Source organism: Microvirga sp. P5_D2 (assembly GCF_054049475.1).
Window position 1 is genome coordinate 1 of sequence record NZ_JBFUMH010000017.1, and the last position, 56,463, is coordinate 56,463.

The window sequence follows — 56,463 nt, forward strand, 5'->3', positions numbered from 1 at the left end:
CGGCAATGTCGATACGTCCGAGCCCTGCACGATCTGCCGAGACGGCAATGTCGATACGTCCGAGCCCTGCACGATCTGCCGAGATGCCAAGCGCGACCCGTCGATCCTCGTCGTGGTCGAGGACGTGTCGGATCTCTGGGCGTTGGAGCGTTYCGGCGCGGTCAACGCGAAATACCATGTGCTCGGCGGCGTGCTCTCGCCGCTCGACGGCGTACGGCCCGAGCACCTGAATCTCGACCGCCTCGTCGAACGCGCATCCGAACCGGGCGTCGCGGAAATCATCCTGGCGCTCAACGCCACGGTCGATGGGCAGACGACGGCGCACTACATCACCGAACTCCTCGGCCATCTGCCCATGAAAGTGACGAAGCTTGCCCACGGGGTTCCCGTAGGGGGCGAGCTCGACTATCTCGACGAAGGCACGTTGTCCGCCGCCATCCGCCAGCGCACATCGTTCTGATAACCGCAGGTGACAGGGGCTGGTCCCGTTGCTAATCAGACGGCACCTGAAATTCTTGCGCCGAGTTTTTCCATGTCCAACACCGATCTCGCCCGTACCGTCGAAGCCGCCTGGGAAGACCGGGCGAATGTGAGCATATCCACCACGGGTTCCGTTCGCGAAGCCGTCGAGGAGGCGATGAGCCTGCTCGATTCCGGCAAAGCCCGTGTGGCGGAAAAAGCAGCGAACGGCGAGTGGCAGGTTCATCAATGGCTGAAGAAGGCGGTTCTGCTGTCCTTCCGCCTCAACGACATGAAGGTCGTCGAGGGTGGTCCGGATGGCGCGACCTGGTGGGACAAGGTGCCGTCGAAGTTCGAGGGCTGGGGCGAGAACCGCTTCCGCGAAGCCGGCTTCCGTGCTGTTCCGAACACCACCGTGCGGCGTGGCGCCTATATCGCCCCCGGCGTGGTTCTCATGCCATCCTTCGTCAATCTCGGCGCCTACGTGGACGAGGGCACCATGGTCGATACTTGGGCCACCGTCGGATCCTGCGCGCAGATCGGCAAGAACGTCCACCTCTCGGGCGGCGTCGGCATCGGCGGCGTGCTGGAGCCGCTGCAGGCCAATCCCACCATCATCGAGGACAATTGCTTCATCGGCGCCCGCTCCGAGGTGGTGGAAGGCGTGATCGTGGGCGAAGGCTCGGTGCTCTCCATGGGCGTCTTCATCTCCGCCTCCACGAAGATCATCGACCGCAATACCGGCGAAGTCTTCGTCGGCCGCGTGCCGCCCTATTCGGTCGTCGTCCCCGGCTCGCTCCCCGGCAAGTCCCTGCCGGACGGCACTCCCGGCCCATCCCTCTACTGCGCCGTCATCGTGAAGCGCGTCGATGCACAGACACGCGCCAAGACGGCGATTAACGAGCTGTTGCGGGATTGAGTTAATCTGCCTAAAGCCAATCTGGATGAAATAACATACAGATTGGCTAAACTGTCATGCGATGGAATTCAGGTTACCTGTTCTGGCTGTTATTCTCACAAGACGGACGGATCGGACGCATCCAATGGTGGATGAGCTGGCTCGCCATAACTTCACTTAATAGCACTCCTTGGCTCATCTCGAAGTTTTACGAGAAATTCCACGAGCAATATCCATTCTCAGTCATGCTCTTCGAGCTTGCTATGATCTATCCTGCCTACACTGTGGATGCGAAACGATTTCATGATCGCAGTTGGAGCGGCCTTTGGGCAATATTCGGGGGCACCTTTACCATTCTAATTATGAGTAAGAGCCTAAGCCTTCTCTATGTCATTTTTCCCAGTAGAGATATGATGCTCATCGTTGTTGGGACAGTTTATATCTTGTCGTTCAGCTATGTGTTTGTGCTTGGCTTTCTGCAAGGCACTGCTGGACAGAATCGCTATGGGATTGACCCATCAACATCTGGTATCTTCAAAGTTCCAAGCCTATGATTGACACCTCGCCCCTCGCTCTCACCCAATCCCTTCTCCGCTGCCCCTCCGTGACGCCGGAGGAGGGCGGGGCGCTCTCGTTCATCGAAAGCGTGCTGAAGGAGGCGGGTTTCGAGGTGCATCGTCCGGTCTTCTCCGAGCCGGGCACGCCCGACGTGGAGAATCTCTACGCCCGCTACGGCTCGAGTGAGCCCTACCTGCTCTTCGCCGGTCACACGGATGTGGTGCCGCCGGGCGATGTGAGCCGGTGGAAGCATGATCCGTTCAGCGGCGAGATCGATGACGGCGAGCTTTATGGGCGCGGCGCGGTGGACATGAAGGGCGGCATCGCCTGCTCGATGGTGGCGGTGCTCGATTTCATTCGCGAGAATCCGGATTTCAAAGGCTCCATCGGCTTCCTCATCACGGGAGACGAGGAGGGGCCCGCCATCAACGGCACGGTCAAGCTTCTCGAATGGGTGAAGGCGCGGGGCGAAAAGTTCGATCACTGCATCCTCGGCGAGCCGACCAATCCCGACCGCCTCGGCGACATGATCAAGATCGGGCGGCGCGGGTCGCTCACCGGCAAGATCGTGGTCGAGGGCAAGCAGGGGCACGTGGCCTATCCGCATCTTGCGGACAATCCCATTCCCGGCATGCTGCGCCTGCTCGACGGGCTTCTTCGCGAGCCGCTCGACCGGGGCACCGAGCATTTCGATGCCTCGAACTTGGAAGTGACCACGGTGGATGTGGGTAATCCCGCTTCCAACGTGATCCCCACCGAGGCTAGGGCCACCTTCAATATCCGCTTCAACGATCTCTGGACGCCGGAAAGCCTGGAGGAAGAGATCGCCCGTCGCCTGCGCAAGGCGGCCGGCAACAATGTGCGCTACACCCTGCAGATGGCACCGACGAACGCCACCGCGTTCCTCACCCCGCCGAACGCCTTCGTCGGCTTCATTGCCGACGCCATTGAGGCCGAGACGGGCATCCGTCCCAAGCTCTCCACCACGGGCGGCACGTCGGATGCCCGGTTCATCGTCAAGGATTGTCCGGTGGTCGAGTTCGGCCTCGTGGGGCAGACCATGCACCAGAGCAACGAGCGCGTGGCCGTGGACGATCTGGCCAAGCTTGCGGCGATCTATCGCAAAGTGTTGATGGCCTACTTCGCCCCCGGGGCTTGAGGCTCCAAGCACAGCCGAATTAAACTAAAGTCGCATCCTGTCTGGAACGTTTGCGGCTTCAGCCTGTTCTCGTGAACACCTGAACCGTCAAGAGGTGGCACATGATCGTCACGGCTGATGAGGTCAACCGCTCGTTCAAAGGCACCATCGATCTGCTCAACAGCAGGTCCGAGGGGCTGAAATCCTTCGACATGAGCGAGCGGGGCTTCTGGCGCTCCTTCTCGGCGATCTGGCTGACGCTTCCCGCCTACATCATCTCGCTCGCCATCGCACGCATGCGCCTCGGCGCGGTTCCGGATGGGGCGCTCCTCGACAATCTCTGGGTCGATGCGGTGGTCGCTCTGGGTCACGTGGGCGGCTATATTGCGCTTCCTCTCGCGATGATCTTCATCGCTCGCGGCTTCCGGCTCACTGGTGCCTATGTGCCCTTCGTCATCGTGACGAACTGGATCTCCGTGATCGGCCTGCTCGTTCTGTCGGTTCCGGCGATGCTGCTGCTTTTGGGCTGGGCCACGCCGTCGCTCGCCAGCCTCTTCAGCCTCGCCTTCGCGGTGGTCCTCGTGCGGATTCAGTGGTTCGCGACGAAGGAGACGCTCGGTCTCTCCAGCATCTCCGCATTGGGCATCGTCCTCTTCGGGATTCTGCTCAATTCTGGCGTGGGAAGCCTGACACGCGGCCTGTTGAGCTAATCCGGATAATCGACGCCGATCAGGTAAAGCCCCGTGGAGGGCGCCATCGGCCCGCAGCGGGTACGATCCCGCGCGTCGAGGGCGGCGCGCACGTCCGCGACCGACCAGCGTCCGGCTCCTGCACGCTCCAACGTTCCTGTGAGCGAGCGCACCTGATGGTGTAGGAACGAGCGGGCGGAGGCATAGATGCGGATCTCGTCGCCGACCCGCTCCACATCCAAGCGGTCGAGGGTGCGGATCGGGCTGTTCGCCTGGCATTCGGCGGCACGGAAGGTTGTGAAGTCGTGCTGGCCGATCAGGGTCTGCGCGGCCTCGTGCATCACGGAGGCATCGAGCGGCCAGGCTATGTGCCAGACGCGGGTGGCATCCAGCGTCGGCGGGGCGCGGCGGTTGAGGATGCGATAGACGTAGTGGCGCTTGATGGCCGAAATGCGCGCGTTGAACGTCTCCGGCACCATCTGCGCGGAAATGATCGCGACGGGTTTGGGTTTCAGATGCGCGTTCGCGGCATCGCGCACCGTATCCGGGCGCCACTCCTTCGCGAGATCCACATGCACGACCTGATGGGTGGCGTGGACACCGGAATCCGTGCGGCCGGCGCAATGGATGCGTACCCTCTCGCCCGCAAAGCGCGCGATGGCATCCTCCACCGCCTGCTGCACGGAGAGCCCATTCGTCTGGTGCTGCCAACCGGTAAACGGCGTGCCGTCGTATTCCACGACGAGCTTGTAGCGAGGCATGTTATTTCAGTTCTGCGAAGGCTCTGGCGTAACTGACCGAACCATGAGCCTCTTTCCCTTTTTCGGAAAGGGCGAGGGCCTGGAGATAAGGCCCGTCATAAAGCGTCTTGAGCTTGCGCGCCAGCGCCGCCGTGAATCCGAAGCGGCCATAAAAGTCCGGCTCACCGAGCACGACCACGAGATCGTAGCCTTCGGCCCGCATCCGCCTCAGTCCTTCCTCGACGAGAAGCGTGCCCACACCCTGTCCTTGGCCCGCCGGAATGACGGCGAGCGGGGCGAGAGCGCAGCCCTTGATGGAGGGCACCCCATCGACGCTCAGGCGGGAAAAGGCAATATGGCCGACCGGCTCCTCCGCGTAGGCGGTCAGGGACAGGATCAGGTCGCCGTCGGTGCGCAGGTGCTGGACGAGGGTGGCCTCAGCGAGCTGCCCGAAGGAAGCCTCATAGATGGCGCGGAGCGCAGCCCAATCGGCGGATTCCTCCAGACGAAGCTTCATAGCCTGCACTCACAGAAAGCGGACGCCTGGATCGATCCTCACGCCGCGAAGGAATTCATCGAATGCCACAGGCCCCTTGCCGGCGCGCTGAACCTGGATCAGGCGCACGGCCCCGTCGCCGGTGGATACTGTACCATCATGGCCGAGGAGTGTGCCAGGGGCTCCCGAACCTTTTCCCAGGGTTGCGCGAAGCACCTTTACGCGCTCTTCGCCCTTGCCGAAATCGGCAGTGAAGAAGGCGCCGGGGAACGGGGAGAGGCCACGGATGTGATCGTGCACGGCCTGAGCGGGCTTGGCCCAGTCGATCCTTGCATCCTCGTTCTTGATCTTCTGAGCGTAGGTCACGCCCTCCTCAGGCTGGGGCGTGAAGCTCAAGCCCCCACGGGAAATGGCGGCCAGGGCGCGCACCATCAGGTCCGCTCCCAACACCATCAGCCTGTCATGGAGCTCGCCCGCATTCATGTCGGGCGCAATCGCGACGCGCTCGGCCATGGCAACTGGGCCGGTATCGAGGCCCTCTTCCATCTTCATGACGGCGACGCCCGTCTCCTTGTCGCCCGCCATGATGGCGCGCTGGATAGGGGCCGCGCCGCGCCAGCGGGGGAGGAGGGAGGCATGCAGGTTGAGGCAGCCGAGTTCCGGCGCTTCGAGAATGGTTTTGGGCAGGATCATGCCGTACGCCACCACCACCGCCACATCGGCCTGATGGCTGTGGAAGATTTCGGCGGCGTCCTCATTGCGCAGGGTCTTCGGAGTGAACACCGGCAGGCCGAACCGATCCGCCATCTTATGGACGGGGGAGGGTTTTAGCTCCATGCCCCGGCCAGCGGCGGCGGGTGCGCGGGTATAGACGGCAATCACGTCGTGACCCTGACCCACGATCTCGGAGAGCGTCGGCACCGCGAAATCCGGGGTGCCCATGAAGACGATGCGCAGGCTCATGCTCCGGCCTCGCGCTTGGCGGCCTTCTTGAACTTGGTCATCACCCGGTCGCGCTTGAGCTTCGACAGGTAGTCGATGAAGAGCACGCCGTTGAGATGGTCGATCTCGTGCTGCACGCAGGTCGCCAGAAGGCCATCCGCCTCCTGCTCCACGACCTCGCCCTGGATGTTCATGTAGCGGAAGCGCACGCGGTCCGGGCGCTCGACCTCCTCGTAATATTCGGGGATCGAGAGGCAGCCTTCCTCATAAACCCGCTTCTCTTCCGAAGCCCAGGTGATCTCGGGATTGATGAGCACCATGGGCAGGCGCTCGTCGTCGGACTTCGACACGTCCATGGTCACCATGCGGATAGGCAGGCCGATCTGGATGGCGGCCAGTCCCACGCCAGGGGCGTCGTACATGGTTTCCAGCATGTCGTCGGCCAGCTGGCGGATCTCTTTCGTGATTTCCTTAACGGGCTCGGAAATCAGGCGGAGCTTGGAATCGGGAATGATGACAAGGGGTCTGATGCTCATGATCGCGGGAGATAAGGGCTTCCTGGAGGATGGTCAAATCGTTCGTGATATGTTCGGATGAGGCCGTCAACCGAAAGCCTACCACATGAATGACGTCGTCCTGATCCTCGGCACCCATGCCCTCACATGGGGAAACATCGTGATCGGGATGGCGGGTCTGAGCCTTCTGCTGCTGATGATCGTGACCCTGCTGCTTGTCCGGTCGCGGAGGGAGCTGGCGCTGGAAGCAGGCATCGATGCCGAGCGGGCGCGGGAGATGGACGACAAGGTGGCCGAACTCACCCGCATCCAGGCCGAGATGACCGGCCGGATGCAGACCATCGCCGAGGTCTTCGGCTCGCGCCAGAGCGATTTCGTGCGCATGATCTCGGAGCGGATCGACGGATTGCAGCACCGGGTCGGGCAGGGCCTGGAGGCATCCATCCGCCATCAGAGCGAGAACCTGTCGAAGCTCAACGAGCGCCTCGCGGTCATCGACGCGGCGCAGCAGAATCTCAGCAATCTCACCGGCGAGATCGTGGGCCTCAAGGATATCCTCTCCAACAAGCAAAGCCGCGGTGCCTATGGCCAGGGCCGCATGGAGGCGATCATTCGCGATGGCTTGCCGGCCAATGCCTTCGAGTTCCAGGCGACGCTTTCCAACCGCACCCGTCCCGATTGTCTCGTGCGCCTGCCGGGCGATGAGCGCGGCCTTGTGATCGACGCCAAGTTCCCGCTGGAAGGCTTCACCTCCTTTCGCGAGGCGAAGGGCGAGGACGCGAAAACCCGCGCCGCATCCAGGGTGCGCAGCGACATGCTCGTGCATGTGAAGGACATCGCGGAGAAATACCTGATCCCCGGCGAAACGCAGGACATAGCCATGCTCTTCGTGCCGTCGGAATCCATCTATGCCGATCTGTCCGAGCATTTCGAGGACGTAGTGCAGAAGGCGCACCGCGCTCGCATCGTCATCGTCTCCCCGTCGCTCCTGACCCTTGCGATCCAGGTGATGCAGGCGCTCGTGCGCGACGCGCGGATCCGCGAGGAGGCTCGTGTGATTCAGGTCGAGGTGCAGAAGCTGTTGGAGGATGTGACGCGCCTCGATGGCCGCGTGGCGAAGCTCGACGCGCATTTCCGCCAGGCGCAGGAAGACGTAGCCCAGATCCGCGTCTCGACCGACAAGATCGCGAAGCGTGGCGAGCGCATCGAGACCCTGGAATTCGATGAGGGGGACGCGGCCCATGCCGAGTGGCTGCGCCTCCAGGGACGGAATCTCCGCGCCGTGGATTAACCCTGGAACCGCCTCCACCTCGCGACGTTCTCCCAACGCGATCGGACGCGCGAATGCGAATGCGGGCGTCCGTCATGCGATACTCATCATAATCTGGGAAGGATTTGCGCTATGGGCCTTTTCTCCAAGGACATCAAATCGCTGGACGATCTCTTCATCCACACCTTGCAGGACATCTATTACGCCGAGCAGCAGATCACGAAGGCGCTTCCCGAGATGATCGCGAAGGCCACCGATCCGCAGCTCAAGCAGGCGTTCCAGACCCATCTGGGTGAGACAGAGCAGCAGATTCAGATGGTGGAACAGGTGTTTCGCATGCATGGCCATGATCCCAAGGGCGTGACCTGCCCGGCCATTGACGGCATCATCGACGAAGCGCAGGAGATCGCGGGCGACATCGCCGATCCGCAGGTGCTCGACGCCGCCCTGCTCGCCGCCGCTCAGGCCGTGGAGCACTACGAGATTACCCGCTACGGCACGCTCGTCGCCTGGGCGAAGCAGCTTGGCCGCGAGGATTGCGCCGGCGTGCTGCATCAGATCCTGGAGCAGGAAAAGTCCACGGATCAGAAGCTCAACCGCATCGCCGAGAGCAAGATCAACACACAGGCCGCTTAAGGTTCTGGTGGATGTTCAAGGGAATGGCCTCCGAAAGGGGGCCATTTTCTTGTTCAAAGCTACTTCGCAGGCAATGCGTAAAGGCGCAGGAAATCTGCGAGATCGTTGGTGATGTAGTCGATATCCGGCGTCTTCACTGCTTCCTGCTCGAAACTTTCCCGGAATGGATCGACGGTCTTCGGCACGATCAAGGTCGTGGTCATGCCGAGCTCGTGCGGCACCATGAGGTTCTTGGCGATGTCCTCGAACATGGCCGATCGGGACGGCTCGACGCCATGCTTGTCCAGAAAGGTCTCGTAAGCGCGCCGCTCGGGCTTGGGCACGAAATTCGAGGCGGCAATGTCGAACACGTCCTCGAAGTGATCGAGAATGCCGATCTTCTTCGCCACGTTCTCCGCATGCTTGCGGGAACCGTTGGTCAGGATGAGCTTGCGACCGGGAAGTCGCTCGATGGCCTCGCCGAGGCTGGCATTCAGCTCGATATCCGTGTGGTCGATATCGTGCGCGAAATCGAGGAAGTCGTGCGGATCGATGTCGTATTCGTCGATCAGCGCCCGCAGGGTCGTGCCGTATTTGTGATAGAAATACTTCTGCAGGGCTCGCGCGGACATGCCGTCGAGGCCGAAGAGATCCGCGATGTAGAGCGTGATCCGTTCATCCACCTGCGGCCACACCCGAGAGGTGTGCGGATAGAGCGTATTGTCCAGGTCGAAGACCCACGTGTCCACATGGGCGAAAACGCGGGAATCGGCGGAAGACAGATGAGGTTCGACGGCAGGCTTAGCGTTCATGAATCTCAAAGACGACAATGGGGCCGTGCGGCCCCACTGGATTGAATATAGGCGACGTTGCCTGCCACTGAAAGGGGTTGGTCGTTGGTAGTGAGTAGCGAAGAAGAGATTCCTTCAACCACAAACCACTCACTATGCAACATTAACCCTTAGCCCCGGCGGATCAGGGTGCCCGCGCCGTGGTCCGTGAACAGCTCCAGAAGCACCGAGTGAGGCACCTTGCCGTCCAGGATGACCACCGCCTCCACACCCTTTTCCAGGGCATAGATGCAGGTCTCGATCTTCGGAATCATGCCATCGGTGATGGTGCCGTCCGCGATCAGGCGGCGGCAATCCTCGATGGTCATTTCCGGAATCAGGTTCTTGTTCTTGTCGAGAACGCCGGGAACATCGGTCAGCAGCAGGAGGCGCTTGGCGGTCATGGCACCGGCGATGGCGCCGGCGAAGGTATCCGCGTTCACGTTGTAGGTCTGGCCGTCCTGGCCGGTCGCCACGGGAGCCAGCACCGGAATCAGCTCGGCCTGGAGCACCTGGTCCAGAACCTCACGGTTCACGTGCTCAGGCTCGCCCACGAAGCCCAGGTCCACCACCTTCTCGATGTTGGAATCGGGGTCGACGGCGGTGCGGGTCACCTTACGGGCGGAAACCATGTTCCCGTCCTTGCCCGAAAGGCCCACGGCCTTGCCGCCCTCGGCGCCGATCCAGCCGACGATCTGCTTGTTGATGGAGCCCGCGAGCACCATCTCGACCACCTCGACGGTGGCGGCATCGGTCACGCGCAGACCGCCCTTGAACTCGGACTTGATGCCAAGCTTTTCCAGCATCTTGCCGATCTGCGGCCCGCCACCGTGCACGACGATAGGCTTGATACCCGATTGCTCGAGCAGAACCACGTCCTCGGCGAAATCCTCGGCCGCCGCCCGGTCACCCATGGCGTGGCCGCCATACTTGATCACTACGACCTGCTGGTCATAGCGCTGCATATGCGGCAGAGCCTGCACAAGCACTTCAGCCTGCACATGGACGTCGGGGAGCTGGTCGGGATCAGTCATCAGGGGCTCCAGCAGGGACAATTCGGGACGAAACGGCTTGCCTTCTATCCGAATGGCAGTCCCGTGCAAATAAAGACTTCAGGATCGCGTAGKAACAAGAGCGGCGATTCCAACGATGATCCATCCAATCATGAGCAGAATCCCGCCTGTAGGYGCTGCCCTCGGGAAAAGCGCCACTCCAGAAAAAGCACGGCGGGATAGGTCTCCGCAGAACAGAATCAGACCGAGAACCAGGATGTAACCGGCGACGGGCCCGAGCAGGGAATGGATGGCGCCGGTCGTCGTAAGGGCCGCAAGCGCCAGCAGGGCAGGGGCATGAAACAGCAGGAATTGCGCTGCCGTGGCAAGATTGCCGCCAGCCACATGGGCTGCGGCGGCTGACAGTCCCACACCGAGAACGCCCGAAAGTGCGGCGAGGACGATCAGCGCCCGGGTGGCAAGGCTCATGCCACGCCCCGCTCGCTCAGCAGGCGCGCAATGCCGGCGCGTAGCTCCGGGATGCCGAAGCCGGAGCGGCTGGAGGTGGGCAGGATTTCAGGGAAGGCCGCGGCGCGCTTGGCAATCTTTTGCGCCGTGTCGGCCATGCATTTCTCGAGCTCGCCCTGCTTCAGCTCGTCCGCCTTGGTCAGGACGACCTGATAGGAGACGGCGGCGGTGCCCAGCGTTTCGAGCACCCCCTCATCCACTGGCTTGATGCCGTGGCGTGCATCGATCAGCACATAGACGCGGGCTAGGCTCGCGCGGCCACGGAGATAGTCGTGGATCAGCTGTGTCCAGGCATGCACCTTCTCCTTCTCCACGGCGGCATAGCCGTAGCCCGGCATATCCACGAGATTGAAGCGGTCGCCGATGTTGAAGAAGTTGAGCTGCTGCGTGCGGCCCGGCGTATGCGAGGTGCGCGCGAGCGTATTGCGCCCGGTCAGCGCGTTGATGAGGCTGGACTTGCCCACATTCGAGCGGCCGGCAAAGGCGATCTCCACCTTGCCCATGGGCGGCAGCCCTTTGAGGGAGTTTGCCGCCCAGATGAAGTCGGCCTCGCCCGCAAAGAACTTGCGGCCGATTTCGAGGAAGGGGTCGATGTCCTGGTTCGTGGGGCTTGTCTCGGTCATGGGGCTCTTATCGGCGCTCGGATCGCATTGTTCAAGGTGCCTCTCCGCTTTCCGGCCGGGCTTCAAGCGCATTAGAGCCAGAAGGGATCAACTCTGGAGAGGGATTCCACCGCGGGCTTGCTCTTGTCGAGAAGCTTCTCGCGCCGCCGTTTCGCCCGCTTAGGCGAGATTTCGACGAGCGAGGGGACGAGGGAGCCGCTGACCGCCAGATCGTGCAACTCGCCCAGCATCTCCTGAAGCTCCTCCAGAATGTCGGCCAGTTTCTTGCGGCGCTTCGAAGCCTTGCCCGATGGAAACAGCGAGGCGAAGAACTCGACGCCGTAACGCAGCTTCTTGATCCGGATCCGCAACTCGTGCCGCTCTTCCTCGCTGCGTTTACGCAGGCGCTTGCCGTTCCGGCGGATGCGCTTGAAGCGGCGCGACAGCTCGTCGGTCACGAAATCCCGCGCCGGGTGCTCTTGGGCTTGCTTCGATGCGGCAGCAGTGATCCAAGCGCCCGCTTCGATCCAGGCGGCAGTCTTGAGAACGATATCCATGAAACGGCGGGATTCGAGGGTCTCCAGCAATTCGCGATAGGCCTCGCCCCGACTTTGCTCGACCTTTCCGATCTGCGACTTGTCGTATTCGGTCTTCGAGGAGCGGATATGCTCCAGAAGAACATCGAGGTCCCGGGCTTTGCCCATGGCCTGCCCGGCCCAGCGGAGATCGTCCTTGATCACGGTGCTCTCGGGATCGGTCAGCAGCTGCTTTCCGAACAAGGAGAGGGCGGCGCGCAGGCGGCGCAGGCCTACACGCATCTGGTGCAGGGTCGCGGGATCCTGCGTCTGCCGCACGAGGGCTTCGTTGTGCAGCATCTGGGACAGGCATGACCGCGAGATGATCTGAAAGGCATCGGCGCAGGTCGCCTTCTTCGGAAGTGTGATCGGCTTCGCGCGGGCGGGTTTCAGGGATTCAGCATCGAGGAGGCGGTAACCGCGCTCCGATTTCGCCAAGGTCGAGAGACGTAAGGGCGCGATTTCGCTTAAAGCGCGGGCGAAGGCGAAGAGAGCGGCAGGATCTCCTCGCTTGAGTTCAAGCTCGATCTCCAGGAAGGAAACGTCCTGCTGCCTACCCGACGCCTTGGCCCGGTCGAGAGCGACTTCGATCAGGGAGCCATCGAACTCGGCCTCAAAAGCCTTTCGATCCGTATCGACTGTGAAGAGAGGGCCGATGCTCTGCCGTAGCGCCTCGTCCGACACGAGCGATTCGAGGGGTGTCCCGGACACTGCGGATAGATCGAGCGCGCCATCGACAGGGGTCTCCCATTCGCCGCGATCCATGGTGAGGCTACTATCGGCGCCCTCGGCCTTGATGGTCTGGATGGCGCCGCCGTTCCTGTGGCGAACGCGCAGGCTGATGCCCTCGCGACGCAGGGCGTGATCCTCGGTGTCGAAGTAGACCGCATGGAGCTGCCCGCCTTGATCGGGCAGGGGGCTGAGATGCGACAGAGCCGAATGCTTGAGAAGGTCGTCGATGGAGCCGGAGGCAAGTTCGAGCTTCAGCTCGATTTCCCGGGGTGGGGAATTCCGCTTCGTGCGGCTTTCGGGGGCATGCATGACCTGTCACCGCTTTGTTGCGCCTTTGATTATCTAGGGGCGGGGCGGCCGGAGGAAATTGCGACAGAGCGGCAAAGGCCCAAAAGAAAATCCCCGGGACGAGGCCCGGGGATGATCAGCTTATCGGTTGTCTGCCTCAGCCTTTGGCCGGGCTGGCCTTGCGGTTGAAGGTCTTGCGCAGGTTGTCCCAGAGCTCGATCTTCACGCCGTTGCGCTTCATGATGAAGGCCTGCTGGCTCACCGAAAGTAGGTTGTTCCAGGCCCAGTAGATCACGAGACCGGCGGGGAACGAACCGAGCATGAAGGTGAAGATTACCGGCATCCACGAGAAGACCTGCTTCTGCACCGGGTCCGGCGGCTCCGGGTTCATCTTCATCTGCAGCCACATGGTGATGCCCATGAGGATCGGCCACACGCCGAGCATCAGGAAGTGGCCGATCACCGGCACCGCGCCCGGGTTGTAGGGCAGCAGGCCGAAGAGGTTGAAGATGGAGGTCGGATCGGGCGCCGCGAGGTCGCGGATCCAGCCGAAGAACGGCGCATGACGCATTTCGATGGTGACGAAGAGCACCTTGTAGAGCGCGAAGAAGACCGGGATCTGGATCAGCACCGGCCAGCAGCCGGCAACCGGATTGATCTTTTCCTTCTTGTAGAGCTCCATCAGCGCCTGCTGCTGCTTCATCTTGTCGTCGCCGTAGCGCTCGCGGATGGAAGCCATTTCCGGCTGCACGGCCTTCATCATCGCCATGGAGCGGTAAGATTTGTTGGCGAGCGGGAAGAACAGGATCTTCAGAAGCACCGTCACGATCAGGATCGCGATGCCGAAATTGCCGACGAGGTGATAGAAGAAGTCCAGCACCTTAAAGAGCGGCTTGGTGATGAAGTAGAACCAGCCCCAGTCGATCATGAGGTCGAAGTTCTTGATGCCCAACGTGTTCTGGTAGTTATCGACGGTCGCCACTTCCTTGGCGCCCGCGAAGAAACGCTGCGTCGTCTCGGCGGCGCCGTTGGCCTGAACCGTCTGCGGCGTTCCCTGCACGATCGCATGATAGGTGCGGCCCGTCTGGCTCTGCTGCGAGGTGAAGGCGCCCTGATAAGTCTGGGTCTGATCCGGAATGACGGCAGCAGCCCAGTACTTGTCGGTGATGCCGAGGAATCCGCCCTGCACGTTGTCCCACTTCTTCTCGGAAACGGTCGAGCCGGCTGCGGGGGCTTCCTTGTCGAGGGTGTCGTACTTGAATTCCTGCAGGCCTTGATCGCCAATGACGCCGATCAGGCCTTCATGCAGCACGTAATAGCCGAGGGTCGTGGGCTTGCCGTGGCGGGAGACGAGGCTGTAGGGGCGCACGTCCACCGGCGCACCGCCGCGATTCTCGACCGTGTTCTTCACGGTGAACATGAACTTGTCGTCCACCGAGATCGTGCGGCGGAAGACGAGGCCCTGGCCGTTGTCCCAGGAGAGGATCACCGGAGTCGAGGGGGTCAGTCGGCCGCCGTCGGCGGTCCATTCCGTGGTGGCATTGGGGACGGCGACACCCTGCGCCGCGGCCCAGCCGAACTCGGCGTAATAGGGGTTCTGCGTGCCTTCCGGCGAGAGCAGGATGATGTTGGGGCTGCGCGGATCGACGGTCTCGCGGTAATTCTTCAGCGCCACATCGTCGATGCGGCCGCCGCGAAGGTTGATCGAGCCCGAAATTGCCGGGGTATCGATCGCAACGCGCTTCGTGCGGGCAAGGGCAGCCTCACGGGATTCGATGGCCGGAGCCGCCGGGGTGCTCGGCACCGTGCCGGGTATAGTCGGCGATGCGCCGCCGGCCTGGCTTGGGCTCGCGGGCGGGTTGGGAGCGTTCGGGTTTACCTGCGCGGATTGCTGCTGGGCTGCATGGCGCTGCCTCTCAGCCTCGGGGGCGGCATAGAAATATTGCCAGCCCAACAGGACCGCCAGCGACAGGGCGATGGCGAGGATGAGGTTTTTATTGTCTTCACGCATGGGAATGTCCGCGACGCTCGCCGTTGGGGTGAGGTGAGGAGGGAGGTCGGCGATCCGAGAGGTGGGCGCTTTTCGGCTTGGTTACAACCCTTAGCGCGCGCCGCAGATCGTCGATGAGCAGGTCATAATCCGCCGCCAGGATATCGCGCCGTCCGATGATCACGACATCCGCATCTATGGTCGCGTAATCCTGGCATGCCGCAAGAACGACAGTCCGAAGGCGACGCTTGATCCGGTTGCGCTCGGTGGCGTGGCCGACACGCTTGGTGACGGTGAGCCCGACCCGAAGGCCAAGCTCGGCGTTCTGGTCGGAATCCCCGCGCAGGCGTGCCTGCACCGTCATCCGCTCCGTATGAAAGCGGCGGCCACTGGCCGCCGCGACGAAGTCAGGTCTTTTCGTCAGACGCCCGATGGTCAAATCTGCGCGAGGCTCGCGCATCGGGGGTCCAAAGGCTGCTTACGCCGAAAGGCGCTTGCGGCCATGGGCGCGGCGAGCGGCAATGACCTTACGGCCACCCTTGGTCGCCATGCGCGCACGGAAGCCGTGGCGGCGCTTGCGGACCAGCTTGCTCGGTTGATACGTCCTCTTCACGGCAAATCTCCGGTCGAAAGGGGCAGCGGTGCTCGAAGGCTCGCGCCCGTGTTAGAAGGGGTTGCCCCCGAAACTGTCTAGAAAAAACGATCAGCGCCCCAGAAGAGCGCTGTCAGCTTGCGCGGCTTATGACGGAATGGAGGGGCAAAGTCAACGCCGCACTGGCCTTTGCGGCAAAAGAGATGCCTTGAGGATCGAACGCTTGAACCGGCATGGGGCCGCTTGCCCGCCAGCCCGTCCCGGACGATATAGGGGAACCGGTGGCCGGGGGGAAGCGTGGCAGCATAAGATCAGGAGCCTGAAGAGGGCCGATTGGCGTCCAGCCCCTTGAAATACCTGCCCCTGGCGCTTGTTGTCGCGGCTCTGGCAGCCGTCTTCGCCTCAGGTCTCCATCAGAAGCTCAGCTTCGACAGCTTCGTGCAGTATCATGCCGAGCTGCGCGATCTCGTCTCGGAGCGCCCGGTCGCGATGCTGGGCCTTTATGCCCTGGTCTACGTAGTAGCCGTGATCCTGTCCCTGCCCCTGTCGGCCTTCCTGACCACCATCGGCGGCTACCTGTTCGGCTGGCTCATCGGCGGCACCGCCGCCTCCCTTTCCGCGACCCTGGGTGCGACCTGCTTTTTCCTGATCGCCCGCACGTCATTGGGCCAGCCCTTCCTGCGGCGGGCCGGATCCCGGATCCAGGGCCTCGCGGCAGGCTTTCGGCGCCAGGGCTTCACCTACCTGCTGATTTTACGCCTTATCCCGCTCGTGCCCTTCTGGCTGACGAATCTGGCCGCAGGCTTCTTTCGCATGCGTCTCAGGAGCTTCGTTCTCGCAACCCAGCTCGGCATGCTGCCTGTCACCTTTGCCTTTGCCTTCGCAGGCTCGGGGCTCGACAGGGTCATCATCGGCCACCAGCGCCTTCGTGAGGCCTGTCTGGCCTCCGGCCGGACGGATTGCGCCATCCCCTTCGATGCCAAAAGTCTGCTGACGCCCGAACTGCTCACCGCCCTTGCGGTGCTGGGAATTCTGGCATCGGCCCCGGTTGCGATCAGGTATTGGCGTGGCCGTAAGGGGCTGCCATGAAAAAGCATGCCGTGGGGCGTGATCATGGCGAAGGGATTGAGGTTTCCGATCTCGCCGGCTTGGTTTATCCCTACCCCACTTTCTCCGACGTGACGAAGAGCACTGCGGTGGAGTTTCTGAGGCCTTGGGCTCAGAATCCCTGGTTGCGGCGTCCGATCGGTTTCCTTCGCCGCATAGGATAAGGCGGGCATGAATTACGAGCAGCCGCAGAGATGGGGGCAGACCTGGGGACGGCGGATTTCGAGCCAGTTCGGGCTCTCCGCGCGCCTGCTCATGCTCACGGTGCTCTTCGTAATGATCGCGGAAGTGCTCATCTATGTGCCCTCCATCGCGAATTTCCGCCTGACTTGGCTCAGCGACCGCCTAGCCGCGGCGCAGGTGGCCGCCATGGTGCTCGATGCTGCGCCCGAGGAAAGCCTGTCCGAAGAGCTCGAGATGCGCCTTCTGCAAGGCGTCGGCGCCAGGGCCATCGCCCTGCGCGGCGGCGGAAGGCGGAGCCTGCTCGCCATCAACGATGTTCCCCCTGAGGTCAGCAAGACCGTCGACCTGCGGGACGCGAAATGGGTGGATCTCGTCAAGGATGCCTTCGACGCCCTGTTCGATCCCGCCGACAAGCCTATCCGGGTCATCGGCCCCGGCATGGGCGTGGATTTCGTCGAAATCATTCTCGATCAACGCCCCTTGCGGGATGCCATGCTCGATGTCTCCCGCAACATCCTCCTGCTGTCGCTATTCATTTCAGGTATCACCGCGAGCCTCGTCTACCTGACCCTGCAATGGGTCATCGTGCGGCCCGTGCGGCGCCTGACGGGCAACATCGCGGAATTCTCGGGCAATCCGGAGGACGCCTCCCGCGTGATCCAGCCGACGGACCGTGCCGACGAGATCGGCCTCGCCGAGCAGGCTCTGGCGAAGATGGAAACAACCCTCGCCGATGAGCTCCGCCAGAAGCGGCGTCTGGCGCAGCTGGGACTGGCCGTGAGCAAGATCAATCACGAGCTGCGCAACATGCTCACAACGGCCCAGCTGCTCACTGATCGCTTGGAGCGCGTCAATGATGAAACCGCCCAGCGTGTCGCACCACGGCTCGTGGCGACCCTCGACCGGGCGATTGCCTTCTGCGAGACGACGCTCGCCTATGGCCGCGCCACGGAGCCTCTGCCGCAGCGCAAGCTGATTCCGTTAGCTCCTCTCGTGGAAGACCTGTCGAACCTGACGGATCTCGCGCCGGAAGTGGGAATCGCTTTCGCCTGCCACGTGCCGCAGGACCTGATGATTGATGCGGACAAGGACCAGCTCTCGCGAATCCTGGTGAACCTCGTCCGCAATGCGGTGCAGGCGCTGAGCCAGACAGGCTCACTGGGCGGGCAACCCTGTATCGATGTTACGGCAAAGCGCGAGGGGCATGCCGTCGTCATCTTCGTCGAAGATAACGGTCCGGGAATTCCAGACCGAATCCGCGCCGATCTCTTCACGCCGTTCCAAGGCTCGACGCGCAAGGGCGGCACGGGCCTCGGCCTGACCATCGTCGCGGAACTGGTCCAGCTCCACGGCGGCACGATCAGTCTGGACGAGCGGGATGGCAAAACATGCTTCCGCATCACGATCCCCGATCGCGGCATCAATCACKAATGAAATGGAAGCTTGTGCAGAATCTCGTCAAAGGAGGCTTGCCAACCGCTCCAGAACCCTTTAAGTCACCCGCCTCGGCCGATGTTGCTCCCCGCAACGAATTGCCGATTACGCGCCCGTAGCTCAGCTGGATAGAGCACCAGACTACGAATCTGGGGGTCAGAGGTTCGAATCCTTTCGGGCGCGCCATTTTCCTTCCGACATGCCAAGACGTTGGCCGGTGCAGGCAAAAATGCTGCGCCGCCGTATGGTTGCGTCCAGGCGCAGCGCGGGTCGGTTCTTCGAAGGCATCGGAAAAGTGCTTCTCGTCGGTGGCGATATGCCTGCCTTCGCTTCACTGATCGGGCGCGAGGCTTCTCCCGCTGCCCCGACCGAAGGCCAGATAGATTACCGCCGCCGAACCGGCCATTACGGGTAATACGGTCATTAGTGCCGAGAGCGCGTCCTTGAACAACAGGGCCGCGATGGCCGATCCTACGAGCCCGCCTCCGATTTGCATGAAACCTGTAAGCGCCGCGGCCGCGCCGGCGATGTGACCGAAATCGGCGAGCGCTCTTGTCGTGGCAACCGGAATGATAAGGGCGCAGCCGAAGGCCCAGAGGCCGACGGGCAGCATGGTGGTGAAGAATGTCGGCGGCATGAAGCGCGGAAGCAGTGCGAGACTGATTCCAGCCACGGCAACGAGCGATAGACCTGCAGGGATCAGGGAAGCGCCATCGATTTTTCGCAGCAAGCGGCCTGTGAGAATCGTGCCGAGAACATATGAGCCGGTTTGGGCGATCATGGCGAAACCGAATTGTGTCGGCGTCAGTTTGACGACATCGATCAGAACGAAGGGCAGGATCACCGTCAGAGTATAGACGCCGCCGACAGTAAGGCCGAGCAGACTGCTTCCGACCATGAAGCTCCGGTTGGTCAGGAGAATGCGATAGTTTCTGACGATTGCGAGAGGGCGCGCTTTATGCTTGTCGGGCGCGGCATTGGTTTCCGTGCAGCCGGTCGCGATGGCGGCGAGCGTCAGCAAACCATATCCTGCCATCCCCGCGAAAATGGCGTGCCAGCCGAAGCCACCGAGAATGAGGCTGCCGATTGTAGGAGACACGGCAGGTCCCGCGGCGAGCATGAGGCCGATCAGGTTCATGATGCGGGCGGAGCGCTGTCCGCTGAACTGATCGCGCACAATGGCGCGGGAGATCGTCACGCCGGAAGCCGCACCAATGCCTTGAAAGATGCGGCCCAATGTCAGCCACATCACGCTGGGTGCGACGAGCGCCATCAGGCTGCCCATCAGGTAGATCACCAGAAACCCGATTGCCACCGGGCGACGTCCGAACGCGTCCGACAGGGGGCCGCAGAAAAGGATCGCGAAGGCGAATCCCATCAGGTAGACGGTGAGTGTCAGTTTGATCGCGGCTGGGTTGGTTTGAAATGCCTCCACCAGAGTAGGCAGGGCCGGTGTGTAGAGGGCCATGCTGATGGAGCCGAGTGCGACGATCATGGCGCCGAGCGTCGCCGTACGCAGCTCACTCATGACGGGTTGCATGAACCTGTTCCGATTTTTTGGGAAAGCTTGCGACGTTCAATCGATCAACGAGAAACATTGATTGCGGGCCGCCTCCTGCGCGAAGGTGGCCCATATTTTGTGAGACCTATCGGAGGCCGCTCATGGCGCTCCACATCTTCACGAATTCGCGCCGCTTCTGGAGGAGTTCCGGCGTTTCTTCGAGGAACATGAGTTTCAAATCATCGATCTTCTTGCCGCCGGGAGGCGGGGCAACATCCGAGCGTGGTGAATGCAGATAGATGTTGTCGGCCTGGAGCTTCTGCCCGAGCGGCGACAGGAACCAATCGAGGAACAGGCGCGCCGCTTCGGGATGCGGTGCCTGGCTGGCAAGGCCCCAGATTTCAGGGCCTGCCGGCAGCCCATCTTCAGGTGCAATAAACTCGATAGGGGCGCCCTTCTGCTTGTAGAGAAGGTAACCGGAATATTGCGCGGTTACGGCAAGCTTGTCGTCGCCGTTCACGATGCGATCGAACTGCTGAACGTACGAGTCGAATGCCTTTGGCTTGCTCTCCGCGAACTTCTTCCAGAAGTCTTCTCCCTGGGCACGGTTGAGCAACTCCCAGGTCAGGAACTGCAAACCGGAATTGCTGGATTTGACGCTGACGCTGTCCTTGAAGGCCGGATCGAGAATATCCGGCCATTTCTTAGGGGCCTTATCGGCGCTGAGGATGTTGGGATTATAGGCGAAGCCCGCCATGATGATGGCGCCCCACGACCAGAAGCCCTCCGGCTTGCTTTTGAATTCCGGCTTGTAGGATGCGTATTGCGGTGAGGCATAAGGCGCGAAGCCCTTCTTGCCCTGGAAGTCGAGAACGAGCGTGGCATCGGAGAGATGCAGCACGTCCGCCAAGTAGCTGCCAGCCTGCCGCTCGCTCATGAGGCGAGCATAGAGTGCGCCGGACTGAAGGCGCACGTAGTTGGCCTTGATCTTGGGAAAGGCCGCCTGAAACTCCGCGAGGATTTTCACCGTGCCGGGTTCCGGCGCTGGAGAATAGAGAACGAGCGCGCCTTCCTGTTCGGCCTTCGCGACATCGGCGCAGGTCTTGAAGCCCTGCACCTCAACTGGGTTTGGGCAAGGCGCCGGACTTTCCGTTTGTGCGCTGGCGGGAAGCGCCAGGACAATTGTAGCGATGGCAGCCGCGGCAACTTTCAACTCAGACGATCTCATAGCTTCCTCCCTGATCAGTGACGGTTTTTGTTTATGCGATGCGGTCTTCCAGCAGGACGCAGTGCTTCGGATCGAAGGAGATCGTGACGGGATCTCCCTCGTCGAACAGTTCCGTCGGCGGCCGGCGGATGATGAGTTCCCCGCAGGGCCACGCAATGACGTATTGAACGAAGTCGCCGTGGAACATCCGGCGTCGGACATGGCCCTGGAACTGATTGTGCTGGCCGGTCGGGTTGGCGGTGATCTGCGCATAGGCCGTACGGACGGCGACCTTGCATTCGTTGCCCTGCACCGGGTAAGGCGCAATGGCGCGGAACATCAGGCCGCTCGCTGCCTGGAACGTCACCCAGCCAGGCTCACGCGGGCCGCCCTCGACCTTGCCTTCGATGATGTTGGCGGATCCGATGAAGTCCGCCACAAAGGTGTTGCGCGGACGGTCGTAGATGTCCTCGGGGCTGCCGATCTGCTCGATGCGGCCCTCGTTCATGATGATGACGCGGTCGGAAATGGCGAAGGCCTCTTCCTGATCGTGCGTCACATAGACGGAGCTGATGCCGAGCTGACGTTGCAGATCCTTCAGCTCGACGCGCATCTCGCCGCGCAGCTTCGCATCGAGGTTCGACAACGGTTCGTCGAACAGCACGACTCTGGGAGAGAAGGCGATGGCGCGGGCCAGCGCCACGCGYTGCTGCTGACCGCCGGAGAGCTGCGATGCGGGGCGATCGGCGAACCGGCGCATCTGCACGAGGTCGAGGGCCTTCTCGACGGCGCTGTGGACCTCGTCCCTGCTGCGCCGACGAACACGCAGGCCATAGGCGACGTTCTCGAACACCGTCATATGCGGCCAGATGGCGTAGGATTGAAACACCATTGAGACGCCGCGCTTCTCGGCCGGAATATTGACCCTCTGGCGGGACGAGAAGACAGGCTTGCCGTCGAGTAGGATTTCTCCCGAATAAGGCTGCTCGAGCCCTGCGATGGAGCGCAGAGTCGTGGTCTTGCCGCAGCCGGAGGGGCCAAGGAGGGTCAGGTGCTCTCCCTTGCCGACAGTGAAGCTCACGCCATGCACGGCGGTCACGGTGCCGTACTTGATGACAAGATCGGAAACGACGATCTGCGGCTCAGCCGGAACCGGCGCGACGTGAGAATATTCGGAGCGGGCCAGGGCCGCTGCCTGTGCGGTCTGTGTATGGATCATAAGTTTGGTTGCCCGTTTCTGGAAAGCCGCGACGTGACGGAGAACAGCACGAAGACGGCGATGAGGATGGTAGCTGTCTGAATGACCGCCATGGCGGCGGTCAGCTCTGTTCCCGCGCTGGACCATGAACTGACGATGGCGGGTGCGATGACTTTCGAATCCGGCCCCATCAGGTAAATGGACACGCCCAACTCACGCACGCTGGCGATGAACAGGAGCAGCCAGCCGGCCGCGATGCCGGGCCTGAGAAGTGGGAGGGTGACGGTACGCATCTGGTGGACCCAGGACGCGCCGCAGACACGCGCACATTCCTCCAGGCTCTTATCCACTTGCAGAACGACGCCTGCGAGCGTTCTGACGCCGAGCGGAAGCATGACGGTGAAATACGCGATGCCCAGGAGCCACAATGTGCCATAGAGCGGTATCGGCATATGCAGCCATGCCCACAAGATCGCGAGGCCGAACACCATGCGAGGAACGGCCTGCGGGAACATCACCAAATATTCGATGAGACCGCTGCCGAAGACGCGCGACCGGTAGATGATCCAGACCAGAACCGTCATGACCAGGATGCCAATGGTCGCGACGCCAAGGCCGAGCATCAGGCTGTTGATGATGGCCGAACGCACGGAAGCGAGGCTGAAGGCGGTGATATAGTTCTGGAGAGTGAACTGGCTCTGGTGAAGCAGAACCGTTGCGAACTTCTCGAACGACGTGAGGATGAGCGCCGCCATGGGCAGGATGACGGCAAGAAAAACGTAGAACCAGCAGACCCCGGCCAGAACCCAGGTGAGCTTGCCCATGTTCATCCGGCGCGGGCGAAACGCCTTGCCGGAAATCGTCGCATAGCTGCCACGGCGGACGAGCCAGCGATACACTGCGAGGGTTGCGAACATGATCAGGAAGAGCGAAATCCCGAGTGCCGCCGCACGTCCGTAATCCGGCGGATAGGAGAGCGTGAGTTCCCAGATCGCCGTCGTAATCACATAGAAGTGGCCGGGGATGCCGAGAACCAGAGCGGCGGCAAAGGAGCCGAGCATCTCCGCGAAGACGAAGATGGCGGCACCAAGAACGCCCGGAGCCACGAGGGGAAGAGTGATCTTGAGCATCGTGCGAAGCTTGCTCGCTCCGATCACGCGCGATCCTTCCTCCATGGCGGGGTCCATGGATTTCATGGCGGCCGAGATCATCACGAAGGCGACGCTGCCCTCGAACAGGGCCATCACCCAGGCGACGCCCATCGGTGTATAGATGTCGAGAATACGATTGGATCCGCCAAGGGCAGCCCAGGCTTGATTGAGGAAGCCGCTCTGCGGCGCAGCCAGAATGCTCCAAGCCAGCGCGCCGACAAGAGGCGTGACGTAGAATGGCAGCTCAATCAGGCGCTCGAGAATGGCGCGCCCGGGGATTTCGGTTCGAGTCAGGATCCAGGCGAGGATGAAACCGACCGTGACCGCGATGCTTGTCGCAAACAGCGCGACCTTCAGCGTGTTTCCGATGATCCGCCAATCGAGGATCATGTCGGTGTAGTTGGAAAGCCCTATGCTTTCAGGCGGAAAGACCTGCGGATCGCCGATGTTGAGCGATTCCGCGAACAGGAAGAAAAGCGGATACAGAACGAGCGCACCACAGACGATGAGGATGATTGCGGTGATGACGCCTTGCGAACTCAGGCTCAGTCCCCTCCGAGGAGGGGACATGGCCATGACGGTGGAAGAATCCATGATGGACAATCTGCTTCCTCCCTATTTGAGACCGGACATCGAACGCATCTCGCGCAAGAAATCGTTGCGGGTCTTCGCATAGGCTTCCCAATCAGCCGGGAAGAGCAGCTTCATCTGGCTCAAGGGCAGAGCGCCTTCCGGCGGCGCCACATCCTCGCGGGGCGAGTGGAAGTACCAGTACTTGACCGAAGCCTTCTGTCCTTCAGGGGACAGATACCAGTCGAGAAACAGGCGCGCGGCGTTGGGATGCGGCGCTTCCTTGACGATACCCGTCACTTCCGGACCCGAAGGAAGACCGGTCGTCGGCGCGACGAAGGCAATGGGGGCACCCTTTGCCTTGAATTCGAGATAGGCGGCATATTGCGCCGTCATCGCGACCTTGTCCTCGCCGTTCACAAGGCGGTCGAACTGCTGCACCATGGAGTCGAAAGCGCGCGGCTTCAGATCGGCGAACTTCTCCCAGTAATCGTCGGAGACATGCTCCTTGATCTGGTACCAGGTCACATGCTGCATGCCGGAATTGGCGGACTTCATGCTGACCACGCCGGACCATTTCGGATCGAGCAGATCCTTCCAGTCCTTGGGCGCCTGATCGGCGGGCGTCACGTTAGGATTGTAGGCGAGACCTGCGGGCATCAGCACGCTCCAGGTCCAGTGCCCTTCGGGTTCGCTCTTGTAAGCGGATTTGTAGGCCGTCATTTCCGGCGAAACGTAGCGCGCATAGCCGCCGCGCTTCTGGAAATCCATCACGAGGCCTACATCGCCGATCTGGAACACGTCGGCGAGATAGCTTTTTCCCTGCCGCTCGGCCAACAGGCGCGAGTACAAAGCGCCTGCCTGGAGGCGGATGTAGCTTGTCTTGATTTTGGGATAGAGAGTCTCAAACTCCTTGAGGAGTTTGACGGTGCCGCTTTCGATGTCCGTCGCGTAGAAGACGAGCGTACCTTCTGCTTCGGCCTTCTCAATGTCGGCGCAGGTCTTAAAACCTTTCGCCTGGACGGGGTTAGGGCAAATGGAATCCGTATCGGGGACCGGAGCAGGGGCTTGAGCCTGAGCCGGAGCGACGGCGGACAGACCGCCAAAGAGTAGACCAACTCCTAACAACACGACTGCTTTGTTGCGCTTCGTCATTCTTCCCTCCCGTTATGTTTGTTTGAAGGCGTCTTTCCTCATTGGCTGAACGAGAAAATCTTGCTCGTCGGCTTGCACTCGCGATGGATCATCTCGAGCAACCAGTAATTCCCGTAAGGCATCACATCCTGCTGCGGGAAAAGCGTGTTCCAGCGGCTTTTGCCTTCGCCCACGCCCCAGCTGCCGTGAAGCACGACACCGCCAGGCCCGACGCAGCGCTCGAGGATCACGGCCTCGGAACGGTTTGCGGCTTCGCGTGCGGTCTCATCGAGCAGCCCGAGGGCAAGACAGCGCCTCAGTGCGACAAGGCCGATGATGGTGCCGCATGAATCGCGCGGGATTTCCGTCAATCGCGGATCATTGAAATCGTAATAGAGCAGGCCATCATCCGGCAGATGCCCAACATACCAATGCGCTGCTCTCTCCAGCGACGCACGGATGAGTTCGTCATCACCGTAGGCTTCGAGGCATGAGACGAGGGAATGCAGAAGCCATGCCTGAGCGCGTGCCCAGGTCGATTTTTCCGAATAGCCCTGCGACGTATCCACACGCGCAATGCCGCCATGCTCGGGATCGAAGAACAGGCGGTGCTGGCAGGAGCCATCTTCCCGCAGCATGCCGCCTTCCAGCATCGTGTAGACGTGTTCCTTGATGCGGTCGGCACTTCGCTCACCGTGGCCGTAAGCCCAAAGGATCGGAAGCAGGCAGGCCGGCGTCTCTGATACGATCGCTTCCAGCCATGTGTTTTGATAATAGAGCCGCGCCTTGGTGCTGTAGAGGTCTTCCAGGATATCCGCGGATTCCAGTGCTGCTTCATGCAGCGCTCTGTCGCCTGTCAATTCCGCTCCAACGCAGAGCGCATAATAGGCGTCGAACCCGCAATTGCCGCGATCCATCGGGCGGCTCTCTGCCAGCCCCTTGCTGATCCGACGCGACAATTCATGAGCGGCATCACGGATGAGAAGATTGCCTGTGAGGTCATAAAGCAGCCAGAGACGACCGGTGAGGAATCCCGCCCATCGAAAGCCTCGTCCCGGCAAATAACCTTCCTGGATGCTGTATCGTCCGGTGCGCGTGTCCAGTTGGGGGAAGTCATTGGACGAGGAGGCCAGAACCATTCGGCACACCGGCAAGGCGCCGCCTTCGGCCATCTCGATGACTTCATCAAACCGTGTGCTGCTTCGCGTATCGCCGGCCATCCACTCTTCCTCTAAGCGTTTCCTGAGAGCGCTCTGTCATGGCGCTTCTGTTCTCGTCGCAGGGAATGGGCCTTGGATTGCCTCTTTAAACTGCGATCTGTGATCACATACTATCGTGCGGAACTGATAATGCAACCCTGCCGGCTCGATCTTTCACCGATGGGGAGTGACGAGGAAATTGCTGCGCTGAGGCGCTTGCAACGCGTTTCGGCATCGTGAAACGCACACGTATGAAGCTGGACGGACGTGGTGCAGTGCAATGAAAGTACCGTCCGACGATGTGTGTCGGAGAGGGTAGGCTCTGACAATTATGCGATCGGACAGCCGCTACTCATCATGATCAGCGCACAGGATGACACGCGAATAGATTGGCGACACTTGAGATCGAGCGCAGCTATGCTCACGCCTGTGCGGAATAACCACCATCAACCTGCAACGACGCGCCGGTGACGAAGTTCGATGCTGGAGATGCAAGGAAAACGGCGGCGCCGGCGAAGTCTTCCGTGCGGCCCCAGCGCTTGGCCGGTGTGCGGGACATCACAAGATCGTTCAAGCCATCGACCTGCGCCCGTGCCGACACGGTCAGATCCGTGTCGATCCAGCCCGGCAGAATGGCGTTGACCTGAATGTTGTCCGCGGCCCAGGCCGTCGCGAGGGCTTTGGTGAACTGCACCAATCCGCCTTTGCTTGCGGAATAAGCGACCGAGAACGGCGCGCCGAAGAGAGCAAGGATCGATGCAATGTTAATGATCTTCCCGCCGCCCGCATCGCGCATATACGGGTACACCGCCCGTGCCATGAGGAAGGCGCTCGAGAGATTGGAATCCATCACCCGCTGCCATTCTTCCAGGGAATAATCCTGGGGCGTCTTGCGGATGGCGATGCCGGCATTGTTGATTAGGATCTGAAGGTTTCCGAAATGCTCCGCTGCTTCTTTCACAGCCGCAAGACAGGCATCTTCCTTGGTGATGTCGGCCGAGATGAAATGCGCTTCGGCCCCATCGGCAAGAAGCGTCTTTGTCGCGATCTCGCCTTTCTCGGCGTTTCGTCCGATCAGGACGATCCTGGCGCCGGCTGCCGCAAGACCGCGTGCCATGCCAAGGCCGATGCCGCCATTGCCGCCTGTTACCAGGGCCGTCTTTCCTGACAGATCAAACATCTGCAAGGTCATTTTCATTCTCCCTATACCCGCCGCGCATGAAACGCACATCGCATCGCCAATTCTGTCGATAAACCTCTGGACAGCGAAGTCGGTTTTATCCTTATATGTGATCACAGATCACGAAACGGCAAGCGAAATAGCTGTGCCGATTATAAAAACACGAGGAAAGACCCAATGAAAAGGCATTTGAAGGAACGCATCAAGTCCGGCGAGTCATTGCTGGGATGCTTCGTCATGATTCCATCTCCGGCAGTCGTGGAGATGCTTGGCTATGCCGGGTTCGATTTCGCGGTTCTCGACACGGAGCATGGAGCAGGCACCGTCGAAACGTTGGAACACCAACTGCGCGCAGCCGACGCCGTCGGACTGCCAGCCCTCGTGCGAACCGTGGGCATGACGCCGGGTGAAATTCTGCGTGTGCTCGATGCGGGCGCTGCGGGCATCGTTGTTCCGCATGTGCGAACGGAGAAGGATGCGCGCGCAATCGTCGCCGCATCCCACTACCCGCCTCACGGCATTCGCGGTGTTGCAACGACCGCCAGGGCTGGGCGCCACGGCTTCACATCCATCGCCGAGCATCTGGCAGCTGCGAGAGAGCGCATCATCGTCGTGCCTCAGATCGAGGATGCCGATGCGCTGGAGCATGTGTCTGCCATTTCATCGGTCGATGGCATCGATGCGGTCTTCATCGGCCCTGCCGATCTATCTCTTTCCCTCGGCCATCCGGGCGATCTCACGCATCCGGTTGTGGTTGGCGCTATCGAAAGAGCAGTTTCGGATATTCGTTCTGCAGGACGCGTTCCGATGAGCTTTGCCAGAGGCCCGCAGGACGTCACGGTCATGGCGCAGCGCAATATTCCGGTTTCCGTCTTCTCAACGACGACGCTGATCTCGGGCATCCTGCGCGATACGGTCAAGGCTGTTCGGGAAAGCGTCTAGTCGCAATGGAAAAGCCAGCTGTTGGACAACGGCTGGCTTTTATTTTCGAATTCGGCTGTCTCAGGCTTTCTTGTAGTTGCCTGCCCGTTCCCGATAAACGGGATCGTCGTGACAAGCTTCCGATGCCAGCATGTGGAAGGCGCCGACCATGCCGGTGGCAGCCGGCGGTTCGGGATCGAGCGCGATCTTCGACAGGAAAAGCGCGATGGCGCTGCGCTTTGCCATATCATGCGCGAAGGCGACGGCTTCCGCTTTCAAACTTTCCAGCGGGACAACCCGATTGGCAAGGCCGGTGCGATAGGCCTCCTCCGCCTCGATCCTGCGACCGGTGAGGGCCCATTCCTTCGCGATCCCCAGACCAACGATAGGCGGCAGGCGCTGCAATCCGCCGGAACCCGGAATCGTACCCAGCACGATTTCAGGCAGGGAGAAGATCACGTTGTCGGCGACGAAGCGAATGTCGCAGGCAAGCGCCATTTCGAAACCGCCGCCCGCCACGTGACCGTGAAGTGCCGCGATGACGGGCTTGGTGCAGGCGGCGATGCGGTTCTTGGTGGTGAAGTCGAGTTGCAGGTAGCGGCGTGCGGCGATGCCCTGAAACTTGCCGACCTCGCGCAGGTCTGAGCCGGAGCAGAAAGCCCGCCCAGCTCCCATGATGATGGCAACCTTCACTGCCTCGTTCGTATCCACCCACTCCATCGCAGTCTGCATTTCCCGATGTGTGGCGGAGTTGCAGGCGTTAAGAACTTCAGGCCGATTGAGGGTTATGATCGCAACCGGACCGTCGGTTTCGATCTGGAGATAGGTCAGCTCTGGCGTGTCGGTCACTGGGGCCGCCTCCTGATGAGGGTAATATGCTTCCCACATTGCACGACCTCTCCACGCTGATTGACGAGTTCGACGAATTCGGTGATCAGGCCCATATTGGGCTTGCTCTTGCTTTCGCGCTTGTGGACCACCTTCCAGCGAGCGCGGACCGTATCGCCGATCTTGATTGGCGCTTTGAAATTCCACTCATCCCAGCCCACGGAGGCGACGCCGGTGCCTTGAGTGTAATTCGTGCGCCACATCAACCCTTGCGCGATGGAAAGACCGAGAAGGCCATGGGCGATGCGCGTGCCGAATTCGGTCTTCTTGCAGAATTCCTCGTCCGTATGAACTTGGCTGTAATCGCCTGTCAGGCCCGAAAAGTTGTTGAGGTCCGATTCGCCGATCGTCCGGCCCGGTGACAGGCGCTCCTCGTCGATCACGAAGTCTTCGAACCAGCAGCCCAGAACCACCTGTTCAGGTGCAGCTATCATCACATTTCCTCCAGTGTTTTTGAAAGTCCCATCGGCCCGCTGGCGAAGATGTCGGCGGACATTTCCTTGAGATCGGGCGAGACGACGAGGTCGAACTCGACCTGCGCGCGGATATCGCGGTCCAGATCGATGCCCGGCGCGATTTCGATCAGCTCCGGACCGTTGCGCGTCAGCCGGAAGACGCAGCGATCCGTCACGTAAAGAACTTCCTGACCCTTCTCGAGTGCCAGTGGCCCGTTGAAGGTGACTTCCTCGACGGCAGGAACAAATTTGCGGAAGCGGCCTTCCTGCTTGATCGACACCTTGCCATCCACGATCTCGCTCTTGAGACCACCGCTCGTCAGCGAACCGCAGAAGACGATCCTCTTTGTCTTCGAGGTGATGTTGATGAAGCCGCCGGGGCCGTTTACTTCATCGCCGAAGCGGCTGACATTGAGATTGCCCCTGGGATCGACCTGGCCGATGCCGAGGAAAGTGATGTCCAGCCCGCCTCCGTCATAGAAATTGAACTGGAAGCCGGAATCCATGATCGCGTCGGCATTGAGGGCCGGCACGAAGGAACCGCCGAGAACTGTCGCCATCAGCCCGCCGAAGATGCCGTGCTCGTTAGTGAAGGTGACGCGGTCGAGAATGTCTTCTTCGAGCGCCACGAGAGGCAGACGGGTTGCAACGCCCGCTCCCAGATTGATGACGTCGTTCGCACGAAGCTCCTTGGCCGCGCGGCGAAGGATCGTCTTCTCAGATCCCGGCGGCAGGGGAGGGAAGCCTTTGAGAGGATGCTTCAAGGCACCTGCCAGGAACGGGTTCCAGCCCTGCAGCGGATCGGCCATGCCAGGCGAGAGCTGCGTCTGCGTGGGATGCACGACGATGGCATCGATAAGCGGACCGGGAATGCGCACGAGGCGAGGATCGAGGCTGTTCGCCCGTGCGACGCGCTTGACCTGCACGATGACCCTTCCGCCCGATGCCTTGCAGGCCATCGCCATCTCGACGGCCCCGAGGGTGTTGGTCTCTTCCTCGAAACTCACATAGCCGTTCTCATCCGCCGTGGTGCCGCGAATGAAGGCGACATCGATGGGGAGAGACGGATAGAAGAGATATTCTTCATCATCGATGTTGAGAACACGAACCGGAGGATTGGTCGAGCGCGTGTTCGCCGCACCGCCGCCATTGCGCGGATCGATGAATGTGCCGATACCGACTTTTGTCACGATACCGGGCTTGCCCGACCCGGTAGCTGTCAGAATCTGCACCATCGTTCCCATGCCGACGATGTAGCCCTCAAAGGCGCCTTCTTTCATGAGTTCCAGAAGTCGGGGATGACGCGCGCGGGCGAAAGAGGCGCCGATCAGCTTCTTCAGCATTCCCCGGTGTGCGAAGGTGTTCAGGCCGCCAGAATTCGGGCGGTCCCCTGGAAGCATGGGGCTGAAGAGTGTGAGTTCCGCAGGGCTCCCGCCATCGAGGAAGCGCTTCTCCAAGGTAGAGAGCAGGAGGTCGGGCTCCAGAGCAGGGCCGGTGCCTACGACGCCCAGGGTCATCCCGTTCCTGACGAGGGAAATGGCTTCCTCAGCCGAAACAATCTTGTTCATGTCAGTGATCCGTCGTGGCGTTTGGCGTGTTGAGAGTGTTCAGCCATTGGTCGCGAAGCCCCATCGTGCCTTCGGCGAAGCAGCAGGCAGGCATCTGAGCAATATTGTCTGCGACCGTGACTTCGCATGACAGGGTGTCGAGGACATCTTTGCGAACATCGAGTCCTGGCGCGATCTCGGTCAGGACGAGCCCTTGAGCACCAAGCCGGAAGACGGCCTTCTCGCTGACGTAAGTGATGCTCTGGCCGCGGCGCAGCGCTTCCTTCGCGTTAAATGTCAGATCCTGCACCTTCTGAACGACCTTGCGTTGCGCGCGCTCGCCCAGCACCATGCAGAACACGATGTTCTGGATGCCTTGGGTCATCTCCACGAAGCCGCCTGCTCCGGGAATACGCTCGCCGAAGCGGCTGACATTCACATTGCCCTCCCGGTCGACTTCCCCCACGCCTAGGAAAGCGCGATCGACGCCTCCGCCGGCGAAGAAGCGCAGCTGGTCCGCTGCATCGAGGATCGCCACGGGGTTATGGGCGACGGGGAACGTTTTTCCGCCAGCCGCATAGCCGTTGATGCCGCCGAAAACGCCATGTTCGATGGTGAAGGACGTGAGATCGAAGACATTTTCTTCCAATGCGATGGCAGGAAGAAAGCCGGCGATGCCGAACCCGATGGCGAGAAGCTCTCCGGGTTTCGCTTCCATGAAGGCGCGGCGCATGACGATCTTGTTCGCATCCATCGGGCGAACCGGAACATCCTGCGTCGAAAGTTTCGATGCACCCACCAGTGTCGGATCGTAGAACGAATGCGTGATCTGCATCTGCCCGGGGTTCAATACGATGGCGTCGACCATGACGCCGGGCACGCGAACAGCGTGAGGGGCAAGCGATCCGGCCGGAACGATGCGCTTGACCTGGGCGATGACCTTGCCCTTGTTCGCCCGTGCTGCCTGAGCGAGAAGAAGCGGGCCGATGATGGCGGCTTCCTCTTCGAAGCTGAGGTTTCCATCTGTGTCGGCTGTGGTCGCGCGAATGAAACAGGTATCGACCGGGAGCGCGCGATAATAGAGAAGGTTCTCTCCATCAATTTCCACGCGCTGGACGAGTTTCTCCGTCGAGACTGCATTGAGCGCTCCGCCGCCATGCGCAGGATCCTGAAAGGTGCCGAGCCCGACCCGTGAGACGACGCCAGGACGATTGCTGGCAGCGGCTTCCAGCATGGCGTAGATCACGCCGATGGAGAAGTTGTAGGCCTCCATCTCATTGTCGTTGATCCGGCGAATGAGTTCCGGCACGCCGACGGGCCAGAACGAACCGCCGATCATGCGCTTGATCATCCCGGGAGCGCCAAAGAGGCTTGTGCCGCGCCCTTCGATTTCTCCGGTCCGAATGGCGTGAATCTCCGTCAGATTGCGTGGCTCTCCGGTTTCCTTGAAGCGGGAGACCAGCGCGGTGATCAGGCTATCCGGCTCCTGAACGCCGCCGGCTCCTCCGACAGCAAGCGTTGAGCCGGATTTGACGAGGCGGACCGCTTCCTGAGCGGAGATGAGTTTGTGACTTTCAAGGGTCATGATGCTGAGGCGTTACCGTGTTTGTCTGCAAACCCGCTCGTCCGTTCGCGATAGCCCGAAACGGATTGGCAGATGCTGCTCACGAGACCATGGAGCATGGGCGCGACGGATGCATCGGGCGGCAGGCGGATGGCAGTTTTGAGATAGCGGATGGCTTCCGGTGGTCGAGCGGCGAAAGTTTCCGCCCATTTCGTTGCCTGCAGAAGCGATTGTCCTGTTTCGACAGTCTTGTTGACGAGGCCGATCACCTCAGCCTCGCGTCCGCCAACACGTCGTCCGCTGACAATGAGTTCCACCGCGCGGGATGGGCCGATCAGCTGCGGAAGTCTCTGAACCGCACCGGAGCCCGGCACGCTGCCGAGGGTCATTTCAGGGAACCCGATCCTCGTGTCTTCATCTGCAACGCGCATGTCGCAGGCCAGCGCCAGCTCCGCACCGCCCCCCAATGCGTAGCCATGAAGCGACGCAATGCTGAGAAGAGGGGAGCGGGCAATCCGGTCGAAGACCAACCAGGTCAGTTCGATGAATCGGCGCAGGCTCTCGCCAGAGAGACCACGCATGAAGGTCAGGTCCGCGCCTGCCGAGAATGCACGTGCCTCACCGCCTGAGATGACAGCGATCGATATGTCAGGCTGCTTCTCGAGTTCATCGAAAACCGCCGAGAGCTGCCTGCACATGTCCTCGTTGATGGCGTTGAGGACGCCTGGACGAGCGAGGCTTATATAGGCAGCTCGCCCATCGACCCGGTATGTGACGCAGTCCCGGTTACTCATCCCCTGGCCTCGAAGCTTCCTGCTCTGGCGAAAGGAGCGCCCTTTTCATCGAGGCTGATGAGGATGGGATGGGCGAGGTTGGGATCCGTCTCGGTGGCATCCTCCCGATAATGACTGCCGCGAGTTTCCTTGCGCAGCTTGGCTGCCGAGCACATCATCCGCCCCACATCGGCCAAGTTCAATGCCTCATAGAGATCGATCAGTTCCTTGGGAGAGCCGACAGCGTATTGGCCCGCTTCCAGATTGCGAGTGACGACGGCCAGAGTTTCCTCCGCCTCAGCCAGTCCCGCCTCGTTGCGGACCACGAGTGCATGATCCGTCATCGTCTTCTTGATCTGCCGGGTTGCTTCGCGGATGCTTTGCTTTCCATTGAACTCGGAGCGCGATGCAATGGCTGCGATTATGCCATCGCTTCGTTTCGAGCTTGAGCTCGCCTTGCGATCACGACCGACATCGGCAGCCTTCTTGCCGGCTCTTTTCCCGAAGACGAGGCAGTTCAGGAGCATGTTGCCGCCAAGACGATCAGCGCCATAAGGGCCGGCAGCATTTTCGCCTGCGGAGAGCAGACCGGGAACGGAGGTCTGTCCATCTTCGTCGATGACGAGGCCGCCATTGATCGCGTGGCCGAACAGCCCGATACGCAGGGGCTCTGCATCAATGTCGATATGCTTCTTCTGAAGCCAGGTCTTCGATACGTTCCAAAGCTGTGCAAACCCCTTCTGCGGAATCTTGTCCGGTTCCGTGCCGCGCATGTCGAGCAGGAAGCCGCCATCCTTGTCGGCGCGCCCGTCCCGCATGGCATTCTTCATGGCGATTTCGAGCCAGCGGGATTCATCGGATGCGCTGAAGGGGTAATGATCCACCTTCTTCAGCATGGCCGCTTCGATGTTGGCGGATGCCGGAACGGTGCCTTCAGTAACGGGCTTTCCGTCTTTGTCCGTGAATTTCGGCAAGCCGGCCCAGAACCATGTATAGAGCATGTTCAGGGCGGGCTTGACCGTGCCGAAACCGGCCTGCATGAACTCCATATTGGCCAAAGTCGCACCGGCGCGATAGCCAAGCGCATAGCCGTCTCCGGTAATGTCCGGCGGCATCAGGCTGTGGACGAAGAGTTGTCCGGCTCCGCCAGTCGTCATCACCGTCGCACCGGCGCGAACCTCGATGAGGCGGCCATCTCTCGTCATGGCGATAAAGCCGTTCACACCGGTCGCATCCTGAATCAAGGACAGGACGGCGGTCTGCTCAAGCGCCTGCACGCCAAGCTTGCCGATCTCGCGCTTCAGCGCCACGGTAATCGGCTTGCCATGATGGTAGATCTTGCGGTTGCGCGGGCGTGAGGCGAAGTCTCCCTGCGCGACGAGCGGCTTGCCGCTCTCCGGATCGCGGATGAAGTCGATGTCCCACCGATCGAGATCTTCGGCCGCATCCGTCGCTTCATCCACAAGAATGCGGACGAGTTTCGGATCCGCGCAGCCTTTGGCTGCCTTCATGATGTCGTCGTAATGAACATCCGGATTATCGAGTGGGTCGCCTGCACCGTCAGGCACCGCAAAGCCCGCCGAGGAAGCGAGCCCCACGGCGGTTGCGCCGGAGACGGCGATGCGTCCCTTGGTGATGATGAGAGTCTTGGCGCCGGAGAGGGCAGCCTCGTAGGCAACCCTCAAGCCCGCACCACCTGCGCCGATGACGGCGACATCGACAGAGATGATTTCCGGATCGGTGAATTTCACACCAAGCCTCCCGGAGCAATGCCTTCACCCAAGCCATTCCGCTGAACGCGGCTTGCGATCATCGAACGCTGGATATCGGATGTCCCGTCCAGAATGCGATAAGCGCGTGCATCGCGGAACAGACGCTCGACGCTGAATTCCTGCGACACGCCCATCGCACCATGAACCTGGATCGCGCCATCCGCAGCCCGACCTGCCGCTTCACTGCAGAACAGCTTGGCATAGGCCGCTTCCTGGGCAGCATCCTTCCCTTCGTCGAAGATTTCCGCGGCTTGGTAAAGCAGCATGCGAGCGGTGTACAAATCCGCCGACATATCCGCGATTTTGTGTTTGATGGATTGGAACTCGCCGATCTTCTTGCCGAACTGCTGACGGTTCTCGGCATGTGCGATGCTCAGATCGGCGGCTTTCCAGATCACACCGACGGCGCGGGCTGCGGCCCAGAGACGGGCACGCCCGAGAATGAACTTGAGCGCATCGAAGCCGAAGCCGATTTCGCCGAGCACTTCATCGTCCGAGGCTTCGACTTCTTCAAAATGAACTTCGGCGCTGCCGGAGCCGCGACCGCCGAGCTGCCATTCCGGCTTGCCCACATGGATTCCTGGGCGCTTGTCGATCAGAAAGATCGTGATGCCGCCCTTGGATCCTTTCGATGGATCGGTGACGGCGGAGACAAGAAAGATATCGGACTTCGCGGCGCGGCTGATCCAAAGCTTCGTACCCGTGATCTTCCATTTGCCATTCTCGCGAACGGCTTTCGTCTTGATGCCGGCGGCATCCGATCCCGCACCGGCCTCGCTGAGACAAAATGCCGGAAAGCGCTCTCCCGCCGCAAGACCAGGAAGATATTTCTGCTTCTGATCTTCTCGCCCGACGAGGTTGATGGCAGCAGCGGGCGCGCTGGGCGCAATGTAGAATGTCACACCGCCAGGTCCACGGCTCAATGTCTCCAGGGCAACGGAGGACGCGAGTTCGCTCTCTCCGAGGCCGCCATAGGCTTCCGGAATGGAAAAGCCGAACAGGCCAAGCTCACGCGCCTGCACAAAAATCTCTTCGGGGATCTCGTTCGTTCGGTCGATCAGCGCGGCCTGCGGTTCGATGACTTCGTCGACGAAGTCCCTAATCGTATTGCGTAGCTGAATGACATCTTCAGGGAGGCGAAGCGGCACACTGGACTCCTGCAAATCTGCGATCTGTGATCACATATTATCCAGAATGATCAATATTGCAACAGCAACCGCGTCAGTTTTCCTCGAAGAGGCGCCTCGCCCTTGTTCCAAAGGTCTCCCGTTTGGTCTTCAAGATCCCGTCAACTGCTTGACTTGTGATCACACATCACGGATTGTCACGTTGGCGGTGCGTAAATCCGATGATCGGAAGCCTGCCCAAGGCCGAAGACAATGATGATAAGCGGCCAGTGTCGAGGCATACAAAGGGAGGATAGGAATGAACGGATATCAATGGCTGAAACCTGCATCGTGCGGTGTCGCGATGCTGCTTGCATCCTTCTCCTTCGCGTCGGCGCAGGATGCCTACAAGATCGGTGTCTCGGAGCCGTTGAGCGGAGCCGCAAGCTCGCTGGGCATTCCGGTGGTGGAAAGTATCAAGATTGCCGCTGAGGCCATCAATGCCAAAGGCGGCATCAACGGCAAGAAGATCGAACTCGTCATTCGCGACGATCAGAGCAAGCCGGACATTGCCGTGCAGAATTTCCGTCGTCTTGCGGAAGAGGGCGTGTACGGCGTCATCGGCCCGAATCAAGGCAGCAATGCTCTCGCCGTCGCACCGATCCTGATGGAGACCAAGGTGCCCATGTGCGGGTTCCAGAACACGATCTCCATCACGAAGATCGGCAATCCCTACATTTTCCGCTGCCAGACCAGCGATACCGACAACACCAAGGCGGCGCTGCTGTTCGCCAAGAACAAGCTGAACGCTAAGAATGTCGCCGTGATGTATACGGGAGACGCCTACGGCACCGAGGCTTACAATGCGCTCCAGGATGTCGCGAAATCCATGAGCATGCCGATCGTCGCCGCCGAGAAGGTCAACTATGGCGCGAGCGACACCTCCGCTGAGTGGACCAAAATCCTTGCGGCCAAGCCTGAAGCAATCATCCTCTGGGGGTCGGGCTCCACGATGTCAGTCGCATTGAGAAACGGATCCCAGCTTGGGAACACGGCTCCCATCATCGGCGCGCAGGGTGTTGCGGCTGCTGCCATCATCAAGGGCGCGGGCACTGCGGCGGAAGGCATCTATATGGTGACGCTGAACGCTCCCGATCAGATCACCAAGGAGCAGGAAGAACTCAGCAAGATCTATAAGGCCAAGAACGGCGCCGACTACACGCTGACGATCTATGACATCATCGGCTGGGATGCGGTGCATATCTACGCCAAGGCCATCGCGAATGCCGGCGGTGACAAGGCGAAGGTTCAGCAGGGACTGGAGCAGATCAACGATTTCCGCCTTGCAGGTGGTTCCTACACCTACAAGCCAGACAGCCACGAAGGACTCGGCGTCGATTCCGTGTGGATCGTGCAGGTCAAGGATGGCCGCATGATCGGTGTTCAACACGGCTTCTAAGGTAAAGGCTGGCAGATGGCTTCGGCCGATATCATTCAATTGCTGGTGAGCGGCCTGACCGTCGGGAGCATTTATGCTCTCGTCGGTCTGGGCTTCAATCTCATCTTCAACTCGACCGACGTCATCAACTTCGCCCAGGGCGAGTTCGTGATGGTGGGAGGCGTCTTTGCCGCCATTGCCATCGGTCAATGGGATGCGCCAGTCTGGCTTGCCGTCGTCGGTGCCATTGCCGTTGTGGGCGCGCTGGGGGCGCTGATCGATTTCGGGACAATCTCGAGAGTGAAAAAGGGCAGCGTCATGACGCTCGCCATGATCACTCTCGGGATCTCCGTCATCATCAAAACCTCGACCCTTCTCCTGGCCGGGCCGGACCCTCTTTACTTCGATCCCTTCACCGCAGGGCCTCCGCTTCGCATCCTCGGCGCGGTCGTGCAGTTGCAGGCTCTGTGGGTGATCGGCATCGGCGCCATCGTGATGGTGGCTCTCGAACTGTTCTATTCTTACTCGGCGCGTGGACGAGAGATGCTGGCCTGCGCCATCGACCGGGAGGCTGCGTCGTTGATGGGTATCAACGTCAAGGCGATGGTCCGTCTCAGCTTCATCCTGTCGGGTTTCCTTGGTGGTCTTGCGGGCGTTCTCATCACGCCCTTGACCAACGCCACTTACGATCAAGGGTTTACCCTGGCGCTCAAGGGCTTTGCGGCGTCGGCTCTGGGCGGATTCGGGCGCAGCAGCTCCGCCATCCTCGGCGGCCTCTCACTTGGCTTGATCGAGGCTGCATCCGTCGCGGTCATGCCGTCCGGCTGGAAGGATTCCGTGGCGCTTGCGGTGCTCATCCTCGTGCTCATGTTCCGTCCGGCGGGTCTTCTGGGCGGACGTGAAGAGCGTCGTCATACGCAATCGCTCTAGGGTAAGATCATGCAGCGTTTGTCACCCATTCTCGCGTGTTTCGTGATCTGGCTGCTCCTGCCGCTCATGATCAGCACGTCGGGCACGTTCAACCTGTTCATCTTCTCCTTCATCAACCTGATCCTCGCTGTCGGGCTCGCATTGCTCTTCGGCTATGCGGGGCAGATCTCGCTGGGCCAGGCGGGCTTCTACGGCATCGGCGCCTATGTTTCGAGCTGGCTTGCAACACGCGCCGGGTTGCCGCCAATCCTCGGGATCATCGCCGGCACGCTTGCTCCCGCCGTGCTTGGCTACGTGATCGGCAGGCCTGTCTTGAAACTGCGCGGTTACTACCTCGCCATGGTCACTGCGGCACTAGGGCTTATCCTGCACACGATCTTCGTGGAATGGGATGGCGTCACGGGCGGCTATTCCGGCATCACGGCGATTCCGCCGCTGACTCTGGGCCCGCTCTCCGCGCGTTCGCCTCTGACGATGTATTATGTGAGCGGCTTATGTGCCTTCGTCGTTCTCTTCCTCTCGCTGAGGCTCGTCGATACCGCCTATGGCCGCGCCATGCGGACGATGCGGGAATCGGAAGCCGCCGCGAAATCCGTCGGCATCGGCATCTCGAGCCTTAAGGCCGAGGTCTTCGCGCTCTCCGCCGGATTGTCCGGACTCGCCGGCGGACTTTACGCGCAATATGTCGGGTTCATCAGTCCCGAAAGCTTTACCATCGACGCCTCGGTGAATCTCCTGCTCGCCCTCGTCATCGGCGGCGTGGGATCGTTATGGGGGGCTGCCATTGGTGCAATCCTCCTGACATTCATGCCCGAGTGGTTTCATCAGCTCCAGAACGCCTACGGGCTTGTTCTTGGCGCGCTCGTCGTCGTGCTGCTGACGCTTGAGCCGCGAGGTCTCATCGGCATCGCATCACGTCTGACCGGGCGTTTCACAAGGCCTCGCCTCAAGCCGCAGGAGGTATGACCCGTGGAACTCGTCATCGACCGCGTCGGCGTCCGTTTCGGCGGGCTATGGGCCAACAAGAATGTCGCTTTCACGGTGGAGGATCGATCGATCATGGCAGTGATCGGGCCGAATGGTGCCGGAAAGTCCACGCTGTTCAACGTAGTCACGGGCTTTCTCAAGCCCACGGAAGGCGAGGTTCGCTTCAACGGCAAGCGTATCTCGGGCCTTCCTCCGGAAATCGTGGCTCGGCAGGGGTTCGCCAGAACTTTCCAGATCCCGGAAATCTGTCACGAAATTTCAGTCTACGATAATGTGCTCGTAGGAGCACACAGGCACATCAAGGGCAATTTGATCACGCAGGTTCTGGGCTTCGGGGCGAGCGCCAGAACGGATGCGGAAGCGCGCAAATCCGTTGATAGCATCTTACGGGATACAGGCCTCTGGGAAGTTAGGGATGCGCCTGCCCATATTCTTCCTCTCGGCAAGGTTCGCCTCCTCGAGATTGCGCGCGCCCTGGCCTCCAGGCCCAAGCTGCTCCTGCTGGATGAGGCGGCATCCGGCTTGAACTCGCAGGAGGCAACCGAGCTTGGCGCCTTCATTCGGCGGTTGCCGGGGCTCGGCGTGACAGTTCTGCTCATCGAGCACAATGTCGGGTTCGTGATGGATCTGGCGCATCGGGTTGCCGTGCTCGATCACGGCCAGCTCATCAGCGTCGGCGCGCCGGAAGATGTCAGGCAGGATGAGGCTGTCATTTCAGCCTATCTCGGCAAACGGAAACAGTGATGCTCAGCGTCAAGAACCTTGCAGTGCATTATGGCGGCATCGCTGCCGTCCGAAACGTTTCGTTCGAGGTCGGTGCAGGCGAGTGCATCGCCATCATTGGCCCGAACGGCGCGGGAAAATCTTCGACTCTGCGCGCGGTTTCCGGTCTTGCGCCTATCACGTCCGGCACGGTCGCGTTTGCCGGCACGACCTTGAACAAGCTGCCGGCGCACGAGATCGCCCGGCTGGGTCTGGCGCACGTCCCGGAAGGCCGCCATGTGTTCGGGCCGCTCACCGTCGAGGACAATCTTCTGCTCGGCCGTCAGAGGCTCGGTCACGTCAAGGCATCCGAGGGATTGGAGCGGATCTATTCCATCATGCCGCGCCTCAAGGAACGCCGGTTGCAGAAGGCAGGTAGTCTCTCGGGGGGCGAGCAGCAGATGCTCGTGATCGGGCGTGCCTTGATCAGTCAGCCCAAGATGATCATGCTCGACGAACCATCCATGGGGCTCGCGCCGAAAATCGTGGATGCCGTGTTCGATCTTTTGAATGACCTGCGCCAGCAGGGGCAGACTATTCTGCTCGTCGAACAAAATGCGCAGCAGGCCCTCAGCTTTGCGGAGCGCAGCATCGTGCTGAACCTTGGCGAGGTGAAGATGCAGGGTCCCTCCGCCGAGTTGCTGGAGCGGGCGGATATGGTCAACGCCTATCTGGGCGGCGCGGTCGAAATGACCTGAGTGAGCGGCGGAGTTCAGTAAAGATGTCGGATACGCAGCGCTGGAAGAAACGTCCTCCCGGATCGAACTGGGGAGATTTCGGACCGGACGATCAGTTCGGCCGCGCGAACTGGCTCACGCCGGATGTGACGCTCAAGGGCATTGCGGAGGTGAGGGAAGGGCGCTCCTTCTGCCTCAGCCTTCCCCTCGATTATCCGGGCGGGAATGCCATGAATCCCAGCCGTCGCCCTCCGATCCTCAAGCCGACGATGCGCAGAGGCAAGCCGTGTTACGGCTACAAGATGCTCTGCGAGGACCCGACCATGACGGATGTTCTCAATGACGACATCGCCATCCTGACCCTACAATATTCGACGCAGTGGGATGCATTGGGTCATGTGGGCTCCATGTTCGACGCCGATGACGATGGCGAGCCCGAGATTGTATTCTACAATGGCTTCAGAGCCGGCGTTGAGATCATAGGCCCATCCGAGACCGAGACTGAGGGCTCGACTGTTGCCGCCCATGCATTGAGCATCGACCGTCTTGCCGAAAAATCCATGCAGGGCCGGGGCGTGATGATCGACCTCGCCCATCACCTGGGGCGGGAGCGCGTTGCTGTCGGCTACGACCTGTTGATGCGGATCATGGAGGACGATGGGGTCGAGGTCGAACGAGGCGATATGGTTTGCCTTCATACGGGCTTGTCGACCATGATCTTGGAGATGAACAAGCAGCCCGATGGCCCGCTTCTCCTGAAATCCTGCCCTGTTCTCGACGGGCGCGATCAAAGGCTACTGCAATGGGTGACGGATAGCGGCTTGGTGGCCATTGCCGCAGACAACTATGCCGTCGAATTGAATCCAGGACGCGACCAGCAGGCCTGCTGTTCCTACCTGCCGCTCCATGAGCATTGCCTGTTCAAGCTCGGCATTCCGCTCGGAGAGTTGTGGTATCTGGATGAATTGGCCCGATGGCTTCGCGCGCATGGCCGCTCGCGGTTCCTGCTGACGGCTCCGCCTCTGCGCCTGCCTGGGGCCATCGGATCACCGGTAACGCCAATCGCCACCGTTTGAAAGGACAAAGGCCCAGGAGAGATCCTGGGCCTTTTCTTATTGCTAGAAGGCGACGCGATCACCGCCCTTGAGGGAGAGGATTTCACGCGCTTCATCCGGCGTCGCAATTTCAAGGCCGAGTCCTTCGATGATCTGCCGGGCACGCTGCACCTGCTGAGCATTCGATTCCGCGAAACGGCCCGGGCCGATCCAGAGCGAGTCCTCCAGACCAACGCGCACATTGCCACCCATGGCGGCGGCCATGGCCGCAATCGGCAACTGGTTCTTGCCGGCACCGAGAACAGACCAGCGGTATTGATCACCGAAGAGCCGGTCGGCAGTGCGCTTCATGTGCATCACATCGTCCGGATGCGGACCGATGCCGCCCAGGATGCCGAAAACGGTCTGGACAAAAAGCGGCGGCTTGACGAGACCCCGCTCGAGGAAGTGATGAAGGTTGTAGAGATGACCTGTGTCGTAGCACTCGAACTCGAAGCGAGTCTCTGCTTCCGAGAGCGCGTTCAACGCATATTCGATATCCTTGAAGGTATTGCGGAAGATCAGATCCCGCGATCCTTCCAGCGCTTCACGCTCCCAAGGATGCTTGAACTCCTTGAAGCGCTGGAGCATCGGGAACAGGCCGAAATTGAACGAGCCCATGTTGAGGGAAGCTACCTCCGGCTTGTAGACCGCAGCAGGTTTGACACGCTCCTCGACCTTCATCCACGGCGCGCCGCCTGTGGTGATGTTGATGACGCAGTTGGATCGCTGCTTAACCACCTTGAGGAATGGCGCGAACCCTTCCGGCGACTGGTCCGGTTTGCCCGTAATCGGGTCGCGCGCATGAAGGTGAACGATGGCAGCGCCGGCTTCCGCTGCGCCGATGGCCGCCTCGGCAATTTCCTCCGGCGTGACCGGAAGGTAAGGCGACATCGAAGGTGTATGAATGGCGCCGGTGACGGCGCAGGTGATAATCACTTTCTTAGAAGCAGCCATGTTCTAGCCCTTGTTGTAGACGTTTTGTGCGTTCTTGTGTTCGCGCAGAGCCTTGAGGCGCTGGTCACGCCAGGCTCCCCGCGCAGCGATCTGGTCCAATGAAGGTGAAGGACCCCAGCTCGCGACAACCTTCGCCGTATTGCACTCATCCCAGACCTCGGGTGGTGGGGGATCGGCTGCGATCCGGCGAAATGTGGGGCCGTAGCGGGCCAGATAATCGGGGATGCCACCGGGGGCATTCAGCTCGATTGTGGCCAGGGGGCCTAGGAACGACCAGCGTAGGCCAAGACCTTCCGTCACCGTCTTGTCGAGATCCTGCGCGCTGACCACGCCATCCTCCACGAGGCGTAGAGCTTCCGTGAGTAGAGCCGCTTGCAGGCGGTTGAGGACGAAGCCTTCGACTTCGCGGTTGATCACGATGGGTGCCTGCCCAACGCTGTCGTAGATCCTGCGGGCTTCCGAGACGACAGCCGGGCTGGTCCACGGCGCGCCGCAAATCTCCACGAGCGGCGCAAGGTGAGGAGGATTGAGCGGATGGGCCACAAGGCAGCGCTCCCGGTGCCTGAGGTCTTCCGTGAAACGCGATGCTGCAATGGCGGAGCTGGAGGAAGCCAGAATGGTCTCCGGCCGGGCCAGGGCATCCAGCTCCCGGAAAAGCGATTGCTTCATCTCGACGTTCTCGGGCCCGCACTCCTGCACGAGCTGAGCATCCGAGACGGCTTCCGCCATGGAGAGGGTAAACCGGATCCTGGCGAACTGGCTCTCACCGCTTCCGTCTTCGGACGCGAACATGCTTGGGAGGCAGGTTCTCGCTTCGGAAAGGCGCTTCTCATCGACATCCATCAAATGCACGGACCAACCGGACCGAGCAAATACGACAGACCATGAACGGCCAATCAACCCAGCTCCGATGATTGCGACTTCCGGCATGAGTACCTTTCCGCCAATGGCGTGCTCTGTAGAATACGGCAACCTTGTGATATAGAAATAGGACAAAGCTTGCCGTGATCTGTGATCACGGTTACAGTTATAGACGCCTTTACAACGTTGTCGAGCACTTTTGGATTGAGCTATGGAATTCGCCATCAAGCAGATAGGCCATCTGGAACGCGTGACGCTCGGTGAGCGGATCTACTTGGAACTGCGCGACCTGTTGATGTCGGGCAAGCTCCTGCCGAACGAGAAACTGTCTTTGCGATCTGTCGCGGAAGCACTTGGCGTATCGATGATGCCGGTGCGTGAAGCTGTCGCACGTCTCGTTGCGGAAGGGGCTTTGAACGTCCTCCCAAACCGCGCCGTCAGCGTTCCTCTCATGACGCAATCGAAGCTGATCGAGCTGATGAATGTCCGCGTCGAGATCGAGGGTTATGCGATCGAGCAGGCCGCGCTGCACCGGACCAAAAGGGACGTCGATCTGATCCGACAGCTCGACGAGCAATTCCGTCAGGCCGTCAAAGGCTCTGAGCCTGATGCCGTGAACGCCCTGCGGATCAACAAGGAGCTGCATTTCGCGATTTACGCTGCAAGCGGTTCCCCGGTTCTTATGTCGATTGTTGAAGGCTTGTGGCTCAAGGTCGGGCCGGTCATCAACCTCGATCTGCGCGCGTCGCAGCGTCTAGCGACAGGCGGGGCCGAAAAGCATCACGCCCGCATGGTCAAGGCTATCGTGAATCAGCAAGGCCCCGCTGCTCGCGAGGCCCTTACCGCCGATATCAAGAGTTCTTCCGAGTTCATCATCGCAACAGGAAAGCTGCCGAACTAAAGGTTCGGCAGATCCTTTCCGTCAGCTCAAGGCCTGAAGATCCCCATCAACGCTGATGATCTGGCCCGATGTGGTCTTGAACCGGAGCGATGAGAGACAAAGAATGGCGTCGGCGATTTGACGTGGCTCGATCATTTCCTTGATCGATGCCTGTGCAAGCGCGATCGTCTTCATCTCATCCAAGGTGATGCCTTTCGCAGCAGCCTTGTGCGAGAGAACGGCATCCTGCCTTGCGCCCGCGACAATTCCGGGAAGAACCGCATTTACACGGATGCCGAACTGGCCCAGTTCCATGGACAATGATTTGGTGAAGCCGATCACAGCCCATTTCGACGCGGCATAGGGCGTGCGAAACTGGAAGCCGAATTTGCCGGCAGCCGAAGAGACATTAATGATGCTGGGATTTTTGCTTTCCAGAAGATGAGGGACGGCCGCTCTCACGCAATTGAACTGGCCGGTGGTGTTGACGGCCAGCGTCTTGTCCCAATCCTCGGGACGGATTTCATCGACACGCCCCGTCGGGCCTGCAATGCCGGCATTGTTTACGAGACAGTCGATTCCTCCGAGGCTTGCGCGGGCTTCGGAGAACAGGAACGAGACGGCCTCCCTGTCGGAAACATCGCAAACGGATCCTGACAGGTTGGCGTATTGCCCGACAGCCTCGGCAATCCGTCCTTCCTCGACATCACAGATATGAACCCGTGCGCCTTCTTCCAGAAAAGCTTTGACGATTTCAAGCCCGATGCCGCCGGCTCCCGCTGTGACGACGACCTGAAGGTTCTTCAATCCAAGATCCATATGCGTCTTCCGTGTTATCGATTCAGGCGAATGTCGCGCTGACGGATTGTGGTTCCTCGGGCTCTTGCCGAAGGGTGTCGCCAGGGTAATGGCAGGCCACCCAGCGCGAAGGCTTGATCTCGCGCCATTGCGGAATATCGAGACTGCAGCGAGGTTGCGCCTTGGGGCATCGCGTATGGAAACGGCACCCGGATGGCGGGGTGATCGGGCTTGGAATGTCGCCTTGAAGAACGATCCGGTTCTTGTGGCGAAGGTTCGACGGCATCGGCTCCGGTTCCGACAGCATCAGTGCTTGGGAATAGGGATGCTGCGGATCGGAGCGGATCGCGTCGGCCGGTCCCATTTCCATCAATTGGCCAAGATACATCACCGCGATGTCGTCGCTTACATGGGACGCGACGGAGAGGTCGTGGGTGATGAAAATGTAGGTGAGACCGAGATCGCGCTGAAGTTCGGCAAAGAGATTGAGGATGCCCGCCTGAATGGATACGTCCAGAGCAGCCACGACCTCGTCGCAGACAAGCACCTTCGGCTGCGTCGTCAACGCGCGGGCGATGTTCACGCGCTGCTTTTGTCCGCCGGATAGCTCATGCGGGTAACGGCCGTGCAAGGTGGGGCCGATGCCTACTCGCTCAAGGAGTTCGCGCACCCGCTTGTCCCGCTCTGCGCCCGAGAGCGTTCCAATGATATCCAGCGGTTCACGGACACTGGCATGGATGGTCATCCGCGGGTTGAGGGCCGCATGGGGGTCCTGAAAAATGATCTGGTAATTCCTGCGATGAGCCCGAAGCGCGCTGGACCTGAGCTTGAACGGGTCTAGATGCTCGTGAAGAAGCGTCCCGCCGGTAGGTTTGGTCAGGCAGACCAGAACGCGCCCAAGGGTTGACTTGCCCGAACCGGATTCACCGATAATGCCAAGCGTACGCGATGGATTGACCGTGAAGCTGACACCATCAACCGCCTTGACCGTCTGGCCACGCTGACGAGTGGGAAAATGGACCTTCAGATCCTTTGCGGTAATCAAGGGTGTAGCATTCATGTCATGACCCCCGAAAGAATGAACTCATCGTGGCGGCAGCAGGCAACGCTGCGATTGCTCTCGGCGCTCTCCAGCACCTGCTTCGTCGCGCAGCGTGGCTGTGCATGCGAACAGCGAGGCTGAAAGCGGCACCCTTCCGGCATCTCGTAGGCCGAAGGAACACGACCGGGAATGGAAGGCAGCACCGACTTGCGCGGGCTTAAAGACGGGATCGAACGCAGAAGTCCGGAACTGTAGGGATGATAAGGGCGCATCAGGAACGGATCGACCGGGCTGTCCTCGACGACCTGGCCGGCATACATGGTCAGCATCCGTTGGCAGCTTTCCGCGACGACGCCGATGTCGTGCGTGATGAAGAGCAAGGCCGTGCCGATCTGCTCGCTGAGTTCCACGAGCAGCTTGATGATTTGCGCCTGAACGGTCACGTCGAGCGCGGTCGTCGGCTCATCCGCGATGATGAGGCGCGGTTCGCAGACCAGGGCGATAGCAATCATCGCTCTCTGTCTCATGCCGCCCGACAGCTGATGCGGATAATCGTCGTAGCGTTGACGGGGAGCCGGGATGCCAACGCGGGCAAGAGCTTCGATCGCGCGTTCCTTAGCCTCCCGTCTGCTGACCGGGAAATGGGCGCGAAGCGTTTCGCTGATCTGCTCGCCGACCGTAAAGACCGGATCGAGCGTCGTCATCGGCTCCTGAAAGATCATGCTGATCTGTCGCCCGCGCACCTGCCGCAAGCCCGAGGGCGACAAGCCGAGCAGGTTCTGCCCATCGAACAGAATCTCGCCGGACAGGTGCCGGAAGGCGTTCGGAATGAGCCCCAGGATCGCAAGCCCGGTCACCGATTTCCCGCATCCGCTCTCACCGACAATTCCCACGCGCTCGCCAGGCCGGATAGAGAACGAGATGTCCTTCAGGATCTGCCCGGATTTTCCGTCCCGCGACAGAGCGGCGGAAAAGTTGCGCATTTCCAAAAGCGAGACTGGCTGGTTTGGGAACGCTGCCAACGGCGTCTCCTTTGTTCGTGACGAGAAAGAGGGGCGTTTGAATGCGACGACATTCATGGTCACCTCTGCCTTAGGGCCGGATCGAATGCGATGCGAAGAGACTCGCCCAATGTGTTGAAGGCGAGCGCGGTCACGAGAATGGCGAGGCCAGGCGGATACATCTGCTCGGGAGCGACTTCCATGTAGGTGTAGCCCCGTGCCAGCATGGCGCCCCAACTTGGGGTCGGAGCCTGGACGCCCAATCCCAGAAAGCTCAGGCTCGCTTCCGCGAGGAGAGCGGCGGCAAGAAGAAGCGTGATCTGAACGATGAGCGGCTGAACCGCGTTCGGCAGAACATGCCGCCATAGAATGCGCGCAGGCGAGGCGCCGAAGCAGCGCGCCGCATCCACATAAAGCTCATGCCGGATCACCAGCGTCTTCGCTCGCGCCAATCGGGCAAGGCTCGGCGAGAAGACGATGCCGACCGCGATCATGGCATTGGTCAATCCGATGCCGAGAGCGCCGGTGACGCCGATGGCGAGGACGATACCGGGAAACGACAGCAGCGCGTCGATCAGGCGGCTGATGCCCTCATCGAGCCACCCACCGAAGAAGCCCGCAGCAAGGCCGATCGGAATGCCGATCAGGGCTGCGATCGAAACGGCCAGAAAGCTTGCATAGAGACTCGCTCCCGTTCCGTAGATGAGGCGGCTGAGAACATCACGGCCAAGATCGTCCGTGCCGAGAAGGTTTTGCCCATTCGCCTCCATCAGGACATTTGCGAGATCCTGCTGGGTCGGTGAATAGGGAGCGATCAAAGGCGCGGAGGCGCCGATGACGACCATGAGAACCAGGAAACCCAGGCTGAGCGTCCCGCGTGTATCGAGCGGCCATTGCCGGCGCTCTGCACGAATAGGCTTGGAGGAAATGACGGAGGCTGTCATCGCGCAATCCTCGGGTCAAAGAGAGGGTAGAGAATGTCGATGATGAGGTTGCCAAGAATCACCATGATCACCATGGCAAAGATGACGCCCTGAACGACCGGGAAGTCCTTGGCGATGGCCGAGCGGACAATGAGGCTTCCCATGCCCGGGATCGCGAAGATCGCTTCGATGACGACGGTCGCGCCCAGGAGGCGATTGAACAGAAGGCCGATCACCGTGAGTAGCGTGGTGCTGACATTCTTGAGAGCGTGCCGCCAAAGTATGGCCGAGGGAGACAACCCCTTCGCATAAAGAGCGCGTACGTGCTGCGACGACAGGATTTCGAGCAGGGCGCTCCGCAGCTGACGGACGATTTCGGCAACACCGCCCGCTGCGAGTGCGACAGCCGGCAGGAACGCATGCCAGAGGGCCTGCGCGGGATCGCTGGAGAACGAGACTGCGCCTGTCGCGGGAAAGATGTTGTGCTGAAGGGCAAAGAAATTGATGAGGATCATGCCTAGCCAGAAGTTCGGCAGGGCGATGCCGAGCGACGCGATGGCCGTGATCGTGGAATCGAGCCAGCCGCCGCGATAGGTAGCGGACAGCATGCCGAGCGGTACTCCGATCAGCAGGGACAAAACCATGGCGCAGGCGATCACAAGGAGCGTCGGCGGCAAGTTCTGCAGGATCAGCGAAGTCACTTCCTCGCCTGACATCAGCGAACGGGCCAGATCGCCGTGAGCGGCATTCGCGAGCCAGCGTGCATATTGCACGAGGATCGGCTGATCCAGGCCATAAATGGCCCGGATCTGCTCGATTTGTGCTGCCGTCGCGTTCTCGCCTGCAAGGGTGATCGCCGGATCGCCGGGCACCAGCTGAAGCAGCAGGAACACGACGAGCGTGGCCATAATGACGACGGGCAGGATTTGCAGGGCCCGTCGTCCACTTGCGCGGAGAGCGTCGCGATTCATCATGACGCAACCGAAACGTCTTCGAACTTCGGCCAGCCGAGGAGGTTCGGCTTGTAGTCTTTCACATCTTTCGTGGCCGCGTCGATTTCCGGCTCGAAGACGATGGGGCAGAACCATGCACTTTCGGCAACGAGGCGCTGTACCTTGAACAAAGCTTCCTTGCGTTTGGCGGGATCGAGCGTGGTTCGTGCGGCCACAAGCGCTTCCGACAGACCCGGATAATCCTGAAGCTGTGCTGGATTGAAGAAGCCGGTGGCCGAGGTCAGCAGGTTGTAGGTCATGATCGGGTCGGGACGTCCTGTCCAAGCCGAGATCATCGCCTCGCCGCGCTTCTCCGGTCCGAGATAGAGCGTACTCGCATCCGCGATGGCATGACGGCTGACCTTGAGGCGGATGCCGACCTTAGACAGTTGCTCGATGAGGATTTCCTGGCGCTGCTGGGAGTACTGATCGTTCCAGCCGATGGTCGGAATATCGATGCCGTTCTCGTGTCCGGCCTCTTTCAACAGGGCGCGCGCCTTCTCGGGGTCGTATTTGAAGAAGCCCTCGAGGGACGCATCATAGGCCCAGTGCGCCTTAGGGATGGCCGATTGAGCGATCTCTCCAAGACCGAGCATGGTGGCCTTGTTGAAAGATTCGCGGTCGATGGCATAACAGACGGCCCTGCGAATGCGCGCATCGTTGAAGGGCGGCCGGGAATTGTTGAAATAGATCAGGTGAAAATAAAGTGTCGGGCCCATCACGGCCTCGACATTCTTCGCCCTGTCGATCACGGGCTTTTGCTGCGGGGACAGCTTGTAGACGAAATCATTCTGTCCGGCGACGACAGACCTGAGGCCTGTGTTCAATTCGGGAATGATGACAAACTCGATCTTGTCCACCTTCGGATTGTTGGGGCGCCAGAATTTGTCATTCCGCTTCATGACGATGCTGGCATTGTCCGACCAGCTGACGAAGCTCCAGGGACCCGCGCCGACCGGGTTACGGACAAGCTTGTCGCCCAGCTCCTTCGCGGCTTTCGGTGAAACCATCATGCCCGCGCGGCTCGTGAGAGCCAGGGGGAGGGCCGCGTCCGGTTGCTTCAAGCGTAGGATGACCTGATCGGCGCCTTTTACCTCAACCGAGTCGACGGAGCTCAGGTCCGATTTGATCGTCGAGCGCGGATCGGTCCGAGCGCGCTCGATATTGAAGCGCACGGCCTCGGCATCCAGCGGAGCGCCGTCATGGAAGACAAGACCAGGGCGAAGCTTCAGAACGAGTGTTTGCGGATCGGGATAGCCCCACGACTCGGCCAGGCCGGGTTTCGGCTCCAGGCTGGCGAACTCGAAGTCGAGCAGGGTCGCATAAACCGCCCACAGAACCGGTGTGTCGTCGCCTGCAAGCCCCGTCATAGGGTCAAGGCTCGAGGGGTTGGCGCGGGTGGAGACCTTGAGGGTTCCCGACGCGGTCTGCGCCTGGAGATCGAAGGGGGCGAGCCCGGCCAGGACAGCGCCGCCGCCCAAAAGGGCCATCAGATCACGTCGGTTCATTCCAGCCTTCATGTGTTTCCTCCCGGCTTTCCAAAATTGAAAATCACGTCTATGCGTGATCTGTGATCACACTATATGGTGGTCTTGTCGGACACAAGTAGCCAAACGGCACTTGACCAAACTGTAATCTGTGATCACAAATAGTCAAGCGTGCCGGTGAGGTGAAGATCTGTCGTTGATCTGCTGCCGTGCATTTAAGTTTTCGTGATGGTGGAGGAGCGCATGAGTTCGCCCGAATTTCCTGCAATACCGTTACTGATTGACGGCGAGTGGAGAGCAGGCTCCGCCTATGAATGGCGAGATGTCATCAATCCGGCGACCGAGCAAACCATTGCTTCGTTGGCGGTGGCGACGGATGCCGATCTCGATGATGCCTTATCCGCCGCGGCGAAAGCATTCGAGAAGTGGCGCGACGTTGCGCCTTTCGAGCGCTCGAAAATCCTGCGCAGCGCCGCCGCCCTCATACGGGATCGCGCATCTGATATTGCCTCGCAGCTCAGTGCCGAACAGGGCAAGCCTGTCGCGCAGGCTCATCTCGAGATGCTGACCTGCGCGGATATTTTCGAGTGGAATGCGGAAGAAAGTCTGCGCGCTTACGGGCGGCTCATCGCACCCAGGCAAAGCGGTATGGTCCAGAAGGTCATCTTCGAGCCGATCGGGCCGGTCGCAGCCTTCTCCCCATGGAACTTCCCCGGTTCGCAGGCCGCTCGCAAGATCGGTGCCGCGCTCGYCGCAGGATGTTCGCTCATCCTGAAGCCACCGGAGGAGGCACCTCGCGCCGCCATCGGTCTTGCACAGGCCCTGATGGATGCCGGGCTTCCCCCCGGTGTGCTCAATCTTGTATTCGGCACGCCCGCTCACATTTCCGAGAGGCTGATCGAGTCCCCTATCATTCGCAAGATCTCTTTCACCGGCTCTGTGCCTGTCGGAAAGCATCTTGCGAGCCTTGCCGCACAGCAGATGAAGCCGTCGACAATGGAATTGGGCGGTCATTCCCCGGTTCTCGTGTTCGATGATGTGGACCCGGCTTCCATCGCGACCAAGCTTGCGGCCAACAAGTTTCGCAATGCAGGCCAGATCTGCATCTCGCCTACGCGGGTGATGTTGCACGATGCAATCTATGAGCCGTTCGTCGAAAGCTTCGCGAAAGCCGCGCGAAACATCAAAGTGGGTGACGGCGCGGATTCCGGCACCGAAATGGGCCCGTTGGCCAACCGCCGCAGGCTCGAGGCCGTATCGTCTCTCGTTGATGAAGCGGTTGCGAAAGGCGCGACAGCCGTGACAGGCGGCAGGCGCATCGGCAATCGGGGGTTCTTCTACGAACCGACGGTTCTCGCCGATATCCCCGAGGATGCGCGCATCCTGCATGAAGAGCCGTTCGGACCCATCGTCCTCATGTCGCGATTCAGCGATCTCGAAGAGGGCGTCTCGAATGCGAATTCTACGCGGTTCGGCCTTGCGTCCTATGCCTTCACCTCGAACACGAAAATTTCCGACTACCTCGAGCGACATCTCGATTCGGGCATGGTGTCGATCAATGGCGGCGTTCTGGGCCTGACTGAGACTCCGTTCGGCGGTATCAAGGAAAGCGGCTATGGCCGAGAGGGCGGCTTGGAAGGACTCAGTCCCTATCTGGTGCCTAAATTCATCGCTCATGCTCCGCTCTGAAGGGATCGGCGATGTCCGGGTGATGGATGGCTTTAAGCTTCCATCGCCCGATGCCGCCGACATGACCGCCTCATGACAAAGTTTGACTATATCGTCGTCGGAGCAGGATCCGCAGGATGCGTTCTGGCCAATCGGCTGACGGACAATCCCGATACGCGGGTTCTCGTGCTGGAGGCGGGAGGGCGCGACAACAGCATCTGGATGCCRATCCCGGCAGGCTTTTCCAAGCTCATCGCCCATCGCCGTTACAACTGGTGTTTTCAAGCGGAACCGGATCCGGGGCTTAACGGTCGAGCGCTTGCCATTCCGCGCGGCAAGACGCTCGGTGGGTCAAGCTCGATCAACGGCATGCTTTATGTGCGTGGGCAGCCACTCGACTACAACACATGGAGTCAGCTCGGCAATCGCGGCTGGTCGTATGAGGCGGTTCTTCCTTACTTCAAAAAGGCTGAGACCTTCGAACGCGGTCCTAACGAGGCGCGTGGCGGCGATGGTCCGCTCCATGTGAGCGACCTCAAAGAGAGAAGGCCGATCCTTGAGGCGTTTCTCAATGCGGCCAACGCTGAAGGGTTTCCTCGCAACCCTGACTATAACAGCGGCAACCAGGAAGGCTTCGGCTTCTATCAGGTCACGCAAAGCAAGGGGCGCCGATCATCGGCGGCGACGGCTTATTTGCGACCTGCGATGAAACGACCCAACCTCAAGGTCGAGACCGGCGCTCATGTGCTGCGTCTTCTCTTCGATGAGCGCCGCTGCATCGGCGTCGAGTACGAGCAGGGAGGCTTGAAGCACCAGGCTTATGTCGAATGCGAGGTGCTTCTGGCCGCAGGAGCCGTCCAGTCGCCGCAGATCCTCGAGCTCTCGGGCATCGGCCAGCCGGAGCGCTTGAAAGCCCTTGGCATTCCCGTCTTTCATACTCTTCCTGGGGTGGGCGAAAACTACCGCGATCACTACGCTCCGAGAATGCGCTGGCGCGTCAAGTTGCCGGTCACGTTGAACGAGCGCACGCGCGGCATGCGTCTTGTGTGGGAAGTATTGCGCTATGCCGCAACCCGCCAGGGCGCTCTCTCGCTCGCGCCCGGCCTTGTCCATGGTTTCATCAAGACCCGGCCGGATTTGTCGGAGCCCGATGTCCAGTACTTCTTCGCCGATGCCAGTTACGGCAATGCCGCCAACCGCAAGCTGGAGCGGGAGCCAGGCATGCCCCTGTCCGCCTATCAGCAGCGCCCGGAATCGCAAGGGTCCATTCATATCAGGTCGAATGACCCGCGCATGGCTCCGTCTATCGTCACCAATTTTCTCAGCGACCCGCGCGATCGGGAGTGCATCGTCGAAGGCCTCAAGATCGCACGGCGGATCGTAGAGAATTCAGCGCTGGATGCCTTCCGGGCTTTCGAGCTGAAGCCCGGTCCAGCGACGCAGTCGGATGAGGATTGGCTGGAATTCGCCAAGAATGACGGGGTGACATCCTTTCATCCCATCGGCACCTGCAAGATGGGCAGCGATCCCATGGCTGTTGTCGATGAGCGCTTGCGCGTTCATGGCCTCACGGGCCTGCGGGTCATTGATGCATCCATCATGCCGACCATGGTATCCGGCAATATCAATGCGGCGGTTCTGATGATCGGTGAAAGGGGAGCCGATCTCGTCAAGGAAGTCGCCAAGCGGCCCCGCATCGAAATCGCAACGCGCGAACAGACGCGAGAAACAAAACGGATCCTGACCGGACGGGCACGGGCATAAGTGCCGAGGAGGACAAGGTGGAAGCAACCGAGACATACGACTTCATTATCGTGGGCGCCGGATCGGCAGGCTGCGTGCTGGCCAATCGGCTCTCTGCCGATCCAGGAACGAAAGTTCTGCTGCTGGAGACGGGCGGGCCGGATCGCAACGTCTGGATTCATATTCCGGCCGGGTTCTACCGCAACATCTTCAATCCCGCCGTTGCCCGCGTCTTCGAGACGGAACCTGAGCCCGAGCTGAATGATCGCCGCATTGCCTGGCCGCGCGGCCGCGTCCTTGGGGGGACCAGCTCGATCAACGGGCTGATTTACGTTCGGGGGCAGAAGGAAGATTTCGATCTCTGGCGCCAGATGGGGAGTGTAGGATGGTCCTACAGCGACGTTCTTCCTTACTTTCGTCGCGCCGAAAATCAGCAGCATGGGTCAAACGAGTATCACGGTACCGGCGGCCCCTTGTGTGTCTCCGATCTCCGCGCTCCTCACGAACTCCATGATGCGTTTCTCGCCGGAGCGGTCGAAGCGGGTTTCAAGCGTAATCCCGATTTCAACGGAGCGACTCAGGAGGGAGCCGGCCCCTATCAATTGACGATCCGCAATCGCCGGCGATGCAGCGCTGCCGTTGCCTATCTGCGGCCGGCCATGAAACGTTCCAACCTGCGCGTCGAAACCCTGGCACATGTGCAGAAGCTGGTCTTCGAGGGACGTAGAGCCGTCGGTGTGGTGTTTACCCAAAACGGTCAAGTTCGCGAGGCGCGCGCTCGCCGGGATATTGTGCTTTCCGGCGGCGCGGTCAATTCACCGCAGCTTCTTCAGCTGTCCGGAATCGGTTCGCCCGATCTCCTATCCAGTCATGGCATCCCGGTTGTTCATCCGTTGAAAGGCGTCGGTGAAAATCTCCAGGACCATATCGGCATCAGAACCGTTTATCGGTGTGCCAACAGGAATACCCTCAACGACATCTCCGCCAGTTCGGCTCTGAAGCTTCTGACGGGCATGCGATACATACTCCAAGGCAAAGGAGCCTTGATGATGGGGGCGGGACCGGTAGGTCTCTTTGCAAAGACCCGGCCGGGGCTTGAAACGCCTGACGTGCAGTTTCACTTCCTGGCGGGAAGCTCCGACAAGGCCGGTGGCGCGATGCATGCTTATCCCGGCTGCACGCTTGTCACGAGCCCATGCCGTCCGGAGAGTCGTGGATGGATCAGGATCAAGTCGCCCAATCCGCAGGATGCTCCCGAGATTCAGGCTAACTATCTCTCCACGGATGAGGACCGCCGGGTTGCCATCGAGGGCGTGAAGCTCACGCGTAAGATCTTCGATACGCCCGCCATGAAGCGGGTGGTCGTCGAAGAGATGCTGCCTGGACCGAAGATCGAGTCGGACGACGATATCATGCAGTATATCCGTCGCGCCGCAGGCAGCAGTTTCCACCCGACGAGCACATGCACCATGGGCCAGCAGACCGGCAGCGTCGTCGACGAGCAGTTGCGGGTTCATGGCATCGGCGGCCTGCGCATCGCCGATGCCTCCATCATGCCGACGCTCGTCTCGGGCAATACCAATGCCGCAACGATCATGATTGGCGAGAAGGCGTCCGATCTCGTGCTCGGCAAAAACGCATTGGCATAATACGAAACCGAATGAGGTCAGCATGAACAAGGTTTTCAGCGACGCGGGTGCGGCGTTGTCGGGTGCGGTGAAGGACGGCATGACGATCATGGCCGGGGGCTTCGGCCTGTGCGGCATTCCCGAGACCCTGATCGAGGCCATTCGCGATTCGGGCGCCCGGGAGCTCACCTTCATCTCCAACAATGCCGGCGTCGACGGCATCGGGCTCGGCCGCCTGCTCGAGACCCGCCAGATC

Annotated in this window: 55 protein-coding genes and 1 tRNA gene; 22 read left to right on the top strand and 34 right to left on the bottom strand. The window is 60.7% G+C overall.

The annotated features are described in order from the left end of the window. From ACXJKO_RS07760 to ACXJKO_RS07780, 5 genes are all read left to right on the top strand, one after another. Nucleotides 1–460: recombination mediator RecR (locus tag ACXJKO_RS07760; RefSeq protein WP_457090512.1), on the top strand; the 460-nt coding region annotated here is incomplete at its 5' end. A gap of 72 nt (nucleotides 461–532) precedes the next feature. Further along, a complete protein-coding gene (dapD, locus tag ACXJKO_RS07765; RefSeq protein ID WP_457090513.1) occupies nucleotides 533–1,378 on the top strand; it encodes a 2,3,4,5-tetrahydropyridine-2,6-dicarboxylate N-succinyltransferase in 846 nt (281 codons plus the stop codon). 56 nt (nucleotides 1,379–1,434) lie between these two features. After that, complete coding sequence (locus tag ACXJKO_RS07770; protein WP_457090514.1) at nucleotides 1,435–1,911, top strand: DUF805 domain-containing protein; 477 nt, start codon at nucleotides 1,435–1,437, stop codon at nucleotides 1,909–1,911. After that, entirely contained in the window at nucleotides 1,908–3,074 is a 1,167-nt protein-coding gene (dapE, locus tag ACXJKO_RS07775; protein ID WP_457090515.1) for a succinyl-diaminopimelate desuccinylase, read from the top strand. Before ACXJKO_RS07770 ends, dapE begins: the two co-directional genes overlap by 4 nt. Before the next feature lie 101 nt (nucleotides 3,075–3,175). Further along, complete coding sequence (locus ACXJKO_RS07780; RefSeq protein ID WP_457090516.1) at nucleotides 3,176–3,763, top strand: hypothetical protein; 588 nt, start codon at nucleotides 3,176–3,178, stop codon at nucleotides 3,761–3,763. Here the strand turns inward: ACXJKO_RS07780 and truA are convergent. Genes truA through def form a run of 4 tightly spaced genes read right to left on the bottom strand, consistent with a single transcriptional unit; the run spans nucleotide 3,760 to nucleotide 6,456 of the window. Further along, entirely contained in the window at nucleotides 3,760–4,503 is a 744-nt protein-coding gene (gene truA / locus ACXJKO_RS07785) for a tRNA pseudouridine(38-40) synthase TruA (protein ID WP_457090517.1), read from the bottom strand. The genes ACXJKO_RS07780 and truA overlap by 4 nt on opposite strands. Nucleotide 4,504: 1 nt before the next feature. Continuing rightward, nucleotides 4,505–4,999, bottom strand: a complete 495-nt coding sequence (locus ACXJKO_RS07790; protein ID WP_457090518.1) for a GNAT family N-acetyltransferase — start codon at nucleotides 4,997–4,999, stop codon at nucleotides 4,505–4,507. A gap of 9 nt (nucleotides 5,000–5,008) precedes the next feature. Next, nucleotides 5,009–5,941 (bottom strand): methionyl-tRNA formyltransferase, encoded by a 933-nt coding sequence (gene fmt, locus ACXJKO_RS07795; RefSeq protein ID WP_457090519.1) that lies wholly within the window; start codon nucleotides 5,939–5,941, stop codon nucleotides 5,009–5,011. Then, the gene (def, locus tag ACXJKO_RS07800) at nucleotides 5,938–6,456 is read right to left on the bottom strand and encodes a peptide deformylase (protein WP_457090520.1); all 519 of its coding nucleotides are present in this window, start codon (nucleotides 6,454–6,456) and stop codon (nucleotides 5,938–5,940) included. The genes fmt and def overlap by 4 nt, the downstream gene beginning before the upstream one ends. A gap of 85 nt (nucleotides 6,457–6,541) precedes the next feature. On the opposite strand from def, the gene ACXJKO_RS07805 reads away from it, so the two are divergent. Together ACXJKO_RS07805 and ACXJKO_RS07810 are read left to right on the top strand one after the other, a co-directional pair. Further along, nucleotides 6,542–7,726 carry a DNA recombination protein RmuC gene (locus ACXJKO_RS07805; RefSeq protein WP_457090521.1) on the top strand — a complete coding sequence of 395 codons (1,185 nt, stop codon included), beginning with the start codon at nucleotides 6,542–6,544 and terminating at the stop codon, nucleotides 7,724–7,726. 111 nt (nucleotides 7,727–7,837) lie between these two features. Then, on the top strand, nucleotides 7,838–8,341 hold the full coding sequence (locus ACXJKO_RS07810; RefSeq protein WP_457090522.1) for a YciE/YciF ferroxidase family protein: 504 nt from the start codon (nucleotides 7,838–7,840) through the stop codon (nucleotides 8,339–8,341). A 59-nt stretch (nucleotides 8,342–8,400) separates the two neighbouring features. Here ACXJKO_RS07810 and ACXJKO_RS07815 read toward each other — a convergent pair whose 3' ends face one another. The 8 genes from ACXJKO_RS07815 to rpmH all read right to left on the bottom strand — a co-directional run bounded on the left by ACXJKO_RS07815 (nucleotide 8,401) and on the right by rpmH (nucleotide 15,470). Beyond that, nucleotides 8,401–9,132, bottom strand: a complete 732-nt coding sequence (locus ACXJKO_RS07815) for a pyrimidine 5'-nucleotidase (protein ID WP_457090523.1) — start codon at nucleotides 9,130–9,132, stop codon at nucleotides 8,401–8,403. A gap of 149 nt (nucleotides 9,133–9,281) precedes the next feature. Next, entirely contained in the window at nucleotides 9,282–10,184 is a 903-nt protein-coding gene (gene argB / locus ACXJKO_RS07820; RefSeq protein WP_457090524.1) for an acetylglutamate kinase, read from the bottom strand. 78 nt (nucleotides 10,185–10,262) lie between these two features. Further along, nucleotides 10,263–10,631, bottom strand: coding sequence for a DUF423 domain-containing protein (locus tag ACXJKO_RS07825; RefSeq protein ID WP_457090525.1), 369 nt, complete (start codon nucleotides 10,629–10,631; stop codon nucleotides 10,263–10,265). Next, entirely contained in the window at nucleotides 10,628–11,293 is a 666-nt protein-coding gene (gene yihA / locus ACXJKO_RS07830; RefSeq protein ID WP_457090526.1) for a ribosome biogenesis GTP-binding protein YihA/YsxC, read from the bottom strand. Before yihA ends, ACXJKO_RS07825 begins: the two co-directional genes overlap by 4 nt. A gap of 71 nt (nucleotides 11,294–11,364) precedes the next feature. Beyond that, nucleotides 11,365–12,888 carry a CYTH and CHAD domain-containing protein gene (locus tag ACXJKO_RS07835; RefSeq protein ID WP_457090527.1) on the bottom strand — a complete coding sequence of 508 codons (1,524 nt, stop codon included), beginning with the start codon at nucleotides 12,886–12,888 and terminating at the stop codon, nucleotides 11,365–11,367. A gap of 136 nt (nucleotides 12,889–13,024) precedes the next feature. After that, the gene (gene yidC, locus ACXJKO_RS07840; protein WP_457090528.1) at nucleotides 13,025–14,878 is read right to left on the bottom strand and encodes a membrane protein insertase YidC; all 1,854 of its coding nucleotides are present in this window, start codon (nucleotides 14,876–14,878) and stop codon (nucleotides 13,025–13,027) included. Beyond that, nucleotides 14,871–15,317, bottom strand: a complete 447-nt coding sequence (gene rnpA / locus ACXJKO_RS07845; protein ID WP_457090529.1) for a ribonuclease P protein component — start codon at nucleotides 15,315–15,317, stop codon at nucleotides 14,871–14,873. Before rnpA ends, yidC begins: the two co-directional genes overlap by 8 nt. An 18-nt stretch (nucleotides 15,318–15,335) precedes the next feature. Next, on the bottom strand, nucleotides 15,336–15,470 hold the full coding sequence (gene rpmH / locus ACXJKO_RS07850) for a 50S ribosomal protein L34 (RefSeq protein ID WP_027314822.1): 135 nt from the start codon (nucleotides 15,468–15,470) through the stop codon (nucleotides 15,336–15,338). A 312-nt stretch (nucleotides 15,471–15,782) separates the two neighbouring features. On the opposite strand from rpmH, the gene ACXJKO_RS07855 reads away from it, so the two are divergent. From ACXJKO_RS07855 to ACXJKO_RS07865, 3 genes are all read left to right on the top strand, one after another. Continuing rightward, nucleotides 15,783–16,538, top strand: a complete 756-nt coding sequence (locus ACXJKO_RS07855) for a TVP38/TMEM64 family protein (RefSeq protein ID WP_457090530.1) — start codon at nucleotides 15,783–15,785, stop codon at nucleotides 16,536–16,538. Between the two features lie 189 nt (nucleotides 16,539–16,727). Further along, a complete protein-coding gene (locus ACXJKO_RS07860) occupies nucleotides 16,728–18,173 on the top strand; it encodes a sensor histidine kinase (protein WP_457090531.1) in 1,446 nt (481 codons plus the stop codon). A gap of 109 nt (nucleotides 18,174–18,282) precedes the next feature. Then, nucleotides 18,283–18,359 (top strand) — tRNA-Arg (locus ACXJKO_RS07865). 145 nt (nucleotides 18,360–18,504) lie between these two features. Here ACXJKO_RS07865 and ACXJKO_RS07870 read toward each other — a convergent pair. The 7 genes from ACXJKO_RS07870 to ACXJKO_RS07900 form a co-directional block, all read right to left on the bottom strand. Continuing rightward, nucleotides 18,505–19,701 (bottom strand): multidrug effflux MFS transporter, encoded by a 1,197-nt coding sequence (locus ACXJKO_RS07870; protein WP_457090532.1) that lies wholly within the window; start codon nucleotides 19,699–19,701, stop codon nucleotides 18,505–18,507. Nucleotides 19,702–19,819: 118 nt separating this feature from the next. Beyond that, nucleotides 19,820–20,902: an ABC transporter substrate-binding protein gene (locus ACXJKO_RS07875; protein ID WP_457090533.1), complete on the bottom strand. Its 1,083-nt coding sequence runs from the start codon at nucleotides 20,900–20,902 to the stop codon at nucleotides 19,820–19,822. 31 nt (nucleotides 20,903–20,933) lie between these two features. Further along, complete coding sequence (locus tag ACXJKO_RS07880) at nucleotides 20,934–22,100, bottom strand: ABC transporter ATP-binding protein (RefSeq protein ID WP_457090534.1); 1,167 nt, start codon at nucleotides 22,098–22,100, stop codon at nucleotides 20,934–20,936. Then, nucleotides 22,097–23,824: an ABC transporter permease gene (locus tag ACXJKO_RS07885; protein ID WP_457090535.1), complete on the bottom strand. Its 1,728-nt coding sequence runs from the start codon at nucleotides 23,822–23,824 to the stop codon at nucleotides 22,097–22,099. Before ACXJKO_RS07885 ends, ACXJKO_RS07880 begins: the two co-directional genes overlap by 4 nt. A 21-nt stretch (nucleotides 23,825–23,845) precedes the next feature. After that, nucleotides 23,846–24,955 carry an ABC transporter substrate-binding protein gene (locus ACXJKO_RS07890; RefSeq protein WP_457090536.1) on the bottom strand — a complete coding sequence of 370 codons (1,110 nt, stop codon included), beginning with the start codon at nucleotides 24,953–24,955 and terminating at the stop codon, nucleotides 23,846–23,848. A 38-nt stretch (nucleotides 24,956–24,993) separates the two neighbouring features. Continuing rightward, nucleotides 24,994–26,154, bottom strand: coding sequence for a hypothetical protein (locus tag ACXJKO_RS07895; RefSeq protein ID WP_457090537.1), 1,161 nt, complete (start codon nucleotides 26,152–26,154; stop codon nucleotides 24,994–24,996). 400 nt (nucleotides 26,155–26,554) lie between these two features. After that, nucleotides 26,555–27,325 carry an SDR family NAD(P)-dependent oxidoreductase gene (locus ACXJKO_RS07900; protein WP_457090538.1) on the bottom strand — a complete coding sequence of 257 codons (771 nt, stop codon included), beginning with the start codon at nucleotides 27,323–27,325 and terminating at the stop codon, nucleotides 26,555–26,557. Between the two features lie 165 nt (nucleotides 27,326–27,490). On the opposite strand from ACXJKO_RS07900, the gene ACXJKO_RS07905 reads away from it, so the two are divergent. Next, nucleotides 27,491–28,255 (top strand): HpcH/HpaI aldolase family protein, encoded by a 765-nt coding sequence (locus tag ACXJKO_RS07905; RefSeq protein ID WP_457090539.1) that lies wholly within the window; start codon nucleotides 27,491–27,493, stop codon nucleotides 28,253–28,255. Between the two features lie 60 nt (nucleotides 28,256–28,315). Here ACXJKO_RS07905 and ACXJKO_RS07910 read toward each other — a convergent pair whose 3' ends face one another. Genes ACXJKO_RS07910 through ACXJKO_RS07940 form a run of 7 tightly spaced genes read right to left on the bottom strand, consistent with a single transcriptional unit; the run spans nucleotide 28,316 to nucleotide 36,381 of the window. After that, nucleotides 28,316–29,083, bottom strand: a complete 768-nt coding sequence (locus ACXJKO_RS07910; RefSeq protein WP_457090540.1) for an enoyl-CoA hydratase/isomerase family protein — start codon at nucleotides 29,081–29,083, stop codon at nucleotides 28,316–28,318. Continuing rightward, the gene (locus tag ACXJKO_RS07915) at nucleotides 29,080–29,556 is read right to left on the bottom strand and encodes a MaoC/PaaZ C-terminal domain-containing protein (RefSeq protein ID WP_457090541.1); all 477 of its coding nucleotides are present in this window, start codon (nucleotides 29,554–29,556) and stop codon (nucleotides 29,080–29,082) included. Before ACXJKO_RS07915 ends, ACXJKO_RS07910 begins: the two co-directional genes overlap by 4 nt. Then, nucleotides 29,556–31,145 (bottom strand): acyl CoA:acetate/3-ketoacid CoA transferase, encoded by a 1,590-nt coding sequence (locus ACXJKO_RS07920; protein WP_457090542.1) that lies wholly within the window; start codon nucleotides 31,143–31,145, stop codon nucleotides 29,556–29,558. The genes ACXJKO_RS07915 and ACXJKO_RS07920 overlap by 1 nt, the downstream gene beginning before the upstream one ends. Nucleotide 31,146: 1 nt before the next feature. Beyond that, nucleotides 31,147–32,709, bottom strand: coding sequence for a CoA-transferase (locus ACXJKO_RS07925; protein ID WP_457090543.1), 1,563 nt, complete (start codon nucleotides 32,707–32,709; stop codon nucleotides 31,147–31,149). Continuing rightward, complete coding sequence (locus tag ACXJKO_RS07930; protein WP_457090544.1) at nucleotides 32,706–33,482, bottom strand: enoyl-CoA hydratase/isomerase family protein; 777 nt, start codon at nucleotides 33,480–33,482, stop codon at nucleotides 32,706–32,708. Before ACXJKO_RS07930 ends, ACXJKO_RS07925 begins: the two co-directional genes overlap by 4 nt. Continuing rightward, on the bottom strand, nucleotides 33,479–35,212 hold the full coding sequence (locus tag ACXJKO_RS07935; protein ID WP_457090545.1) for an FAD-binding protein: 1,734 nt from the start codon (nucleotides 35,210–35,212) through the stop codon (nucleotides 33,479–33,481). The genes ACXJKO_RS07930 and ACXJKO_RS07935 overlap by 4 nt, the downstream gene beginning before the upstream one ends. Beyond that, on the bottom strand, nucleotides 35,209–36,381 hold the full coding sequence (locus tag ACXJKO_RS07940) for an acyl-CoA dehydrogenase family protein (protein ID WP_457090546.1): 1,173 nt from the start codon (nucleotides 36,379–36,381) through the stop codon (nucleotides 35,209–35,211). Before ACXJKO_RS07940 ends, ACXJKO_RS07935 begins: the two co-directional genes overlap by 4 nt. Before the next feature lie 277 nt (nucleotides 36,382–36,658). On the opposite strand from ACXJKO_RS07940, the gene ACXJKO_RS07945 reads away from it, so the two are divergent. From ACXJKO_RS07945 to ACXJKO_RS07970, 6 genes are read left to right on the top strand one after another with little or no spacing between them, the layout of a single operon-like run. Beyond that, the gene (locus ACXJKO_RS07945) at nucleotides 36,659–37,798 is read left to right on the top strand and encodes an ABC transporter substrate-binding protein (RefSeq protein ID WP_457090547.1); all 1,140 of its coding nucleotides are present in this window, start codon (nucleotides 36,659–36,661) and stop codon (nucleotides 37,796–37,798) included. 15 nt (nucleotides 37,799–37,813) lie between these two features. Next, on the top strand, nucleotides 37,814–38,707 hold the full coding sequence (locus ACXJKO_RS07950) for a branched-chain amino acid ABC transporter permease (RefSeq protein WP_457090548.1): 894 nt from the start codon (nucleotides 37,814–37,816) through the stop codon (nucleotides 38,705–38,707). Between the two features lie 9 nt (nucleotides 38,708–38,716). Further along, complete coding sequence (locus ACXJKO_RS07955; RefSeq protein WP_457090549.1) at nucleotides 38,717–39,673, top strand: branched-chain amino acid ABC transporter permease; 957 nt, start codon at nucleotides 38,717–38,719, stop codon at nucleotides 39,671–39,673. A 3-nt stretch (nucleotides 39,674–39,676) separates the two neighbouring features. Continuing rightward, nucleotides 39,677–40,438: an ABC transporter ATP-binding protein gene (locus ACXJKO_RS07960; RefSeq protein ID WP_457090550.1), complete on the top strand. Its 762-nt coding sequence runs from the start codon at nucleotides 39,677–39,679 to the stop codon at nucleotides 40,436–40,438. Next, a complete protein-coding gene (locus tag ACXJKO_RS07965) occupies nucleotides 40,438–41,154 on the top strand; it encodes an ABC transporter ATP-binding protein (protein WP_457090551.1) in 717 nt (238 codons plus the stop codon). Before ACXJKO_RS07960 ends, ACXJKO_RS07965 begins: the two co-directional genes overlap by 1 nt. 23 nt (nucleotides 41,155–41,177) lie before the next feature. Then, nucleotides 41,178–42,209, top strand: a complete 1,032-nt coding sequence (locus ACXJKO_RS07970) for a cyclase family protein (RefSeq protein WP_457090552.1) — start codon at nucleotides 41,178–41,180, stop codon at nucleotides 42,207–42,209. A gap of 42 nt (nucleotides 42,210–42,251) precedes the next feature. Here ACXJKO_RS07970 and ACXJKO_RS07975 read toward each other — a convergent pair whose 3' ends face one another. Both ACXJKO_RS07975 and ACXJKO_RS07980 read right to left on the bottom strand, forming a co-directional pair. Further along, nucleotides 42,252–43,184 (bottom strand): 3-keto-5-aminohexanoate cleavage protein, encoded by a 933-nt coding sequence (locus ACXJKO_RS07975; RefSeq protein ID WP_457090553.1) that lies wholly within the window; start codon nucleotides 43,182–43,184, stop codon nucleotides 42,252–42,254. Between the two features lie 3 nt (nucleotides 43,185–43,187). Then, nucleotides 43,188–44,114 (bottom strand): 3-hydroxyacyl-CoA dehydrogenase, encoded by a 927-nt coding sequence (locus ACXJKO_RS07980; RefSeq protein WP_457090554.1) that lies wholly within the window; start codon nucleotides 44,112–44,114, stop codon nucleotides 43,188–43,190. Nucleotides 44,115–44,256: 142 nt separating this feature from the next. On the opposite strand from ACXJKO_RS07980, the gene ACXJKO_RS07985 reads away from it, so the two are divergent. After that, nucleotides 44,257–44,946 (top strand): GntR family transcriptional regulator, encoded by a 690-nt coding sequence (locus ACXJKO_RS07985; RefSeq protein WP_457090555.1) that lies wholly within the window; start codon nucleotides 44,257–44,259, stop codon nucleotides 44,944–44,946. A gap of 21 nt (nucleotides 44,947–44,967) precedes the next feature. Here ACXJKO_RS07985 and ACXJKO_RS07990 read toward each other — a convergent pair whose 3' ends face one another. The 6 genes from ACXJKO_RS07990 to ACXJKO_RS08015 form a co-directional block, all read right to left on the bottom strand. Further along, a complete protein-coding gene (locus ACXJKO_RS07990; RefSeq protein WP_457090556.1) occupies nucleotides 44,968–45,744 on the bottom strand; it encodes an SDR family oxidoreductase in 777 nt (258 codons plus the stop codon). 22 nt (nucleotides 45,745–45,766) lie between these two features. After that, nucleotides 45,767–46,783, bottom strand: coding sequence for an ABC transporter ATP-binding protein (locus ACXJKO_RS07995; protein WP_457090557.1), 1,017 nt, complete (start codon nucleotides 46,781–46,783; stop codon nucleotides 45,767–45,769). Beyond that, complete coding sequence (locus ACXJKO_RS08000; protein ID WP_457090564.1) at nucleotides 46,780–47,748, bottom strand: ABC transporter ATP-binding protein; 969 nt, start codon at nucleotides 47,746–47,748, stop codon at nucleotides 46,780–46,782. The genes ACXJKO_RS07995 and ACXJKO_RS08000 overlap by 4 nt, the downstream gene beginning before the upstream one ends. A gap of 98 nt (nucleotides 47,749–47,846) precedes the next feature. Next, nucleotides 47,847–48,710 carry an ABC transporter permease gene (locus tag ACXJKO_RS08005; protein ID WP_457090558.1) on the bottom strand — a complete coding sequence of 288 codons (864 nt, stop codon included), beginning with the start codon at nucleotides 48,708–48,710 and terminating at the stop codon, nucleotides 47,847–47,849. Continuing rightward, on the bottom strand, nucleotides 48,707–49,663 hold the full coding sequence (locus ACXJKO_RS08010) for an ABC transporter permease (RefSeq protein WP_457090559.1): 957 nt from the start codon (nucleotides 49,661–49,663) through the stop codon (nucleotides 48,707–48,709). Before ACXJKO_RS08010 ends, ACXJKO_RS08005 begins: the two co-directional genes overlap by 4 nt. Continuing rightward, nucleotides 49,660–51,189 carry an ABC transporter substrate-binding protein gene (locus ACXJKO_RS08015; RefSeq protein ID WP_457090560.1) on the bottom strand — a complete coding sequence of 510 codons (1,530 nt, stop codon included), beginning with the start codon at nucleotides 51,187–51,189 and terminating at the stop codon, nucleotides 49,660–49,662. Before ACXJKO_RS08015 ends, ACXJKO_RS08010 begins: the two co-directional genes overlap by 4 nt. Before the next feature lie 222 nt (nucleotides 51,190–51,411). Between ACXJKO_RS08015 and ACXJKO_RS08020 the strand changes: the two genes are divergently transcribed. From ACXJKO_RS08020 to ACXJKO_RS08035, 4 genes are all read left to right on the top strand, one after another. Beyond that, on the top strand, nucleotides 51,412–52,857 hold the full coding sequence (locus tag ACXJKO_RS08020; protein ID WP_457090561.1) for an NAD-dependent succinate-semialdehyde dehydrogenase: 1,446 nt from the start codon (nucleotides 51,412–51,414) through the stop codon (nucleotides 52,855–52,857). A gap of 72 nt (nucleotides 52,858–52,929) precedes the next feature. Continuing rightward, nucleotides 52,930–54,600, top strand: coding sequence for a GMC family oxidoreductase (locus ACXJKO_RS08025; protein WP_457090562.1), 1,671 nt, complete (start codon nucleotides 52,930–52,932; stop codon nucleotides 54,598–54,600). Next, nucleotides 54,597–56,228, top strand: coding sequence for a GMC family oxidoreductase (locus ACXJKO_RS08030; RefSeq protein WP_457090565.1), 1,632 nt, complete (start codon nucleotides 54,597–54,599; stop codon nucleotides 56,226–56,228). Before ACXJKO_RS08025 ends, ACXJKO_RS08030 begins: the two co-directional genes overlap by 4 nt. A gap of 22 nt (nucleotides 56,229–56,250) precedes the next feature. Then, the coding region (locus ACXJKO_RS08035; RefSeq protein ID WP_457090563.1) for a CoA-transferase at nucleotides 56,251–56,463 on the top strand (213 nt) is incomplete at its 3' end.

Coding starts and splice junctions, on each gene's coding strand:
- ACXJKO_RS07985 (WP_457090555.1), top strand. CDS start 44,257: ATGGAATTCGCCATCAAGCAGATAGGCCATCTGGAACGCGTGACGCTC.
- def (WP_457090520.1), bottom strand. CDS start 6,456: ATGAGCATCAGACCCCTTGTCATCATTCCCGATTCCAAGCTCCGCCTG.
- rnpA (WP_457090529.1), bottom strand. CDS start 15,317: ATGCGCGAGCCTCGCGCAGATTTGACCATCGGGCGTCTGACGAAAAGA.
- argB (WP_457090524.1), bottom strand. CDS start 10,184: ATGACTGATCCCGACCAGCTCCCCGACGTCCATGTGCAGGCTGAAGTG.
- ACXJKO_RS07805 (WP_457090521.1), top strand. CDS start 6,542: ATGAATGACGTCGTCCTGATCCTCGGCACCCATGCCCTCACATGGGGA.
- ACXJKO_RS07965 (WP_457090551.1), top strand. CDS start 40,438: ATGCTCAGCGTCAAGAACCTTGCAGTGCATTATGGCGGCATCGCTGCC.
- ACXJKO_RS07895 (WP_457090537.1), bottom strand. CDS start 26,154: ATGGCCGGCGATACGCGAAGCAGCACACGGTTTGATGAAGTCATCGAG.
- ACXJKO_RS07900 (WP_457090538.1), bottom strand. CDS start 27,325: ATGACCTTGCAGATGTTTGATCTGTCAGGAAAGACGGCCCTGGTAACA.
- ACXJKO_RS07975 (WP_457090553.1), bottom strand. CDS start 43,184: ATGGCTGCTTCTAAGAAAGTGATTATCACCTGCGCCGTCACCGGCGCC.
- ACXJKO_RS07925 (WP_457090543.1), bottom strand. CDS start 32,709: ATGACCCTTGAAAGTCACAAACTCATCTCCGCTCAGGAAGCGGTCCGC.
- ACXJKO_RS07815 (WP_457090523.1), bottom strand. CDS start 9,132: ATGAACGCTAAGCCTGCCGTCGAACCTCATCTGTCTTCCGCCGATTCC.
- ACXJKO_RS07970 (WP_457090552.1), top strand. CDS start 41,178: ATGTCGGATACGCAGCGCTGGAAGAAACGTCCTCCCGGATCGAACTGG.
- ACXJKO_RS07770 (WP_457090514.1), top strand. CDS start 1,435: ATGCGATGGAATTCAGGTTACCTGTTCTGGCTGTTATTCTCACAAGAC.
- ACXJKO_RS07890 (WP_457090536.1), bottom strand. CDS start 24,955: ATGACGAAGCGCAACAAAGCAGTCGTGTTGTTAGGAGTTGGTCTACTC.
- ACXJKO_RS07870 (WP_457090532.1), bottom strand. CDS start 19,701: ATGAGTGAGCTGCGTACGGCGACGCTCGGCGCCATGATCGTCGCACTC.
- ACXJKO_RS07810 (WP_457090522.1), top strand. CDS start 7,838: ATGGGCCTTTTCTCCAAGGACATCAAATCGCTGGACGATCTCTTCATC.
- ACXJKO_RS07780 (WP_457090516.1), top strand. CDS start 3,176: ATGATCGTCACGGCTGATGAGGTCAACCGCTCGTTCAAAGGCACCATC.
- yidC (WP_457090528.1), bottom strand. CDS start 14,878: ATGCGTGAAGACAATAAAAACCTCATCCTCGCCATCGCCCTGTCGCTG.
- ACXJKO_RS07930 (WP_457090544.1), bottom strand. CDS start 33,482: ATGAGTAACCGGGACTGCGTCACATACCGGGTCGATGGGCGAGCTGCC.
- ACXJKO_RS07955 (WP_457090549.1), top strand. CDS start 38,717: ATGCAGCGTTTGTCACCCATTCTCGCGTGTTTCGTGATCTGGCTGCTC.
- dapD (WP_457090513.1), top strand. CDS start 533: ATGTCCAACACCGATCTCGCCCGTACCGTCGAAGCCGCCTGGGAAGAC.
- ACXJKO_RS07875 (WP_457090533.1), bottom strand. CDS start 20,902: ATGAGATCGTCTGAGTTGAAAGTTGCCGCGGCTGCCATCGCTACAATT.
- ACXJKO_RS08010 (WP_457090559.1), bottom strand. CDS start 49,663: ATGATGAATCGCGACGCTCTCCGCGCAAGTGGACGACGGGCCCTGCAA.
- truA (WP_457090517.1), bottom strand. CDS start 4,503: ATGCCTCGCTACAAGCTCGTCGTGGAATACGACGGCACGCCGTTTACC.
- fmt (WP_457090519.1), bottom strand. CDS start 5,941: ATGAGCCTGCGCATCGTCTTCATGGGCACCCCGGATTTCGCGGTGCCG.
- ACXJKO_RS07915 (WP_457090541.1), bottom strand. CDS start 29,556: ATGATAGCTGCACCTGAACAGGTGGTTCTGGGCTGCTGGTTCGAAGAC.
- ACXJKO_RS08015 (WP_457090560.1), bottom strand. CDS start 51,189: ATGAACCGACGTGATCTGATGGCCCTTTTGGGCGGCGGCGCTGTCCTG.
- dapE (WP_457090515.1), top strand. CDS start 1,908: ATGATTGACACCTCGCCCCTCGCTCTCACCCAATCCCTTCTCCGCTGC.
- ACXJKO_RS07885 (WP_457090535.1), bottom strand. CDS start 23,824: ATGGATTCTTCCACCGTCATGGCCATGTCCCCTCCTCGGAGGGGACTG.
- ACXJKO_RS07995 (WP_457090557.1), bottom strand. CDS start 46,783: ATGAATGCTACACCCTTGATTACCGCAAAGGATCTGAAGGTCCATTTT.
- ACXJKO_RS07835 (WP_457090527.1), bottom strand. CDS start 12,888: ATGCATGCCCCCGAAAGCCGCACGAAGCGGAATTCCCCACCCCGGGAA.
- ACXJKO_RS07950 (WP_457090548.1), top strand. CDS start 37,814: ATGGCTTCGGCCGATATCATTCAATTGCTGGTGAGCGGCCTGACCGTC.
- ACXJKO_RS08005 (WP_457090558.1), bottom strand. CDS start 48,710: ATGACAGCCTCCGTCATTTCCTCCAAGCCTATTCGTGCAGAGCGCCGG.
- ACXJKO_RS07920 (WP_457090542.1), bottom strand. CDS start 31,145: ATGAACAAGATTGTTTCGGCTGAGGAAGCCATTTCCCTCGTCAGGAAC.
- ACXJKO_RS08000 (WP_457090564.1), bottom strand. CDS start 47,748: ATGCGCAACTTTTCCGCCGCTCTGTCGCGGGACGGAAAATCCGGGCAG.
- yihA (WP_457090526.1), bottom strand. CDS start 11,293: ATGACCGAGACAAGCCCCACGAACCAGGACATCGACCCCTTCCTCGAA.
- ACXJKO_RS07905 (WP_457090539.1), top strand. CDS start 27,491: ATGAAAAGGCATTTGAAGGAACGCATCAAGTCCGGCGAGTCATTGCTG.
- ACXJKO_RS07790 (WP_457090518.1), bottom strand. CDS start 4,999: ATGAAGCTTCGTCTGGAGGAATCCGCCGATTGGGCTGCGCTCCGCGCC.
- ACXJKO_RS07945 (WP_457090547.1), top strand. CDS start 36,659: ATGAACGGATATCAATGGCTGAAACCTGCATCGTGCGGTGTCGCGATG.
- ACXJKO_RS07980 (WP_457090554.1), bottom strand. CDS start 44,114: ATGCCGGAAGTCGCAATCATCGGAGCTGGGTTGATTGGCCGTTCATGG.
- ACXJKO_RS07990 (WP_457090556.1), bottom strand. CDS start 45,744: ATGGATCTTGGATTGAAGAACCTTCAGGTCGTCGTCACAGCGGGAGCC.